50 protein-coding genes and 1 riboswitch (1 of these 51 running past the window's edge) are annotated in these 57,671 nt (G+C 61.0%); of the genes, 34 read left to right on the forward strand and 16 right to left on the reverse strand.

The window, feature by feature from the left end; all coding sequences use genetic code 11:
- Positions 1-55: 55 nt before the first annotated feature.
- Positions 56-352: a DUF1330 domain-containing protein gene (locus HU765_RS14400; protein ID WP_186621297.1), complete on the reverse strand. Its 297-nt coding sequence runs from the start codon at positions 350-352 to the stop codon at positions 56-58.
- Between the two features lie 68 nt (positions 353-420).
- Here HU765_RS14400 and ribBA point away from each other — a divergent pair, with 68 nt between their 5' ends.
- The 5 genes from ribBA to HU765_RS14425 all read left to right on the forward strand — a co-directional run bounded on the left by ribBA (position 421) and on the right by HU765_RS14425 (position 5,772).
- Entirely contained in the window at positions 421-1,530 is a 1,110-nt protein-coding gene (ribBA, locus tag HU765_RS14405; RefSeq protein ID WP_186621299.1) for a bifunctional 3,4-dihydroxy-2-butanone-4-phosphate synthase/GTP cyclohydrolase II, read from the forward strand.
- A gap of 323 nt (positions 1,531-1,853) precedes the next feature.
- Positions 1,854-2,879, forward strand: a complete 1,026-nt coding sequence (locus tag HU765_RS14410) for an ABC transporter substrate-binding protein (RefSeq protein ID WP_186552517.1) — start codon at positions 1,854-1,856, stop codon at positions 2,877-2,879.
- On the forward strand, positions 2,876-3,784 hold the full coding sequence (locus HU765_RS14415; protein ID WP_186621415.1) for an ABC transporter permease: 909 nt from the start codon (positions 2,876-2,878) through the stop codon (positions 3,782-3,784). Before HU765_RS14410 ends, HU765_RS14415 begins: the two co-directional genes overlap by 4 nt.
- A gap of 6 nt (positions 3,785-3,790) precedes the next feature.
- Positions 3,791-4,600, forward strand: coding sequence for an ABC transporter permease (locus HU765_RS14420; protein WP_186621301.1), 810 nt, complete (start codon positions 3,791-3,793; stop codon positions 4,598-4,600).
- A 17-nt stretch (positions 4,601-4,617) separates the two neighbouring features.
- Positions 4,618-5,772 carry an ABC transporter ATP-binding protein gene (locus HU765_RS14425; RefSeq protein ID WP_186621303.1) on the forward strand — a complete coding sequence of 385 codons (1,155 nt, stop codon included), beginning with the start codon at positions 4,618-4,620 and terminating at the stop codon, positions 5,770-5,772.
- A 171-nt stretch (positions 5,773-5,943) separates the two neighbouring features.
- Here HU765_RS14425 and map read toward each other — a convergent pair whose 3' ends face one another.
- Both map and HU765_RS14435 read right to left on the reverse strand, forming a co-directional pair.
- Positions 5,944-6,735, reverse strand: a complete 792-nt coding sequence (map, locus tag HU765_RS14430) for a type I methionyl aminopeptidase (protein WP_186621305.1) — start codon at positions 6,733-6,735, stop codon at positions 5,944-5,946.
- Positions 6,732-6,959 (reverse strand): ParD-like family protein, encoded by a 228-nt coding sequence (locus HU765_RS14435; RefSeq protein WP_003225727.1) that lies wholly within the window; start codon positions 6,957-6,959, stop codon positions 6,732-6,734. Before HU765_RS14435 ends, map begins: the two co-directional genes overlap by 4 nt.
- A 120-nt stretch (positions 6,960-7,079) precedes the next feature.
- A riboswitch (cobalamin riboswitch) is annotated at positions 7,080-7,272 on the forward strand.
- Positions 7,273-7,414: 142 nt separating this feature from the next.
- On the opposite strand from HU765_RS14435, the gene HU765_RS14440 reads away from it, so the two are divergent.
- The 6 genes from HU765_RS14440 (at position 7,415) to HU765_RS14465 (ending at position 13,891) form a co-directional block, all read left to right on the forward strand.
- Positions 7,415-8,428 carry an ABC transporter substrate-binding protein gene (locus tag HU765_RS14440; RefSeq protein ID WP_186621308.1) on the forward strand — a complete coding sequence of 338 codons (1,014 nt, stop codon included), beginning with the start codon at positions 7,415-7,417 and terminating at the stop codon, positions 8,426-8,428.
- Positions 8,425-9,441, forward strand: coding sequence for an iron ABC transporter permease (locus HU765_RS14445; protein ID WP_238344708.1), 1,017 nt, complete (start codon positions 8,425-8,427; stop codon positions 9,439-9,441). The genes HU765_RS14440 and HU765_RS14445 overlap by 4 nt, the downstream gene beginning before the upstream one ends.
- Positions 9,438-10,202 (forward strand): ABC transporter ATP-binding protein, encoded by a 765-nt coding sequence (locus HU765_RS14450; RefSeq protein ID WP_186552512.1) that lies wholly within the window; start codon positions 9,438-9,440, stop codon positions 10,200-10,202. The genes HU765_RS14445 and HU765_RS14450 overlap by 4 nt, the downstream gene beginning before the upstream one ends.
- Before the next feature lie 636 nt (positions 10,203-10,838).
- Positions 10,839-12,215: a pyridoxal-phosphate dependent enzyme gene (locus HU765_RS14455; protein WP_186552259.1), complete on the forward strand. Its 1,377-nt coding sequence runs from the start codon at positions 10,839-10,841 to the stop codon at positions 12,213-12,215.
- A complete protein-coding gene (locus tag HU765_RS14460) occupies positions 12,212-13,384 on the forward strand; it encodes a cystathionine gamma-synthase (RefSeq protein ID WP_186621309.1) in 1,173 nt (390 codons plus the stop codon). Before HU765_RS14455 ends, HU765_RS14460 begins: the two co-directional genes overlap by 4 nt.
- A gap of 201 nt (positions 13,385-13,585) precedes the next feature.
- Positions 13,586-13,891: a hypothetical protein gene (locus tag HU765_RS14465; RefSeq protein WP_186621310.1), complete on the forward strand. Its 306-nt coding sequence runs from the start codon at positions 13,586-13,588 to the stop codon at positions 13,889-13,891.
- Between the two features lie 79 nt (positions 13,892-13,970).
- Here HU765_RS14465 and HU765_RS14470 read toward each other — a convergent pair whose 3' ends face one another.
- Complete coding sequence (locus HU765_RS14470; protein ID WP_186621311.1) at positions 13,971-15,599, reverse strand: hybrid sensor histidine kinase/response regulator; 1,629 nt, start codon at positions 15,597-15,599, stop codon at positions 13,971-13,973.
- 115 nt (positions 15,600-15,714) lie between these two features.
- Here HU765_RS14470 and HU765_RS14475 point away from each other — a divergent pair, with 115 nt between their 5' ends.
- Positions 15,715-16,320 (forward strand): response regulator transcription factor, encoded by a 606-nt coding sequence (locus HU765_RS14475; protein ID WP_186621312.1) that lies wholly within the window; start codon positions 15,715-15,717, stop codon positions 16,318-16,320.
- Between the two features lie 555 nt (positions 16,321-16,875).
- Here HU765_RS14475 and HU765_RS14480 read toward each other — a convergent pair.
- The 4 genes from HU765_RS14480 to HU765_RS14495 form a co-directional block, all read right to left on the reverse strand.
- Positions 16,876-17,244, reverse strand: a complete 369-nt coding sequence (locus HU765_RS14480) for a fe2+ zn2+ uptake regulation protein (RefSeq protein WP_186552253.1) — start codon at positions 17,242-17,244, stop codon at positions 16,876-16,878.
- 97 nt (positions 17,245-17,341) lie between these two features.
- Complete coding sequence (locus HU765_RS14485) at positions 17,342-19,582, reverse strand: TonB-dependent siderophore receptor (RefSeq protein WP_186621313.1); 2,241 nt, start codon at positions 19,580-19,582, stop codon at positions 17,342-17,344.
- A 104-nt stretch (positions 19,583-19,686) separates the two neighbouring features.
- Positions 19,687-20,094 carry a ParB N-terminal domain-containing protein gene (locus HU765_RS14490; protein WP_186621314.1) on the reverse strand — a complete coding sequence of 136 codons (408 nt, stop codon included), beginning with the start codon at positions 20,092-20,094 and terminating at the stop codon, positions 19,687-19,689.
- Between the two features lie 22 nt (positions 20,095-20,116).
- Entirely contained in the window at positions 20,117-21,007 is an 891-nt protein-coding gene (locus HU765_RS14495) for a CoA ester lyase (protein WP_186621315.1), read from the reverse strand.
- A 614-nt stretch (positions 21,008-21,621) separates the two neighbouring features.
- On the opposite strand from HU765_RS14495, the gene HU765_RS14500 reads away from it, so the two are divergent.
- The 12 genes from HU765_RS14500 to HU765_RS14555 all read left to right on the forward strand — a co-directional run bounded on the left by HU765_RS14500 (position 21,622) and on the right by HU765_RS14555 (position 36,750).
- Positions 21,622-23,016 carry a Y4yA family PLP-dependent enzyme gene (locus HU765_RS14500; protein ID WP_186621317.1) on the forward strand — a complete coding sequence of 465 codons (1,395 nt, stop codon included), beginning with the start codon at positions 21,622-21,624 and terminating at the stop codon, positions 23,014-23,016.
- 14 nt (positions 23,017-23,030) lie between these two features.
- The gene (locus HU765_RS14505) at positions 23,031-24,074 is read left to right on the forward strand and encodes a cysteine synthase family protein (protein ID WP_186552248.1); all 1,044 of its coding nucleotides are present in this window, start codon (positions 23,031-23,033) and stop codon (positions 24,072-24,074) included.
- Between the two features lie 28 nt (positions 24,075-24,102).
- Positions 24,103-25,263: an NAD/NADP-dependent octopine/nopaline dehydrogenase family protein gene (locus HU765_RS14510; protein WP_186621319.1), complete on the forward strand. Its 1,161-nt coding sequence runs from the start codon at positions 24,103-24,105 to the stop codon at positions 25,261-25,263.
- A 36-nt stretch (positions 25,264-25,299) separates the two neighbouring features.
- Positions 25,300-27,150 (forward strand): IucA/IucC family siderophore biosynthesis protein, encoded by a 1,851-nt coding sequence (locus HU765_RS14515; protein ID WP_186621321.1) that lies wholly within the window; start codon positions 25,300-25,302, stop codon positions 27,148-27,150.
- 13 nt (positions 27,151-27,163) lie between these two features.
- Complete coding sequence (locus tag HU765_RS14520; protein WP_186621322.1) at positions 27,164-28,408, forward strand: MFS transporter; 1,245 nt, start codon at positions 27,164-27,166, stop codon at positions 28,406-28,408.
- A gap of 16 nt (positions 28,409-28,424) precedes the next feature.
- Positions 28,425-29,609 (forward strand): aminotransferase class V-fold PLP-dependent enzyme, encoded by a 1,185-nt coding sequence (locus tag HU765_RS14525; RefSeq protein ID WP_186621323.1) that lies wholly within the window; start codon positions 28,425-28,427, stop codon positions 29,607-29,609.
- A gap of 86 nt (positions 29,610-29,695) precedes the next feature.
- Positions 29,696-30,211, forward strand: coding sequence for a sigma-70 family RNA polymerase sigma factor (locus HU765_RS14530; protein ID WP_186552243.1), 516 nt, complete (start codon positions 29,696-29,698; stop codon positions 30,209-30,211).
- Positions 30,212-31,189, forward strand: a complete 978-nt coding sequence (locus tag HU765_RS14535) for a FecR family protein (protein ID WP_186621324.1) — start codon at positions 30,212-30,214, stop codon at positions 31,187-31,189. It abuts the gene before it with no gap.
- A 95-nt stretch (positions 31,190-31,284) separates the two neighbouring features.
- Positions 31,285-33,699, forward strand: a complete 2,415-nt coding sequence (locus HU765_RS14540) for a TonB-dependent receptor (RefSeq protein ID WP_186621325.1) — start codon at positions 31,285-31,287, stop codon at positions 33,697-33,699.
- Positions 33,700-33,761: 62 nt separating this feature from the next.
- Complete coding sequence (locus HU765_RS14545) at positions 33,762-34,943, forward strand: ABC transporter substrate-binding protein (RefSeq protein ID WP_186621326.1); 1,182 nt, start codon at positions 33,762-33,764, stop codon at positions 34,941-34,943.
- Positions 34,940-36,001 (forward strand): iron ABC transporter permease, encoded by a 1,062-nt coding sequence (locus HU765_RS14550; protein WP_186621327.1) that lies wholly within the window; start codon positions 34,940-34,942, stop codon positions 35,999-36,001. The genes HU765_RS14545 and HU765_RS14550 overlap by 4 nt, the downstream gene beginning before the upstream one ends.
- The gene (locus HU765_RS14555; protein ID WP_186621328.1) at positions 35,995-36,750 is read left to right on the forward strand and encodes an ABC transporter ATP-binding protein; all 756 of its coding nucleotides are present in this window, start codon (positions 35,995-35,997) and stop codon (positions 36,748-36,750) included. Before HU765_RS14550 ends, HU765_RS14555 begins: the two co-directional genes overlap by 7 nt.
- A gap of 10 nt (positions 36,751-36,760) precedes the next feature.
- On the opposite strand, the gene HU765_RS14560 is transcribed toward HU765_RS14555, so the two are convergent.
- Positions 36,761-37,759 carry a bile acid:sodium symporter family protein gene (locus HU765_RS14560; protein WP_186621330.1) on the reverse strand — a complete coding sequence of 333 codons (999 nt, stop codon included), beginning with the start codon at positions 37,757-37,759 and terminating at the stop codon, positions 36,761-36,763.
- An 84-nt stretch (positions 37,760-37,843) separates the two neighbouring features.
- Between HU765_RS14560 and HU765_RS14565 the strand changes: the two genes are divergently transcribed.
- Positions 37,844-38,632 (forward strand): helix-turn-helix transcriptional regulator, encoded by a 789-nt coding sequence (locus HU765_RS14565; RefSeq protein ID WP_186621331.1) that lies wholly within the window; start codon positions 37,844-37,846, stop codon positions 38,630-38,632.
- Between the two features lie 297 nt (positions 38,633-38,929).
- Complete coding sequence (locus tag HU765_RS14570) at positions 38,930-39,868, forward strand: TerC family protein (RefSeq protein ID WP_186621417.1); 939 nt, start codon at positions 38,930-38,932, stop codon at positions 39,866-39,868.
- Between the two features lie 123 nt (positions 39,869-39,991).
- Here HU765_RS14570 and HU765_RS14575 read toward each other — a convergent pair whose 3' ends face one another.
- The gene (locus tag HU765_RS14575; RefSeq protein WP_186552234.1) at positions 39,992-41,092 is read right to left on the reverse strand and encodes a polyamine ABC transporter substrate-binding protein; all 1,101 of its coding nucleotides are present in this window, start codon (positions 41,090-41,092) and stop codon (positions 39,992-39,994) included.
- A gap of 329 nt (positions 41,093-41,421) precedes the next feature.
- A complete protein-coding gene (locus HU765_RS14580) occupies positions 41,422-42,828 on the reverse strand; it encodes a cytosine permease (RefSeq protein ID WP_186621332.1) in 1,407 nt (468 codons plus the stop codon).
- 324 nt (positions 42,829-43,152) lie between these two features.
- On the opposite strand from HU765_RS14580, the gene HU765_RS14585 reads away from it, so the two are divergent.
- The 4 genes from HU765_RS14585 (at position 43,153) to HU765_RS14600 (ending at position 46,604) form a co-directional block, all read left to right on the forward strand.
- Positions 43,153-43,638, forward strand: a complete 486-nt coding sequence (locus HU765_RS14585) for a flavin reductase family protein (RefSeq protein WP_186547717.1) — start codon at positions 43,153-43,155, stop codon at positions 43,636-43,638.
- Positions 43,639-43,790: 152 nt separating this feature from the next.
- Positions 43,791-44,834, forward strand: a complete 1,044-nt coding sequence (locus HU765_RS14590) for an LLM class flavin-dependent oxidoreductase (protein ID WP_127652469.1) — start codon at positions 43,791-43,793, stop codon at positions 44,832-44,834.
- Between the two features lie 213 nt (positions 44,835-45,047).
- On the forward strand, positions 45,048-45,866 hold the full coding sequence (locus HU765_RS14595) for an alpha/beta hydrolase (protein WP_186547721.1): 819 nt from the start codon (positions 45,048-45,050) through the stop codon (positions 45,864-45,866).
- A gap of 114 nt (positions 45,867-45,980) precedes the next feature.
- Positions 45,981-46,604, forward strand: a complete 624-nt coding sequence (locus tag HU765_RS14600; RefSeq protein ID WP_186621333.1) for a glutathione S-transferase — start codon at positions 45,981-45,983, stop codon at positions 46,602-46,604.
- Positions 46,605-46,614: 10 nt separating this feature from the next.
- Here the strand turns inward: HU765_RS14600 and HU765_RS14605 are convergent, their stop codons facing one another.
- Positions 46,615-47,493, reverse strand: a complete 879-nt coding sequence (locus HU765_RS14605; RefSeq protein WP_186621418.1) for a LysR substrate-binding domain-containing protein — start codon at positions 47,491-47,493, stop codon at positions 46,615-46,617.
- Between the two features lie 103 nt (positions 47,494-47,596).
- Between HU765_RS14605 and HU765_RS14610 the strand changes: the two genes are divergently transcribed.
- The gene (locus tag HU765_RS14610) at positions 47,597-48,988 is read left to right on the forward strand and encodes an aldehyde dehydrogenase family protein (RefSeq protein WP_186621334.1); all 1,392 of its coding nucleotides are present in this window, start codon (positions 47,597-47,599) and stop codon (positions 48,986-48,988) included.
- A 252-nt stretch (positions 48,989-49,240) separates the two neighbouring features.
- Here the strand turns inward: HU765_RS14610 and HU765_RS14615 are convergent, their stop codons facing one another.
- Positions 49,241-50,410 (reverse strand): DUF1624 domain-containing protein, encoded by a 1,170-nt coding sequence (locus HU765_RS14615; RefSeq protein WP_186621335.1) that lies wholly within the window; start codon positions 50,408-50,410, stop codon positions 49,241-49,243.
- 209 nt (positions 50,411-50,619) lie between these two features.
- Between HU765_RS14615 and HU765_RS14620 the strand changes: the two genes are divergently transcribed.
- Positions 50,620-51,216 (forward strand): paraquat-inducible protein A, encoded by a 597-nt coding sequence (locus HU765_RS14620; RefSeq protein ID WP_186621336.1) that lies wholly within the window; start codon positions 50,620-50,622, stop codon positions 51,214-51,216.
- The gene (locus HU765_RS14625) at positions 51,213-51,899 is read left to right on the forward strand and encodes a paraquat-inducible protein A (RefSeq protein ID WP_186621337.1); all 687 of its coding nucleotides are present in this window, start codon (positions 51,213-51,215) and stop codon (positions 51,897-51,899) included. Before HU765_RS14620 ends, HU765_RS14625 begins: the two co-directional genes overlap by 4 nt.
- Here HU765_RS14625 and HU765_RS14630 read toward each other — a convergent pair.
- Positions 51,832-54,858, reverse strand: coding sequence for an FAD-binding and (Fe-S)-binding domain-containing protein (locus HU765_RS14630; RefSeq protein WP_186621339.1), 3,027 nt, complete (start codon positions 54,856-54,858; stop codon positions 51,832-51,834). The genes HU765_RS14625 and HU765_RS14630 overlap by 68 nt on opposite strands.
- Before the next feature lie 157 nt (positions 54,859-55,015).
- Here HU765_RS14630 and HU765_RS14635 point away from each other — a divergent pair, with 157 nt between their 5' ends.
- Positions 55,016-55,900, forward strand: a complete 885-nt coding sequence (locus tag HU765_RS14635) for a LysR substrate-binding domain-containing protein (RefSeq protein WP_186547740.1) — start codon at positions 55,016-55,018, stop codon at positions 55,898-55,900.
- A gap of 97 nt (positions 55,901-55,997) precedes the next feature.
- Here HU765_RS14635 and HU765_RS14640 read toward each other — a convergent pair whose 3' ends face one another.
- Entirely contained in the window at positions 55,998-57,272 is a 1,275-nt protein-coding gene (locus tag HU765_RS14640) for a glucarate dehydratase family protein (RefSeq protein WP_186621341.1), read from the reverse strand.
- Positions 57,273-57,302: 30 nt separating this feature from the next.
- Positions 57,303-57,671 carry the end of an MFS transporter gene (locus tag HU765_RS14645; RefSeq protein ID WP_186621343.1) on the reverse strand. The gene runs 999 nt beyond the window's last position, so the window shows 369 of its 1,368 coding nt (coding positions 1,000-1,368); its start codon lies off the right edge, out of view; its stop codon occupies positions 57,303-57,305.

Below are 57,671 nucleotides of genomic sequence, written 5' to 3' on the forward strand. Positions count from 1 at the left end.
CTGACACACCGCTATCGCGAGCAGGCTCACTCCTACAGGGGTTTGGTGGTGTTGCTTAGATCGGGGCGATGCCCTCGACGATGATGATCTCCGCCCTCGCCCATTCCTCGCGGTAACTTTTCGCCTCCTGATACGCCGCCGAGCGATAGCACGCCACGGCTGTTTCGTAGCTCTCAAACTCGATGATCACGGTGCGCTGCGGCGTTGGCCGCCCTTCCATCGCCTCGCTGCGCCCGCCTCTGGCCAAAAACTTTCCGCCAAACGCAGCAATCGCCTGCGGCGTGCGTTGGGTGTATTGGCTGTAGCGATCGGCATCGGCTATATCCACATGAGCAATCCAGTACGCCTTCATAGTGACCTCTTTGTTGATTTTGTATTATGGTATACCAATATATTTCCAACGAACCCTGAGAGTCCAGCATGGCCTTCAACAGCATCGAAGAAATCATCGAAGATTATCGCCTCGGCAAAATGGTTCTGCTGGTCGATGACGAAGACCGCGAGAACGAAGGCGACCTGCTGCTGGCCGCCGACCGCTGCACACCGGAGGCTATCAGTTTCATGGCTCGCGAAGCGCGCGGGTTGATCTGCCTGACGCTGACTGACGAACACTGCCAGCGTCTGGGCCTGGAACAAATGGTGCCGAGCAACGGCAGCGTGTTCAGCACCGCGTTCACCGTGTCGATCGAGGCGGCGGTTGGCGTGACCACCGGCATTTCCGCAGCGGACCGTGCTTGCACCGTTGCCGCTGCTGTCGCGCCGAATGCCCGCGCCGAAGACCTGGTGCAGCCCGGCCATATCTTCCCGCTGCGTGCCAAGGAAGGTGGCGTGCTGACCCGCGCCGGCCACACCGAGGCCGGTTGCGATCTGGCGCGCCTCGCCGGATTCACGCCGGCTTCGGTGATTGTCGAAGTGATGAACGACGACGGCACCATGGCCCGCCGCCCGGATCTGGAACAGTTCGCGCGCAAGCACGGGATCAAGATCGGCACCATCGCCGACCTGATCCACTATCGCCTCAGCACCGAACACACCATCGAGCGCATCGGTGAACGTGAGCTGCCGACGGTGCACGGCACCTTCCGTTTGATCACCTTTGAAGACCGCATCGAGGGCGGCGTGCACATGGCGATGGTCATGGGCGACCTGCGCCGTGAAGAACCCACGCTGGTGCGCGTGCATGTGATCGATCCGCTGCGCGATCTGGTCGGCGCCGAGTACAGCGGGCCGACGAACTGGACGCTGTGGGCGGCGCTGCAACGGGTCGCAGCGGAAGGTCATGGGGTTGTGGTGGTGCTGGCCAATCATGAATCGTCGCAGGCATTGCTTGAACGTGTGCCGCAGTTGACCCAGCCGCCACGGCAGTTCAGTCGCTCGCAGTCGCGGATTTATTCGGAAGTGGGGACTGGGGCGCAGATTCTGCAGAACCTGGGGGTGGGCAAATTGCGCCATCTTGGGCCGCCGCTGAAGTATGCGGGGTTGACCGGGTATGACCTGGAGGTCGTCGAGAGCATCCCGTTCACCGAGTAACTCACGTCAAACACAAATCCAAACTGTAGGAGTGAGCCTGCTCGCGATTGCGGTGTATCAGTCAACATCATTGCTGAATGTCACACCGCAATCGCGAGCAGGCTCACTCCTACAGGGTTCTGCATTTCAAATTGATTCATCTGAGCTCCCAAAAACCAGCTTCGCCAGATAACCGGTAAGGCAAAGTGCTTGCACAAAGTTTGGAATACCATAATATGATATTCCATAGACCGGACGCTCCAGCAAAACGTCCAGCTACTGCTCCCGACAGGCGGGCAACAACGCAAGGCCCGCTCAAAAACACAACAATGAGGGCGTAAAAAATGGTGTTGAACAAAGCTGCAACCGCGATCTTGTTCGCGGGACTGCTCAGCGTTACCGGCCAGGCTGCAATGGCTGCCGAGAGCGTCAATTTTGTCAGCTGGGGCGGTAGCACCCAGGATGCGCAGAAACAGGCTTGGGCCGATCCATTCAGCAAGGCCAGCGGTATCACCGTCGTGCAGGACGGCCCGACCGACTACGGCAAGCTCAAGGCCATGGTCGAAAGCGGCAACGTGCAGTGGGACGTGGTCGATGTCGAAGCCGATTTCGCCTTGCGCGCCGCTGCCGAAGGTCTGCTCGAACCCCTCGATTTCAAAGTGATCCAGCGCGACAGGATCGACCCGCGCTTCGTCAGCGATCATGGCGTCGGTTCGTTTTTCTTCTCCTTCGTCCTGGGCTACAACGAAGGCAAGCTCGGCGCCAACAAGCCGCAGGACTGGAGCGCACTGTTCGACACCAAAACTTTCCCCGGCAAACGCGCCCTGTACAAATGGCCAAGCCCTGGCGTGCTCGAACTGGCGCTGCTGGCCGATGGCGTTGCGGCCGACAAGCTCTATCCGCTGGATCTGGATCGCGCCTTCAAGAAACTCGACACCATCAAGAAAGACATCGTCTGGTGGGGCGGCGGCGCGCAGTCGCAGCAACTGCTGGCGTCCGGCGAAGCGAGCATGGGCCAGTTCTGGAACGGGCGCGTGCACGCCCTGCAAGAAGACGGCGCGCCGGTGGGCGTGAGCTGGAAACAGAACCTGGTCATGGCCGACATTCTGGTCATACCCAAGGGCGCGAAAAACAAGGACGCGGCGATGAAGTTCCTGGCCAACGCCAGCAGTGCCAAAGGCCAGGCCGACTTCTCCAACCTGACCGCTTACGCCCCGGTCAACCTCGACAGTGTGGAGCGTCTGGATTCGACGCTGGCCCCCAACCTGCCGACGGCCTACGCCAAGGATCAGATCACCCTTGATTTCGCGTACTGGGCCAAGAACGGTCCGGCCATCGCGACACGGTGGAACGAATGGCTGGTCAAATGAAAATCGCGGCCACTGCGCCCCGTCCCTCCACGGCCACCGGGAGCGCTGGCAGCGCTGCCGGTTCGGCCTTCAAGCAACGCTGGCGCGGCGCCGGCAACCTCGTTCCGGCGCTGCTGTTCCTCGGCCTGTTCTTTCTCGCGCCGTTGATTGGCTTGTTGTTGCGTGGCGTGCTCGAACCTGTGCCGGGCCTGGGCAACTACGAACAACTGTTCGCCAACTCGGCGTATGCACGGGTGCTGCTCAACACCTTTTCGGTGGCCGGGCTGGTGACGCTGTTCAGCCTGTTGCTTGGCTTTCCGCTGGCCTGGGCGATCACGCTGGTGCCGCGCGGCTGGGGGCGCTGGATCCTCAATATCGTGCTGCTGTCGATGTGGACCAGCCTGCTCGCCCGCACTTACTCGTGGCTGGTGCTGTTGCAAGCGTCCGGCGTGATCAACAAGGCGCTGATGGCGCTGGGCATCATCGATCAGCCGCTGGAGATGGTGCACAACCTCACCGGTGTGGTGATCGGCATGAGCTACATCATGATCCCGTTCATCGTGCTGCCGTTGCAGGCGACCATGCAGGCCATCGACCCGATGATCCTGCAGGCCGGCTCCATCTGCGGCGCCAGCCCATGGACCAACTTCTTCCGGGTGTTCCTGCCGCTGTGCCGGCCGGGTCTGGCGTCCGGGGGTTTGATGGTGTTCGTGATGTCGCTCGGTTATTACGTCACCCCGGCGTTGCTCGGCGGCGCGCAGAACATGATGCTGCCGGAGTTCATCATTCAGCAGGTGCAGTCGTTCCTCAACTGGGGCCTGGCGAGTGCCGGTGCGGCGTTGTTGATCGCGATCACTTTGGTGCTGTTCTACTTCTACCTGAAGCTACAGCCGGAATCCCCGGTTGGCGCCAGTAATGCGAGGTAAGCCGACATGCTCCTGACTCCCAATGCCATGAGCCGGCGGATGCGCTTCGGCTTGTATGCAACCACCGGGCTGATCGGTCTGTTCCTGCTGTTGCCGATCGTGTTCATCGTGCTGCTGTCGTTCGGCTCCTCGCAGTGGCTGGTGTTTCCGCCGCCGGGCTGGACGCTGAAATGGTACGGCCAGTTCTTTTCCAACCCCGACTGGATGAACGCCGCCGCAGCCAGCCTCAAGGTTGCCGTGCTGACCACGATTTGCGCGGTGGCGCTCGGTTTGCCAACCGCGTTTGCCTTGGTGCGCGGACGCTTTCCCGGACGGCAAATGCTCTACGGCCTGTTCACCCTGCCGATGATCGTGCCGCTGGTGATCATCGCCGTGGCGGTGTACGCGCTGTTCCTCAAGCTCGGTTACACCGGGACGATGTTCGCTTTCGTGGTCAGCCACGTGATCGTCGCCTTGCCGTTTACCATCATCTCGATCATCAACTCGCTGAAGCTGTTCGATCAGTCGATTGAAGACGCCGCGGTGATCTGTGGCGCCTCGCGCCTGCAAGCGGTGTTCAAGGTGACGTTCCCGGCAATCCGTCCGGGCATGGTCGCCGGCGCCCTCTTCGCCTTCCTGGTTTCGTGGGACGAAGTGGTGCTCAGCGTGATGATGGCAAGTCCCACATTGCAAACCCTGCCCGTGAGAATGTGGACCACCCTGCGCCAGGACCTGACCCCGGTGATCGCCGTCGCTTCGACGCTGCTGATCGGCCTCTCGGTGTTGGTCATGGTGATCGCCGCCGCCCTGCGCCGGCGCAACGAAATCAGCGCCTGAGCGCCCTGGAGTACGACATGAGTGCCGTGATCAAAGACGCATCCGCGCAAAACGACAAACCGCTGGTCAGCCTGCGCAACCTGAACAAGCACTACGGCGACTTTGCCGCCGTCGACAACATCTCGCTGGACATCAAGGACGGCGAGTTCCTGACCTTTCTCGGCTCCAGTGGCTCGGGCAAAAGTACGACGCTGTCGATGCTCGCCGGGTTTGAGACGCCGAGCAGCGGCGAGATCCTCGTCAACGGCCAGTCGCTGGTCAACGTGCCGCCGCACAAGCGTGACATCGGCATGGTCTTTCAACGTTACTCGCTGTTCCCGCATCTGTCGGTGCGCGACAACATCGCGTTCCCGCTGGCGATCCGCAAACTGGCCACGGCCGAGCGCGAAAAACGTGTCGACGCGATGCTGAAACTGGTGCAGCTCGAGCAATTCGCCCATCGCCGCCCTTCGCAACTGTCTGGTGGTCAGCAACAACGTGTCGCCATTGCGCGGGCGCTGGTTTACGAGCCGCGCATCTTGCTGATGGACGAGCCACTCGGTGCGCTGGATAAAAAGCTGCGCGAGGATTTGCAGGACGAGCTGCGCCAGTTGCACCGACGCCTGGGCATCACCATCGTTTACGTGACCCACGATCAGGAAGAAGCCATGCGTTTGTCACAGCGCATCGCAATCTTCAGCCACGGCAAAATTGTCGGACTGGGCAGCGGCTATGATCTCTATCAGAATCCGCCGAACGCGTTTGTCGCCTCGTTTCTGGGCAACTCCAACTTTCTCAAGCTCAAGGCGCAGGGCAACGCGGCAGCCAGTTTCGAGGGGCAGGCGCTGTCGATTCGGCTGACGTCCGGGTTGCACACTGATCAGGACGTGCTGCTGATGGTGCGCCCGGAAAAAGCGCTGGCATTGAGCGTGCAGCAAGCGATTGCTGAGCCGTTGGCGGCGGGTTGGAACGAGGTTTCGGCCAAGGTCGTGGAGGTGCTGTTTCTCGGTGAGAGCCAGACGTGCAGCGTGGTGACGTCGGGAGGGACTTCGATGACAGTGAAAGCGTTGTCAGCCGCGGGCATGCCGCTCAAGGCCGGGGACCCGGTACGGGTGCGCTGGGCCACGGCGGATGCGTGCGTTTATACCGAGTGGACCGAGGGAGACCTCAACAAGGCTGCCGGTGCTCATTGAGTTTTCCCTGACACCCCACGCCCCCTGTAGGAGTGAGCCTGCTCGCGATAGCGGTGTGTCAGACACCAACGATGTTGACTTATAGACCGCTATCGCGAGCAGGCTCACTCCTACAATTGGACCGCATTTCACCCTCGGGTCACCCCAGCGTCGGGCTGCGGTGGCCCTTTTTCAGACGATGGGCGTAAAACCTTCAATCTCATCCGGCCACGCCGTCAGCACTTCAAACCCGGTCTCGGTCACCGCGACCATATGCTCCCACTGCGCCGACAGCGAGCCATCCTTGGTCAGCACGGTCCAGCCATCGGGCATGTTCTTCACATGACGCTTGCCGGCATTGAGCATTGGTTCGACGGTAAAAATCATCCCGGCCTTGAGCTTCATGCCTTGATTGGGAAAGCCGTAATGCAGAATCTGCGGCTCATCGTGGTAGACCTTGCCAATGCCATGGCCGCAATACTCCCGCACCACGCTGAAGCCCTCCTTCTCCGCCAGGCTCTGGATCGCATGGCCGATATCGCCCAGCGTCGCCCCCGGACGCACGGCGCGAATGCCTGCGCACATGGCCTCGTAGGTGGTCTTGATCAGGTGCTGCGCTTCAGGTGTCGCTTCGCCGACCACGTACATGCGGCTGGTATCACCGAACCAGCCGTCCTTGATTACCGCGATGTCGAGGTTGACGATGTCGCCGTCCTTCAGCGGCGTGCCCGACGGAATCCCATGGCAGACCACGTCGTTGACCGACGCACAGACGGTTTTCGGAAAACCGTGATAACCGACGTTGGCCGGCACGGCTTTTTGCACGTTGACGATGTAGTCATTGCACAGCCGATCCAGTTCATCGGTGGTCACGCCCGCCTTGACGTGCGGCACCAGCATCGCCAGCACTTGCGCGGCGAGTTTGCCGGCCGCGCGGGATTTTGCGATCTCGGCCGGGGTGTTGAGCTTGATCTGGTTTCTCATGCGCTGACGGCTTCCTGGGTCAGTTGATGCAGATCCAGTCCGCCGTTCTGTTCGGCGCGGATCAGCAGGCGGCAAATGGCGCTGTGGTCGAGGTTGGGGTGCAATTCGGCGAGCATGCCGATGCGCATCCAGTGCTCGGCCTGAGCGTTGATCGAGCGGCTGAGTGCATTGCTGGAGATGCGCAGATTCTCGTGCATGTCCTCTGAAATCTTTACGATGCCCATATGTATATCCGATACGATTTGTATATGGATCGTATATTAATCAGCGCACACGACAGATTGCAATGCCAACAGCTAACTCGATGCCGTGGCAGATTCGCCTCCCCCTCCACCGCGCAAATCGACTACCATGCCGCCGCTGGTTCCCAAACGGGATTAATAGGGAATCCGAGGTGCTTCGCGCATCAATCGGAACTGCCCCCGCAACTGTAGGTGCCGAGCCTGCTCCACGACTGCCACTGGGTTGCCCCCGGGAAGGCCGGAGCATGGCGATGACGCATCAGTCAGGAGACCTGCCGGCACAGTGACTGACCAACCGGCGGGGTGTCCGGGAAGGACATCGTGCCGCGCGCATTTTTGCTTGAGCCCGGCCTTACGCTGTCGCCATGACCGCGTTCGCTGATGTGTTTCCAAACCGTACCCGCCCGCTTCCGTACGGTTTAATTGGAGACTGCTTCATGCTGCTGCCCCGCGTTGTCACCCTGATTACCGGCCTGGGCCTGAGCGCCCTGGCTCAAGCGGCGCCAACCGACTATCCACTGACGATAGAAAACTGCGGCAGCCCCCTCACTTTCCAGCAGGCGCCCACCCGCACGGTGACCATCGGTCAGGCCGGCACGGAAATGCTCTATGCCTTGGGTCTGGGCGATAAAGTCGTCGGCACGTCGCTGTGGTTCAACGATGTGCTGGCCGAATACAAACCGCAAAACGACAAGATCGAGCGCCTGGCCGATAACGAACCGAGTTTCGAAGCGGTGATCGGCAAGCGCCCGCAACTGGTCGCGGTGGAGCTGGAATGGATGGTCGGTCCGCAAGGCGCGGTGGGCACCCGCGAGCAGTTTCACGAATTGAAGATCCCAACTTATTTGTTGCCCTCCGACTGCGAGGCCAAGGACAACCTCGTCGGTTCCGACGGCACGCGGCTGGCGCCGTTTCGCATCGACAGCATTTATAAAGGCGTGAGCCAACTGGCGGCGATCTTCGACGTGCAGGCACGCGGCGCACAGCTCAATGATCAGCTCAAGGCCAGCCTCGCCCAGTCGATTGCCACCGCCAAACGCACGCAGCGCAAAGACCTCAGCGCACTGGTGTGGTTCTCCAGCGCCGAGATGGACATTGAGCCGTTCGTAGCCGGGCACAAAGGCGTTCCCGATTTCATGCTCAGCACTTTAGGCGTGCGCAATGTCGTCGAGTCGGATGAAGAATGGCCGACCGTCGGCTGGGAAACCATCGCCAAGGCCAACCCGACGTTCCTGGTCATCGCGCGCATGGATCGTCGGCGCTTCCCGGCTGACGACTATCAGAAAAAACTCGCCTTCCTGCGCAGCGATCCCGTGACGCGCAACATGGACGCGGTCAAACACAACCGCATCATCATCCTCGACGCCATGGCGATGCAGGCCAGCCTGCGCACCTTCGCGGGTCTCGAACAACTGGCCACGGCCATCAACGGCTTCGATCTTTCGCAATGAGCAGACGCCTGATCCGTTTATTGCTGGTCCTGCTGGTGCTTTCGCTGGCCTTGGTCGGCGGCGTGGCGATTGGCGAAACCGCAATCGAGCCGAGCGTGGTGCTACAGGTGCTGGCAAACAAGCTGTGGGCCGCCGGGTATGTGCTTGATCCGATCGACGAAGGCATCGTCTGGAATTACCGCCTGACCCGCGTATTGGTGGCGGCGGCCTGTGGTGCCGGCCTGGCGACATGCGGAGTGATCCTGCAATCGCTGTTGCGCAATCCGCTGGCCGACCCGTATTTGCTGGGCATCTCGGCCGGGGCTTCGACTGGCGCAGTGATGGTCGCCCTGCTCGGCGTCGGCGCCGGTGTGATTTCGCTGTCGGTCGGGGCATTTGCCGGGGCGGTCACTGCGTTCGTGCTGGTGATTGTACTGGCCCGGATCAGCGGTTCGGCCAGCGGCACCGGGCCAATCATTCTCGCGGGCATTGCCGGCTCGCAATTGTTCAACGCCCTCACGGCCTTTCTGATCACCCGCTCGGCCAGTTCCGAACAGGCGCGCGGGATCATGTTCTGGCTGCTCGGCAATCTCGGCGGCGTGCGTTGGCCTTCGGTGTGGCTGGCGGTGCCGGTGGCCCTGCTCGGGCTGGTGGTCTGCCTGTGGCATCGGCGCGCGCTCGACGCGTTTACCTTCGGCGCGGACTCGGCGGCGTCCCTCGGCATCCCGGTGCGCCGCGTGCAGATTTTGCTGATCGGCTGCGCCGCGCTGGTGACGGCGGTGATGGTGTCGATTGTCGGCTCGATCGGCTTTGTCGGCCTGGTGATTCCCCACGCCGCACGGCTGCTGCTCGGCACCGGGCATGCTCGGCTGCTGCCGGCCAGCGCTTTGGGTGGCGCGGTGTTTCTGATCGCCGCTGATGTGCTGTCGCGCACCCTGATCAAGGGTCAGGTGATTCCGGTGGGCGTCATCACTGCACTGGTCGGCGCACCGGTATTCGCCCTGATTCTGGTGGGCCGGAGAGCCGCACGATGAACAACGTTCTGAGCTGTGCCGGGCTGGCATTCAACGTGCGCGGTGCGCAATTGCTTGACGGCATCAGTCTGGACGTCCAGCGCGGCGAGACGCTGGGCATTGTCGGGCCGAACGGCTCGGGTAAATCGACGTTGCTCAAATTGCTCGCCGGCCTGCGCGAACCGAGCGCGGGCCAGGTGCAGCTTGCCGGTCAGGTACTCGGCAGAATGTCACGGCGCAGCATTGCGCAAACACTCGCCGTGGTTGAACAACAGGCCGACACCGACGATGGCATTCGAGTGTTCGACGCCGTCGCGCTGGGGCGCACACCCTGGTTGTCGGCGCTGCAACCGTGGTCGGACGCCGACGAGAGCATCGTCCAACAAGCCTTGGTCGACGTCGACGCCGTGCACCTGCGCAACCGCCTCTGGCGCAGCCTCTCCGGCGGTGAACGGCAACGCGTGCACATCGCTCGGGCGCTGGCGCAGCGACCACAGATTCTGCTGCTCGACGAGCCGGCCAACCACCTCGACATTCAGCATCAGTTGAGCATTCTGCAAGTGGTGCGCGCACTGCCGGTGACTACGTTGATCGCTCTGCACGACCTCAATCAGGCGCTCAAATGCGATCGCCTGGCAGTGCTGGAGCGCGGGCGTCTGGTCGCGCTTGGCGAGCCGCTGCAAGTGCTGACGCCAGAGCGTTTACAGACGACTTTCGGGGTCAGGGCGCACTATCTGACGGACCCGTTCGACGGCGCGCAGATTCTACGCTTTCATTCGTGACCGATTGCCGGGTCTCAAAGACCTGCTCCCACCATGAGGTTTTGCGGCTGTCCTGAATCCCGAGTACGCCCCGAGCCCCTGTGGGAGTGGGCTTGCTCACGAAGGCGGCGGGCCAGTTAATTCGTCTGCGGCTGACACTCCGCTTTCGCGAGCAGGCACACTCCTACATTGGGTTTTGTGGGTTGTCGCGAATCTGAGTGCCACCGGAAATCCTGTAGGAGTGAGCCTGCTCGCGAAGGCGGCGGGCCAGTTAATTCATCTGCGGCTGACACTCAGCTTTCGCGAGCAAGCCCGCTCCCACACTGGGTTTTGTGGGTTGTCGCGAATCTGAGTGCCACCAGAAATCCTGTGGGAGTGGGCTTGCTCACGAAGGCGGCGGGTCAGGTAATTCATCTGTGGCTGACACTCCGCTTTCGCGAGCAAGCCCGCTCCCACACTGGGTTTTGTGGGTTTCCTGAGATTTGGCTGCGCACCGGAAATCGTTAGATGTTTTGACGTAAGTTTTGTCCGATCGCGGCCCGCGTCTTGGCAGCGTCTATGGATTTTTTGAGTTGCGAGCGATGGCTTCCCGGCCTATGTTGCTTGCGAGATGTTTGCCTGCGCATGAAGCGCTATGACTCACCGAAGGAAACCGAAATGTCAAAAGATTCCCGCCCTGCCGTGCTTGGGCTGATCGGCAATACACCGCTGGTGCGCGTGACCCGTTTCGATACCGGACCGTGCACACTGTTTCTCAAACTCGAATCGCAAAACCCGGGCGGCTCGATCAAGGACCGCATCGGCCTGGCGATGATCGACGCCGCCGAGCGCGACGGTCGCCTGCAACCCGGTGGCACCATTGTCGAAGCCACGGCCGGCAACACCGGCCTGGGTCTGGCGCTGGTCGGGCGCGCCAAAGGCTACCGCGTGGTGCTGGTGGTGCCCGACAAGATGTCGACCGAGAAGGTCCTGCACTTGAAAGCCATGGGCGCCGAGGTGCACATCACCCGCTCCGACGTCGGCAAGGGCCATCCCGAGTATTACCAGGACGTCGCCGCCCGGCTGGCGAAAGACATTCCCGGCGCGTTTTTTGCCGATCAGTTCAACAACCCGGCCAACCCGCTGGCGCATGAATGCAGCACCGCGCCGGAAATCTGGGCGCAGACCGAACACGACCTGGACGCCATCGTCGTCGGTGTCGGTTCGGCCGGTACGCTGACCGGGCTGAGCCGTTTCTTCAAGCGCGTGCAACCGAATCTGGAGATGGTGCTGGCCGATCCGGTCGGTTCGGTAATGGCGCAATACAGCCGCGACGGCACGCTGCCCACCCCCGGTTCATGGGCCGTCGAGGGCATTGGCGAAGACTTCATTCCGTCGATCACCGATCTTTCCAGCGTGCGCCACGCCTACTCGATCAGCGATGCAGAAAGCTTCGACCACGCCCGCCAGTTGCTCAAGGCCGAGGGCATTCTCGGCGGTTCATCGACCGGCACCCTGTTCGCCGCCGCGCTGCGTTATTGCCGTGAGCAGACCGAGCCGAAACGCGTGGTCAGTTTTGTCTGTGACACCGGCACGCGTTATCTGTCCAAGGTCTACAACGACCAGTGGATGACCGATCAGGGGCTGTTGCAGCGCAAGGGTTACGGCGACCTGCGCGACCTGATCGCCCGGCGTTTCGAGGACGGCCGCGTGATCAGCGTCGGTCCCGACGACACCCTGCTGACGGCGTTCCAGCGCATGCGTCTGGCGGACGTCTCGCAGTTACCGGTGTTGGTGGAAGGCAAGCAACTGGTCGGCGTGATCGATGAATCGGACATTCTGCTGGGCGTGCACGAGGACGCCGCCCGCTTCAGTCAGTCGGTGTCCAGCGTGATGACCGACAAACTGCAAACCCTCGCCCCCGGCGCCACGCTGGCCGAGCTGGAAGCGGTGCTTAGCCGTGGCCTCGTCGCCATCATCGCCGACGCCGCAGGCTTCCATGGCCTGATCACCCGCACCGACATGCTCAATCAATTACGGAGATCCCTTGCATGAGTCAGCACGACGATAAACCCCAAGGCTTCGCGACCCGGGTGATCCACGCCGGGCAAGTACCTGACCCGACCACCGGCGCGCTGATGCCGCCCATCTACGCCAACTCCACCTACCTGCAAGACAGCCCCGGCGTGCACAAGGGCTTCGATTACGGCCGCTCGCACAACCCGACGCGCTTCGCCCTGGAGCGCTGCGTTGCGGATCTCGAAGGTGGCACCCGTGCGTTCGCGTTTGCATCAGGTCTGGCGGCGATTTCCACGGTGCTGGAATTGCTTGATGCCGGCTCACACATTGTTTCTGGCAATGACTTGTACGGCGGCACGTTCCGCCTGTTCGACAAGGTTCGCCAGCGCAGCGCCGGGCATCGTTTCAGCTTCGTCGACCTGACGGATCTGTCGGCGTTCGAAGCCTCGCTGCAGGACGACACGCGCATGGTCATGGTCGAGACGCCAACCAACCCGCTGCTGAGCCTGTCGGACCTGGCCGCCATCGCCCGGATCTGCCGCGCCCGCGGGATTATCTGCGTGGCCGACAACACCTTCGCCAGCCCCTATATCCAGCGTCCGCTGGAACTGGGGTTCGACATCGTCCTGCACTCGACCACCAAATACCTGAACGGCCACTCCGACGTAATCGGCGGTATTGCTGTGGTTGGGCAGAACGCCGAGCTGGCGGAAAAACTGGGCTTTCTGCAAAACGCCGTCGGCGCAATTTCCGGTCCGTTCGATGCGTTTCTGACCCTGCGCGGGGTGAAAACTTTGGCGCTGCGCATGGAGCGCCATTGCAGCAATGCGCTGGACCTGGCGCAGTGGCTGGAGCAGCAACCCCAGGTCAACCGCGTCTACTATCCGGGCCTTGAGTCGCATCCACAGCACGACCTGGCCAAGCGGCAGATGCGCGGTTTTGGCGGGATGATTTCCGTCGACCTGAACAGCGATCTGGCCGGCGCGCGGCGCTTTCTGGAGAGCGTACAGATCTTCGCGCTGGCAGAAAGTCTGGGCGGTGTGGAAAGCCTGATCGAGCATCCGGCGATCATGACTCACGCGACGATTCCCGCCGAAACCCGCGCTAATCTCGGCATTGGCGATGGGCTGGTACGGCTGTCGGTCGGGGTTGAAGATGTCGAGGATTTGCGCGCCGATCTGGCCCAGGCGCTGGCAAAGATCTAGCACGGCAACAACGCAAATCCCGTCGCTGCCGGGCGGCTCATTCGAGTCGTCCGGCAGCGCACTAGCACATTTGTGCTAATCGACCCCCACGCCACGCGGCGCTATATTCCCTGCACCCCACGACGCTCCCCAACGTTGCCTTCGCGCAGCGTGCGGGATCGTTGTGTCTGGAAATCAGCACAACACCAAGGAAGCGCCAACATGAAAATCTACGCAAACCTCACCGTGATTACCGCCCTGCTCATCGGCCTCGCTGGCTGCCAGACCATCAAGCCCAGCGAAGCCAGCATGAAGGAACGCGCGCAGACCGTGATCGGCAAACCGGTCTCGAAAATCGACAACATCCGCAACGACAGCACCCTCACCTATTACACCGCCTACACTCCGGCCGGCGAGTACAACTGCCAGTTGCCCAGCGGCGCCCTTGTCGCCGTCGCCAGCATGGGCATCATGAGCCCGCCGCTGTCCTGTCTGCCGAAAGGCGCGTCGCCGCTGCCATTCCAGTAAGCGTGGGAGCGAGCCTGCTCGCGAAAGCGGCGGATCAAACAATGGAATCCTGATCGTCTTGTCGCGGGCCGACGAACGCCTACACAACGGGATCGGCGGCTTCGAGTTGCCGGTCGCGCAGCGTCCGCAAGGTCGCGCGCAGCTCGGCCGGTCGCACCGGTTTTGACAGGATCGAAATCTCGCGGTCGTGCAAGGTCGCCTGGATTTTTTCAACGTCGTGACCGGTGATGATCATCGCCGGTACCGTCCAACCTCGCTGCCTGCGCACCTCATCGATGCACTCGATACCGGTCGCGTGGGTGCCGAGGTCATAGTCGGCGACGATGATGTCGCAATCCGTCACCAGGTCCTGCGCCGACCATTCAGCCTGAACCACGCAGCCCCAGCGCTCCAGCAAGGCCGAAGTCGCCAGCAGTACGTTGTGATCGTCCTCCACCAGACACACCTTCAGCCCGGTCAGCAAACCGACCTGACGCGCTTCCTCACGGTTGACCGTGGACGCCGCCGCCAGCGCAATCGGCAAGCCATACAGGGTGACCGCCGTACCTCTGCCAAGCCGCGAGCGCAAGGCAACTTGCACCCCGATCAACGCTCCGAGGCGCTTGACGATCGACAGACCCAGCCCCACACCTTCGACGTCTTTGTCGCGCACTTGGCGCACCCGATAAAACTCCTCGAACACTTGCCCCAAATGCTCTTCGGCGATGCCGTTGCCACCGTCATAAACCACGATGGCGAGGCCTGCGCCACGCCGGCGCACACCGATCAGCACCGGACGTTGCGCGCCATATTTGAAGCAGTTGGACAGTACGTTCTGCACCACGGTCGCCAGCAGCGCCGGATCGGTTCGCACCCAATACTGGCAAGGGCGCAAGCGCAGTTCCACGCCGGCCCAACGCGCCGCTTCGGCGTTTTGCCGGATCAGTTCCGCCAGCCATTCACCGAGGTTGACGCTCTGCAATTTCGGCAGGATCCGCCCGTTGTCGAGGGTGTACAGATCGAGGATCGAACGAAACAGCTGCGAGACATTCAGCAGTGAACGGTCGATATTATCGACCAGCCGCCGTTCCTCATCGCCCAGCCGTGATTCGCGCAGACACGCGGTAAACAAGCCGATGGAGTGGATCGGCTGGCGCAGGTCATGGCTGGCCTGGGCGAGGAAGCGCGACTTCTCAAGATTGGCCGCCTCCGCTTCTTCCGACGCCTTGCGCGTGCGTTCGAGCAACAAGTGCGCATAAAACGGAATTACCGTGCTGGTGATCAACAGCATCAACACCATGAACGGTTGCGCCTGCCAGTACGGCGTCAAGCGATAGACCACCAGCAGCGCCAGCAAAGCCAGTCCCGTGGCAATCGCCAGATAGCGCGAGCCGTAACGCATGCCGTTGCCGAGGTTGACCCAGACCATCACCGCGTACAGCGGCAGCGCCGCCTCGCCACCAATCACCAGGCCGAAACAGGTGCCGGTGTAATCATGGACCATGGCGAAAATCCGCCGCGCCGGGTAGTGCCCCGGCCAGCGCGCAATGGCCTGGCGGAACACGATCGAGGCCAGCAGGAACAGGCCGATGTAGGTAATGACCGGCAGGTAGGTATCGAGGCGATGGCCCGGCAGAAACACCAGAATGACCATGTAGACCACCGCGATGGCGGCGATGATGATGCGCAGATTGGCCTGGTCGAGTTCGGTGTTTTTCTCGAACTTCATGGTAAACGTCCTTTTTTACAGCGATCGTCAATTTCAGAAGCAGCCTACAGGCAACCCTGGCGCCTGGTGCTATGGTGCAGCCTTGAATAACGCCTGACCCAGGGAGGGTCACGCCATGACATGCCGCATCATCATAGCCGACGATCACCCACTGTTTCGCGAAGCGCTGCAGCGCACCGTCCAGCGTCTACTGCCCGACGCCGATATAGAAGAGGCTGGTGATCTCGCGGCCGTGCTGGCTTTGCTGCCGGTGGGCGCTGAACCGGACACGCTGATTCTCGATCTGCGATTTCCCGGGCTGACCTGCGTCGGTCAATTGGCCGAGTTGCGTCAGCATTGGCCGCGTACCACACTGATCGTAGTGTCGATGGTCGACGATCAGTCGTTGATCAACGAAGTCATGGCCGCCGGCATCGACGGTTTTATTGGCAAGAATATCGCCCCCGACGACATCGGCCAGGCGATTCTGGCGATCCGCGAGGGTGAAGTGTTGGTGAAGTTCGCGCCCTCGGGCTTGCTGCCGCTCGAGGCTGCCAGCGCCCTCACCCCTCGGCAGCAGGAAGTGTTGCGGCTGATTGCGCAGGGCAAGACCAACAAGGAAATCGCCCGGGCGCTGGACATTTCTCCGTTCACGGTGCGCATTCACGTGTCTTCTTTATTACGTACGCTGGATGTGCCCTCACGGGCTGCCGCCGCGGTGAAGTACGTTGGCCTGGTGTAGGAGTCGCCGCAGGCTGGGCCTGCATCTCTGGCGCAAAGATCGCCTTCGTGAGCAAGCCCACTCCCACAGGATTCCGGGTGGCACTCAGATCCACGGCAACCCACAAAACCCATTGTGGGAGCGAGCCTGCTCGCGAAAGCGGTCTGTCAGATACAAATGAACTACCTGACCTGCCGCCTTCGTGAGCAAGCTCACTCCCACACGATTCCAGGTGGCACTCAGATTCGCGACAACCCACAAAACCCAATGTAGGAGTGAGCTTGCTCGCGAAAGCGGTCTGTCAGATACAAATGAACTACCCGACCCGCCGCCTTCGCGAGCAGGCTCACTCCTACAGGATTTCCGGTGGTACTCAGATCTACGGCAACCCACAAAACCGACTGTGGGAGCGGGCTTGCTCGCGAAAGCGGAGTGTCAGCCGCAGATGGATGACCTGACGCGCCGCCTTCGCGAGCAGGCTCACTCCTACATCATTTCCGGTGGCACTCAGATTTGCGACAACCCACAAAACCCATTGTAGGAGTGAGCCTGCTCGCGAAAACGGAGCGTCAGTCACTACAGTGGATGATTGTGTTGCTGCAGGATGGCCCTGGCTTGTCGGGTGAACCGGTAGGTCTTGTCGTTTTCCAGCACGATCAAGCCTTCGAGGCACAGGCGTTTGAGCACTTCACGCACGCTGATGAACGACAACTGCGGTGACGACGACGCCACCCACGTATGCACCCCGTTGACTCCCGTCGAATGGCCGTCGCGGCTGGCAAGCACCAGCGCATTGAGCACTTTGAAACGGATCAGGCTGCTGCGCAGTCCGAAGTGGCGCAGCAATTCACGAATGTGCTGATTGGCGCTGCGATCAAACTCGCTGGGCAGTCGAGGGGCCGCGGGCCGAACGATAAGCGCCGCAGCGCCCGGATTGTTCAACATAACGAAGACTCCTTTTCTGAAATGTTCACGCCGCTATATATAGAGAAGAGTACGCAGTCACCGAATGAGCCGGCGACTGCGCCATTGCCGACTGGCGTCAGAAATCGACGGTGGCCGACAACTGCAAGGTCCGCGGAGAACCCGGCGAGAACGCGCCGTAAGACGCCACACCCGACCAGTACTCGCGATCAAACACGTTCTGCACCGTGGCCCGGAACGTCGTCGGCCGGCCTTCAATCCTGGTCGCGTACCGGGCGCCGGCGTCGAAGCGGGTCCAGGCATCAAGCTCCTGGGTATTGGCCTGGTTGACGTACTGGCGATCGGTGTAAATCGCGCCGCTGGTGAGGGTGAAGCCCTCGATCCATGGCGTGTCCCACTCGGCCCACAGGTTGGCTTGTACGTCTGGCACACCGACTGGTTTGTTGCCGCGATTGGCGGCGGTCGCCGAGTCGGTCAGCTCGCCGTCGAGTACCGTCACGCCCCCCATCAAGCGAGTGCCCTTGGCGACTTCACCGTACATGCTCAACTCGACGCCACGGTTGCGTTGTTCGGCCTGCACCGAGAACACATTGCCGACACCGACCTCGCCACTCGGCTTCTCGATCTGGAACAACGCCAGGGACGTCATGAACGTGCCGTGTTCGTATTTGACCCCGACTTCATGCTGCTTGGACTCGTACGGCGCGAAGGTTTCCCCGGCGTTGGTTGCCGTGCCCGGGGCGATGTCGCCTTTGCTCAAGCCTTCAACATAGTTGTAATAAAGCGAGACGTCTTCCCAAGGCTTGACCACCACACCGACCAGCGGCGTAGTGGCGTTGTCGCTGTACCTGGAGCTGACTGCACCGCTGGCGTTGTAGTTACGCGACTCGATCTCCTGGCGGCGCACGCCCAGGGTCAGCTGGAAGCGGTCATCGAGCATCGACATCGTATCGGTCAACGCCACGCCCGACAGCTCCGACTCGGACACCCGCAGGACTTTCGGCGCGTTGAGATACTGCCGCGGCGCATCAACCGGGTGGTAGATGTTCGAAACAATCGCGGTGCCATTGTTGATGCCACGCGACAGCTCATCCTGATAACGCGTGGCCATAACGGTGGTGGTGTGGGTGATCGGGCCGGTGGCGAACACACCGCGGATACCGACATCAGCGGTCGAGCGATCGACGTTGAATTTGTAGTAGCCAGGCACGTTGCTGGTGTCGCCCGCGTCGTTGAGGATTCGCGGAACCTGGTCGGACAGGCGCTTGACGTCCGAGCGGCCACCGCCGGCGTGCGCAAATACAGTCACCGCGTCATTGAGGTCATATTCGCCGCCGAGCAACGCCGATTGTTCCTTGGTGTCCGACCAGCCCCAATCCTGTGGCAGGTTGGTGCGACCGTTGGGCGCCGAGGGCACGTCTACGCCTGGGGCGATGGTGAACGGTCGCGACGCCGCTTCCCAACTTTCCTTCTGGCTGATGTAGTCCAGGTTCAACCGCAGGCGTTCGCCACGATAGTCCAGAGCAATCGCGCCGACGCCGAGGTCACGGTGCTGATCGTCGATCGCCGTGTCGCCGCCCTGCAGGTTGCCGTTGAAGCGCACGCCGAACTGATTTTCCGAGCCGAATCGGCGACTGACGTCGAGGTGCCCGCCGACCTGGGAGTCGGACGCGTATGAGCCGGTAAACCGGGTCAGGTCTTGGTCCAGCGGACGCTTGGGCACGATGTTGATCACGCCGCCAACGCCACTGTTGGGCGACAGCCCGTACATCAGCGCACCCGGCCCCTTGAGCACTTCGACCCGCTCGGCGTAGTCAGTGAACACGCGGTAGTTTGGTGCCACGCCATACACACCGTCGAAGGCCAGTTCGCCAATGTTGCCTTCGCCAATCGGGAAGCCGCGGATGAAAAACGAGTCGACGATCCCGCCGGTCTGCCCGGTGGAGCGCACCGAAGGGTCACGCTCCAGCGCATCGGCGACGGTCACGGTCTGCAGGTCGGCGAGGGTCTTGGCGGTGTAGCTGGTAACGCTGAACGGCGTGTCCATCACGTCTTTGTTGCCCAGCATCCCCAACCGCGCCCCGCGCGCCACTTGGCCGCCGGCGAGTGCCTCCGGCAAGGCGGTTGCGCTGTTGTAACGGGCGTTGATGTTGGTGGTGTCGAGGGTCAGCGCGTCCTTGCTGGCGTCCGCCGGCGCGACGGGCGCAGCGTTCGCGGCCTGATCGGCGGCGACAGCGGATTGCCCGGCGCCGGCGGCCCAGGCATTGGCGCTTCCTGCGACCAGAACGAAATTCAGCATGGCGGTGCGCACGGCGAGTGTTAACACCCGCTCACCGCAAGGACGACTGACAACAGGCATGACGGTGGGATCCTTTTCATCGAGGGAAAATGGTAATCACTCCTATTGCCAGTCGATTTGCGAAAAAGTATCACCCGCAGTAAAGATTTTTTACCGTACCGCGATCAGGCGCCGACATAGAGCCGTTGCAGCGGTATCGCGACCACCGGCAGTGCCGGGTCGAACGCATGACGCGTGGTCTTGTACGGGAAAATCTCGCCACGGGCGATGGTGCTGAAAATCTGCGCCACTTCGAACGCCTGCCCGGTCCGCCAGTGCCACACGCACACCCGCGGATCGCCGTAGTCGAGCTGGATGCAGGGCACCCGCTTGAGGCCCAGCTGCAACGCCGCGGTGAAACGGTGATTGCCGTCCATGACGATGCCACGCGAACGCTCTACGATGATCGGCTCCAGCCAATGCCCGGCGCGAACAATCGACTCGCGCAGTCTCGTCACGTTGGCCGGGTCGACCTGCTCGGACTGCAACACTTCGCACAGCGGCCGCAACGCAATCTGATAACCGTGATCCATGGTGACCTCCTGATTCCACGACTCAGCAGGCGTCGGCACGGGCAAGCGGCGCATGCTGGCTGGCGACGTCGAGCAGGCGCTGGGCGTGCTCGATCAACGGCAAATCGACCATCTCGCCGTCCACTTGCACCGCGTGGCTACCGGTTGCTACCGCGCGCATCACCCGGTCGGCCCACGCCAGTTGGCGCGAGTCCGGCAGGAAGGCGCGCTGCACCGTGGTCAGTTGGCCAGGGTGAATACACAACTTGGCGCCGAACCCCAGCGAGCGGGCGTAAAGCGCGTCTTTGGCTACCACCGCCAGGTCGCTGATCGCCGGGGTCACGCCATCGATCGGCGCGGGCAAATCCGCCGTGCGCGAGGCCAGCACGATGCGGTTGCGGGCGAACAGAAACGCCTCGGGAACCTGGCCGCAGTTGATATCGAGGGCGAAATCCAGCGAGCCGAACGCCAGCCGCGCCACGCCAGGAATCGCCGCAATCGCCTCGACCTGTTGCAGGCCCTTGGCGGTCTCGATGATCGCAACGATCTGCAACTGCGGCTGCCACGCCAGCAGTTGCTCCACCACCGGCGCCAAGGCCTCGGGGCATTCGGCCTTGGGCAGGAAAATGCCGTCGCAACGCTCGGGATAACACGCGTCGCGCAGCCACGTCAGGTCCTGGCGAAACAGCGCACTGCTGACGCTGTTCAGGCGGATGTAACGCTCGCAGGCAACGCTCGGTGTCGTCTCCTGCCAGGCCCGGATCGCGGCGCGCGCGGCGGCTTTGCTGTCCGGATGAACGGCGTCCTCGAGATCAAGGATGATCGCGTCCGGCCCCGCTTCGCAGGCTTTGGAAAAACGCTCGGGGCGGTTGCCCGGGACGAACAGGTAGCTGATGGCAAGGCGGGTTTTGCCGCTGAGTCGATCGGATTGCATGGCGTTGCTCCTTGGGTGTGAACCAGTCGTGGTTTCGAACAATTTCCGAGCCCCTGAACGGGCACAAATCCCCAGTGTTTCGGGGGTTTGCTGCAACAACCGTTAACACCTTATTGTTCAAGCAATTAACGGTGTTTTTTATCTCGGGGCGAGCGAGTCCTTGAGCGTGTAAATACACGTTCATGGATTCGCCTTGCGCAGGTGTTTATTCAAAAATATTTGAAAACCTTACTTGATAATCGTTCCTGTTCGCAATATTGTTCACGCCGCCAAGAGGAACTATCCTCGGTTCAACGTCAGTAACAGCGTCTCGGAAATTGTCTGCCAGTGATGTCACTTAAACATCAGCCACTGGTATTTATAGCGGTCTGACCCGCAACTAACGGTCAAGTGAGACGCCCGTGCAAACCTTATGGATTGGGGTGCCCATGCAATTGTTCTGTGAAGTATTTATTACGATTGTCAGTTCGGATCCAATAGCCAGTTTTATTGGGCGTCCGCCACCCACGAATTTACCGTCTCGCACCTGACGAGGCGAAACAGAACATAAATCGATAACAGATAAGTTATTGATCTTTCTATGGCGAGGTTATTTTTCAGCGCCGGGGTTAACTATGCCTGAAGCAAATGCAGCACGTATTGAAACGCATAATAAAGTCCATCATCCGCACTCGTTAACACCGCTGATCGACCCGGTTATTTCCGCGTTTATCAACAACTTCCCCGACACACTTACAGCGCTGGTCGAACAACACGGCTCTCCGCTGAATGTCGTCTGGCCCCATGCCTTTGAACTCAATACGCAAGCACTGCTGGCGGTGCTGAAACAGCACTCAGTTGCCCACGCCATTTTCTACGGTGCCAAGGCAAACAAGTCGCAATGCCTGCTGAGTGCGGCGGCGACTTCGGCAATTGGCGTCGATGTTTCGAGCCTCTACGAACTGCAGGCAGCCCTGCGGGCAGGTACACCAGGGGGAAAAATCTGCGCCACGGGACCGGCAAAAACGGCGGCATTTCACCAGGCTCTGGTCAGCGCCGGCGCTCTGATTTGCGTGGACTCGCTGGAGGAATTCGACCATTTGAAAGAGCTGCTCGAAGCTCAGCCCCTGCCGATAAAAGCCCGGATTCTGCTGCGTTATCGGGCGAAAAGCTGCGCAAAGAGCCGATTCGGCATGGACGCGCAAGACCTGCTCGACAGCCTGCAACTCCTCGCGACAGACACCGCGAGCCTGGTCTTCGAGGGGTTTCATTTTCATCTCGGCGGCTATGGCTTCGAATCCCGCGTACAGGCGTTTCGCGAGGTCAGCGGGTTCGTCGAGGCGGCGAGGGAAATGGGGTTGAATCCGCAGATGATCGATATCGGCGGTGGTCTGCCGATTCGGTATGTCGCCCCACAGGACTACGCCCGCTTTCTGCAAAATGACAATATCCCGAGCCACTATTACCACCAGAAAGTCCCGGCTGATTATTACCCTTACGGCGGCGACCTGACGGCGGCGCAATGGTTAACGTTATTTCTCGAAGCCGAACATTCCGCGGGACTGTCCATTGCCGGTTATTTAAATCAGCAAAACATTACCCTGGCCCTGGAACCCGGTCGGAGTCTGGTCGATCAGACGGCCATTTCAATCTTTCGCATCACCCGCACAAAGAAACTCGCCGATAATAAAACGGTTATTTTCGTCGAAGGCAGTAGTTTCAGTGCTTGCGAAACCTGGTTTGCTTCTGAATATCTGGTTGACCCGATACTGATCAGTACAGAACAACAGACGTCCGCACCCTGCCAGGCGTATATCGCTGGGCACAGCTGCCTTGACGACGACGTCATTACTTATCGCCTGATTAACTTCGCCTGTGAACCACGGAGTGGCGACTTGTTGATTTACATCAACACCGCCGGCTATCAGATGGACTTGCTGGAAAACGAGTTTCACCGCCATCCCCTGCCCCGTCGGTTGATGGCGACCTGTTGTACGGAAGGTAACTATGCGTTTTCACCTGACTACTAAAGGGAACAATTGCGATGATATTGAATAAAGTTTCAGACCTGATCGGTAATACGCCAATGCTGGCGATCGATGTTCCGGACAGTAACGCCCGTTTATTGTTGAAGATTGAAAAAAACAATCCCGGCGGCAGCATCAAAGATCGCATGGCACGCAATATGGTCCTGGCGGCGCTCAAGTCCGGGCGCCTGAAACCCGGCGGCGTGGTGGTCGAGTCGTCTTCGGGCAACACCGGAATTGGCCTGGCCATGGCCGCTGTCGAATTTGGCCTGCATTTCATCGCCGTGGTCGATCACCACGCCGCGCAAGACAAGATCGCCGTGATGAAGGCCCTCGGCGCTGACATCCGTTTCGTCAAAGGCAGCTATCGCGAAGACGAAGTGGCCGTGGTCGAGCGCCAGCGCCTCGCCGCCGAACTGGCGTCGGAGATCCCCGGCGCGGTGTTCATGAATCAATCCGACAACGCGGCCAATGCCGGCGGCTACAGTGATTTCGTTCGCGAAACCATCGCTCAGGCCAACGGGGTGATCGGTGCTTACGTCGGCTGCGTCGGCACCGGCGGTTCGATGACCGGTATCGCTCGCGGCCTGAAAGTGCACAACCCTGACACCGTGACCGTCGGCGTTGAACCCGCCGGCTCGATTGTCTTCGGTCATCCTGGCTACCCGTACTACCAATCGGGGACCGGCACGCCGGCGGGCGACACCGTCGGTCTGGTGCTCGATTACAGCTGCATTGACCTGGGCGTGCAGGTCACCGATGCCCAGGCGTTCGAAACCGCGCGCTACATCGCCCGCAACCTCGCCCTGCTGGTCGGTGGCTCGACGGGCGGTGCGATTTACAAGGCACTGGAGCTGATCCACAAAGGCGTGCTGACCGGCAACGTCGTGGTGCCGGTGGCTGACGGCGGCGAGAAATACCTGCATACCGTGTTCAACGAACAGTGGCTGCAGGAGCGCGACCTGATCGATCCGGGCATCGCCCCGCAACTGGACGCCTGGCTGGGCAAGACCCAATGGCTGGAATCCGTTTCCGCGCCGCTGCAACTGAGCGTCGCATGACCCACCCTTCACACAGGAACGCCTCTCGATGAATGTGTTGAAAGTCGCCATCTGTGGTGGCGGCAGGACTGGCCATCTCAACGCCATCCTGTTCAAGCAACTGCCCGACGTTCAGGTTTCGCTGCTCACCCATAATCAGGACGTCATTGAACATCACGCGCGGCAGACGCCCATGCAGGCATTATTGCCTGACGGCTCGACCCTCAGCGCCCGACTGGATCGCGTCACCCGTGACGCCAAAGCGGCGGTGGAGGATGCCGATATCGTCATCGTCACCGTGCCTGCTCATGTCCGTCAGCAAACCCTGCAAGCCATCGCCCCGCACTTGAGTGCGAGCAAACCGGTGTTCATCGGTGCGATTCCAGGGTTCTGCGGTTTCGACTGGCTGGCCGAAGCCACCCTGCCCGACCGGCCGAATGTGGTCATCTGGGGCATGAAGGACGTGCCGCACACGGCTTTCGAGCTGACACCGGGACGCTCGGTAAAAATGGGCGGCGGCAAAAGCCAATTGTATGTGGCGACCCATGCCAGGGAGCCGCAAACAGCACGCCGCCAACTCGAGAAAATACTGACCAGACTGTACGGCCCCTGCGTGACGATGCTCGATCACTATCTGGAAATCACCCTGACACCGGGCAACCCGATCATGCACAGCTCGGTGATCTACGGCTTGATCGGCCCTTACGGCCAATGGCACCGCAAGATTTTCCCGCAGCGCATGTGCTGGTGGACCGAGTGCCCGGAACTGGGCGCGTATTTTCTCGAGCGCATGGACCAGGAAAGCCAGGCTTTATGCGCGGTGATCAGCCAGCGGCTGGGCATCGACCTGTCTTCGGTGAAATCCTTGAAACAGGAGATCGTCGAGGCCTACGGCGAGCAGATCCGCGATACCAGCAGCATGCTGTCGATCCTGCGTACCAATCAGGCCTACAACGACATCCTCGCGCCAATGGTGCCGGCTGCCGACAACCGCGCCGGCTACGTGATCGAGCGCGAGAGCCGCGCCTTCAACGAAGACGTCGCCTATGGCTTGGTGCTGTTGGTGGAAATGGCCCGACGCTTCGACCTCAAGGTGCCCTACATCGAGGAAGTCCTGCAGTGGAGCGTGGCGTATATGCACGGCCTGCGCGATTCGGCACTCGACTACTTCCCCCGCCAATGGCCCCACACGACAAGCGCCGCCGCTTGATCGCCTATTCAATTTCTCGACGAGCAGACCGCTGATATGGATGACTTCAAGACACTGATCGCCTTCTCCCGCAAAAACGCCATGCGCCGTCTGGTGCGCTGCCTGTTTGCGGAAAACATTCTCGAGCGTTCGGCGCTGCGCTTCAGCGCCGAGGGCAACCAGGCCACTTACCCGCTCAAGGGCGGCCGCGCTCACCTGGCCTTTTCCGACATTGCCAAAGGCCCGGCCGACACCGTGGTCAACGACGGCGACGTGGTGCTGGTCACCGATGAAGGTGTGCGCCAGACCATCACCAGCCACCAGGACATGCTCGATGTGTTGCGCGACAGCTTTGATTTCGCACCGACCGACGAGGGCGTCGCCGGACTCAAGGCGGACATGGAAAACAGCCTGACCAACGACGCGCATGCCCGTCAGCATCGCCAGCAATGGAACGCGCGGCTGCAACAGGCCATCGCGGATCAGGGCCTCAACAGCTTCACTGACTACCTGCGCCAGCACGTCAAAACCAAGGACGCGGCGATCTTGCTCGACCAGTGGGGCTCGCTGGAGGGCCATCCTTATTATCCGACGTGGAAGGCGCGCCCGGGCCTGAGCGATGACGAGGTGGCGCAACTGTCGCCGGAGTTCAATGCCCAGGTGCCACTGCGCATCGCCGCGTTGCGGGCCGACAACGCAAAAAGCGAAAGCATGCCGCACGTCACCAGCTACCGCGCCTGGTTCGCCAGCCACTTTCCCGTGCAGTGGGAACAATGGAAAGCTTCGCTCAACAGCAAGGGCCTGGACGAAATCGAGTGGCTGCCGCTGCCGATTCACGCCTGGCATTTGCAGGCCTACGTGCTGAAGACTTTTGCGGCGGAGATCGAAGAAGGCATTCTGATCACCGACGGCCCGGACCTGCCAACGCTGCCGACCATGTCGTATCGCACCATGATGCCGCTGCTGGAGGACTGCGCGCCGCTGATCAAGCTGCCGATTGCCGTCTGGATGACCAGCGAACTGCGCAGTCTGCAAGCCAAGTCGATTCATATGGGGCCGCGCATCAGCACGGTGATCAGCGCTATCTTGAAAGCCGAAAACGGCTTCGATCAACGCCTGGAAATTTTTCCGGAAGAAATCGGCGTGCGCTACAAAAACGCAGTCACTCAGGACGATCATCCGGGCCGGCATCTGTCGGTGGTCTATCGCGCCAGCGCCCCGGCCTTCGAGCGCAACGACGATTGCCTGCCGATCACCGTGGCATCGCTGTTCACCCGTTTGCCCGGCAGCGGTCGGCCGTTGTTTACCGACCTGATCGAACGCGACGGCGTGCGGGCCAATGCGACGCAGGTGGAAAACTGGTTTCGCGAGTACGCCAAAGTGGTCACTCACCCGGTGGTGGCGATCTATTTGCTGTACGGAATCGGCCTTGAAGCGCACCAGCAAAACACCATGGTGCTGTTCTCTCCCGACGGCAAAGCACGTAGTCTGCTGATCCGCGATTTCGGCGATGGCCGGACTTACGCGCCATGGCTGGAAGGACGTGGCTACAGCCTGCAACCGCACGTGCAGCCGGGTATCCTGCCGACGGTGTTTGCCGGCGACATCGAGCCGGTGCGCATGTTCGTGCTCGACGCGGCGTTCCTGACGCACCTGCATGAGATCGCCCTGTGGCTGACCAAGGAGTACGGTTTGCACGACACGCGACTGTGGCAAATCCTGCGCGAGGAAACCGATCTGGCGTTTGCAGCGGTGCGCGAGCGTGTCCCGGCCGAGGTCTGGGAAGTCGAGCACAAAGCATTCGTCGAAGACCCATGGCCGACGCGTTCGTTGTTGCGCATGCACTTGATGCAGTACAGCAACTATCGTTTGCAACACACCCTGACCAACCCGCTCGCTAGCGTTTAACCGAGGCTGACTCATGTCCCATGCAGGTGCCATCCAGGGTTCGAGAGTACGAATCCTGATTTATCTTCTGTTCGCGATCCAGTTGGTGTCGATGGGCGCGATGGAAATGAGCGGGCCGTTCTGGCCTGTCCATCTGCGTGGGCTGACCAGCTCCGAGTCGGTTTTCAGCTTCGCCAGCATCGCCGTGTACGTCGGGCCGATGCTGGGCATTATTCTGACCAGCGCATTCTGGGGCCGTATCGGCGACCGCTACGGCCACAAGTTGATGATGATCCGTGCGCTCGCCGGGTTGTCGTTGACCCAGCTTGGGCTGGCCCTGTTCACGGACATCTGGGTAATTCTCATCCTGCGTTTTCTGCAAGGGGCGTTTGCCGGCTACATCGCTCCGGCCCAGGCCTATGGCGTGAGTATCGAAGCGCCGTCGCGCCGCGCCAGGCTGTTCGCCATTCTGCAGATTTCGACCAACGTCGGCTCGCTGCTCGGTGCAGTGGTTGGCGGTCTGATCCTCGATTACGCGACGTTCTTCTGGATCAACATCATCGCGTCGGCATTGTGCGCGGTGTGCACGGTGATTGCCGCTGTGACCTTGCCGGACGTGCCGCCGGTGAAAAAACCGGCGGTCGCGGACCAGACTGCACCCGTGCGCCGCGCCGGCAGCCTCTGGCAAGGTTCGCCGCTGCTGTCGCTGCTCGGTGTGATGGGCATTCTGTTGCTCGCACGGATGCTGCCGCAGACCTCGTTCTCGCTGTATGTCAGCTCGGTGTTCGAGGTCAGCAATTCGGTGGTCGGTCTGTGCTATGGGCTGCTGGCGCTGGGCTTCATTCTGTCGGCCACGGCGTGGTCGCGTTACTTCGAACATCGCGGTCAGCAAGACACCTTGCAGCGCATGACCTACGTGGTGATCGGCTGCATCGTCCTCACCGCAGTGGCAGGCGTCACGCGCAATCCGCTGGTGTTCGTCATTGCCTATTTCATCTGGGGCGTATTGTTGGGGGCCACCACACCGGTGCTGATGGCGCTGATATCGAAAACCGCTGACAGCTCGCAGCAGGGCCATGTGCTGGGGATTGCCCAGGGCACAGCACAATTCGCATCGATTGCCGGCATCTCGGCCGGCGGCTTGCTCAGTCAGGTTTACGGTCTGCAATACACCTATCTGTTCGTGTGTCTGGCCTACGTGCTGGCGTTGATCCCGATTGTTGCGCTGCGTTATTGGCCGGCGGCGCTGCAAACCAGTCCTGCCCCACCTGCGGATTGATCAAGGAGTGACGCTTATGGACATAGACCAACTACGCGCCGACACGCCCGCCGTCGCGCAACTGATCCATTTCAACAACGCCGGCGCGGCGCTGATGCCGACGCCGGTGATCGACGCCGTGACGCGCCATATCCAGCTCGAAGCACGCCTGGGCGGCTACGAAGCCGCCGGGCAGCAATCGCAGGAAGTCGAAAACGTCTACACCGCCATCGCCCGGTTGATCAACGCCCGGACTGATGAAATCGCGGTGATCGAGAACGCCACCCGCGCCTGGGACATGGCCTTCTATTCATTGCCGTTGCGCCCGGGCGACGTGGTGCTGACGTCGAGCACCGAGTACGCCGGAAATTACATCCCTTATCTGCAACTGAAGCAGCAACGCGGCATCGAAATCCGGGTGATTCCCAACGATGAGCATGGCCAGGTCTCGCTGACCGCGCTTGAAGCGCTGCTCGATGATCAGCGCGTGGCGTTGATCTCTTTGCCGGTCATCGCCACCAATGGCGGACCGGTGCAGCCAGTCGAGCAGGTGGGCGCCCTCGCCCGCGCCGCTGGTGTGCTGTTTCTGCTCGACGCCTGCCAGGCTGTCGGGCAAATGCCGATCGATGTGCAGAAAATCGGTTGCCACATGCTCACCGCCACCAGTCGCAAATACTTGCGCGGGCCTCGGGGAATGGGCTTTTTGTATGTCGAGCGCGCGCTGTGCCAGAGCCTTGAGCCGGTGTTTCTGGACTTGCACGCAGCGTCGTTGCAGAGCGCTGAGCAGTTCACGATTCGTGCCGATGCGCGCCGCTTCGAGAACTGGGAATGTAACGTCGCGGCCAAACTGGGCCTTGGTGCGGCGGTACACTACGCGCTGGCGCAAGGCATCGAGCCGATGTGGCAGCGAATTCAGCACCTGGGCGAATACCTGCGCCTGCGGCTGGCCGAGATCCGCGGCGTCACGCCACGGGACCTGGGAATGCAGAAGTCCGGCATCGTCACCTTCACTCATGATCAGCACAGCGCGGCCCAGGTTCAGCAATGGCTGGCCGGGCAGGAAACGCGCATCAACGTCAGTACCTCGACGCTCCGCTCGACCCTGCTCGACATGCAGCAGCGCGACTTGCTGGAAGTCAGCCGCGCGTCGCTGCACGCGTACAACACCGAGGCGGAAATCGATACGCTGATTGCCGCGCTGCGCCGTTTGCCGACCATATGAAAGCAGGCGCCAATCGGCGCTTGCGTCACAGAGGGTTTGTAAACTAGCATTGGGAATACTTCTCAATTGCATGAAAATCTGCAGCCATGAGCGAAACCCTTCCCGCGAATAACGACAAACACCTGCGCGCGATCGAAGCCCTGTACAGCGGCCATCACGGCTGGCTGTACGCGACGCTGAGAAAAAAACTGGGTAACGCCATGGATGCGGCGGATCTGGCGCAGGATACGTTCACCCGCATCCTTGCGTCTCAGGTCACGGTGATCGAGCAGCCACGGGCCTACCTGAGCTGTGTGGCCAAGGGCATTCTGGTCAACTGGTATCAGCGCAAGGCGCTGGAACGCGCTTATCTGGACGCTCTGGCCCATCTGCCCGCGCCCGAAGTGCCGTCGCCGGAATTGCGCTTCATGGTGCTGGAGACGCTGCACGAAATCGACGCGATGCTCGATGCCCTGCCGCCGCTGGTCAAACGCGCGTTCCTGCTGTCGCAGATCAGCGGTCTGAAATACGACGACATCGCCGAGCAGTTGGGGGTGTCGCTGATTACCGTCAAGCGCTACATGAAGCAAGCCTTCGTGCAATGCCTGCTGCTGGTGGAGTGAATGCTCGCCCGGCGCCATGACGCGCGGCCCGATCAACAGGCCCTGGAAGAAGCCGCCGACTGGCTGATCCGCATGAGTGAAGGCGAACTCAGCGACCGCGAGCGCGGCGAGTGGGAATGCTGGAAGGTCAGCACGCCCGAGCGCGCTCGCGCGTGGGCACGTGCGCAACTCTTGCAAACCAAACTGGGCGGCCTGCCGCCGTCATTGGCGATGTCCGCCCTTGATCGCCCAAGCAGTCCGCAACGGCGCGCGGCCATGGGCAAACTGGCGGTGATCCTGGCCCTTGTGCCGGCCGGTTGGGGCAGCTGGAAGCTGGCCGAATCGCAGCAATGGTCAGCCGACTACCGCACGGCCGTCGGCCAGCAACGCGAGCTGAGCCTGGCCGATGGCTCGAAAATCACCTTGAACACCGACACCGCCATCGATGTGCTGTTCGACGCCAGCCAACGCCTCATTTACTTGCGCGAAGGCGAGATCCTGGTGCAGACCGCCGCGGATATTTCCCCGCTCGCCCGGCCTTTCGTGGTCAGTACCTGCCAGGGCCGCATGCAGGCGCTGGGTACGCGTTTCACCGTCCGCGAACGGCAACCGCAGACCCATCTGGCGGTGCTCGAAGGCGCGGTGAAAGTCGAACTCGCGAACAATCGCCAAGGCACGCCACTGATCGTCAACGCCGGTCAGCGCACCGATTTTTCTTCCTCCACCTTTGGCCCGGTCAGTGCCACCGACCGCAATGTCGGGGCCTGGAGCCAAGGCATGTTGATGGCCGACAAGATGCGCCTGGCCGATTTTGTCGACGAACTCACCCGCTATCGTCGCGGTTTCGTGCGCCTCGATCCGGCCCTCGCCGATCTGCGCATTTCAGGCGCTTACCCGATCAGCGACAGCCAACGCACCTTGAACATGCTGGCGCAGACCTACCCGATTGTTGTCAGCGGCCACCTCAATGGCTACTGGGTCATGCTTTCCCCCGCCTGAGGAAAAAAAATCGCCGTCCGGGTGATACTTTTTTCAATCTCGACTGGCAATTGGGGAGAAGCACTTTTCCGTCCTGTTCATAGGCTCATCCATCCATGCTCGCCGCACGCCTCCTGCGCCCGGATCGTCAGTTCATACCAGTTGTTCGCAGTGCGTTGCTCAGCCTTGCCCTGATCGGTGGCGTCTGCCCGTTTGCCTTGGCCGCCGCGCCGGTGCAACTGGACGCGGGCACGGTGCGGGCGTTCAACATTGCTGCCGGACCGCTGGGGGCGACGCTGTCGAGTTTTGCCGTGGACGCGGGCATCGCCCTGTCGTTCCAGCCTGCGCTGACCGAAGGCCTGCGCAATCCTGCGCTAGTTGGCAGCTACTCGACACAAGAGGCGGTCAATCGGTTGCTCGACGGCAGTGGCCTGGACATGGTGCTGCGCAGCGACGGCAGTTATACGCTGGTGCCGCGCCGGGTGACGCTGGATGAAACGCCGATCATTGGCACCGACCAACGCGCCAGCTCCCTGCCACCGGAGTATGCCGGCGGCCAGGTCGCCAGCGGTGGGCGTCTGGGCATTCTCGGCAACACCGAGGTGATGGACGCGCCGTTCAGCGTGAGCACTTACACCTCGGCGCTGATCAAGGATCAACAAGCCGTCACCGTGGGCGATGTGCTGGAGCGCGATTCTTCGGTGCGCTCCACCGGCCAGACCGGAGGGATTGTCGACTCGTTCTTCATTCGTGGCTTTCCGGTGGGCGAAGGCAATCTCGGTGAGCTGGCCTTCGACGGCGTGTACGGTGTGGCGCCCAATTACCGCGTGTTCACCGAATACGCCGAGCGCATTGAACTGGTCAAAGGCCCCGGCGCACTGCTCTACGGCATGTCCCCCAATAACGCGGTCGGCGGCGTGATCAACGTAGTGCCGAAGCGCTCACTCGACGAAGACCTGACCCGTTTCACCGCCAGTTACGCGATGAATTCCCAGCTCGGCGGGCACCTCGACGTCAGCCGGCGTTTCGGTGAAGAGCGCCGCTTCGGCGTGCGCATCAACGGCAGTACGCAGCTCGGCGATACCGCGATTGACGCTCAGTCACGCCACGTTGATATCGGTGCAATTTCCCTCGACTATCAAGGTGAACGCCTGCGCACCAGCTTCGACTGGCTGCAGCAAAAAGAACGCTTCGATGCCGCCTCACGGCCATTCCTGATCGCGCCGGGCGTTGACATCCCTTCCGCGGCCAATGGCCGTACCAGCGTCAGTCAGGACTGGGGCTGGTCGAAAACCCGTGACCAGTCCGCGTTGTTCAGCGGCGAGTACGACCTCAGCGACGCCTTGACGGTGTTCACCCATGCCGGTGGCGGCAAGTCGGATGTCGCGCGCATGTCCGACCAGACGCCGACCATCATCAATGCCGCCGGCGACACGTCTTCAACGCCTGGTTATTACAAGTTCGAAGTCGAGCGCTACACCGTTGACGCCGGCGCACGGCTGCGCTTCGACACCGGGCCAATCAGTCACCGCACTACCGTGCAGGTCAGTCGCTATCGCGACGTGCTGTCGCGCGGCATCATTTCCGCCGCGCCGATTCTGTCGAACATCTATCACCCGGCGGATCGTCCGGAACCTTACATTCCAAAACCGGATACGCCGAAAGTATCCGAAAGCGAACTGACCGGCGTGGCGCTGGCCGACACCCTGTCGATTCTCGATGACCGCGCGCAGATGACCCTCGGCCTGCGCAAGCAGAACATCCAGTCCGATAACTACAACGCGGCAGGCAGAGTCACCGCCTCCTACGACGACGGTCGGACCACGCCGCTGTTCGGCGTGGTGCTCAAACCCTGGGAACACGTCTCGCTTTACTACAACTACATCGAAGGCCTGAGCAAGGGCGACATTGCGCCGTCCAGCGCGGTCAACGCCGGCGAAATCTTCGCCCCGTATGTTTCCCGTCAGCATGAGGTCGGGGTCAAGGCCGACTACGGCACCTTCACCTCCACCCTCAGCCTGTTCCAGATCACCAAGCCCAGCGGCGAGCTGGCCGCCGGCGTGTTCTCGGTGCAGGGCGAACAACGCAATCGCGGGCTGGAGCTGAATGTGTTTGGCGAAGTCGTCCCCGGCATACGCTTGCTCGGCGGCGTGACCCTGCTTGATGCCGAACTCAGCAAAACCGCAGTGGCGGCCAACCGTGGCAATAAACCGGTCGGCGTGCCATCGGTGCAGGCCAACCTGTGGGCCGAGTGGGACAGTTCGTGGCTTGACGGCTTGACCCTGACCGGCGGCGCCATTCACACCGGCAGCCAATATGTGAACCAGGCCAACACACAAAAACTCGATGACTGGACCCGCTTCGATGTCGGCGCCCGCTACAGCACCCGCATCGATGATCGGCCGACCACGTTTCGCGCCACCGTGCAGAACGTGTTCGACCACGAGTACTGGTCGGGCGTCGCCTCCTACGGCGCGTTCTCCCAGGGCTCACCGCGCACTTTATTACTGTCGGCGACTGTCGATTTCTAAAACGTTCAGGCGCAGGGCGGCGTGAGCTGTCGGGCGCACTGACTTTTGTAAAGGCTTTGACCATGGTGATTTTCGATCGACGCAGCCTCGCTGTCGCTGCGCTGTTACTGGCAGGACTGCTGAGCCTGTTTTCCCTGGTGCCGCGCAGCGCTCACGCTGACGATGCGCAGGCTGCGCGCACCGAGGTCACCGATCTGCTGGGGCGTAAGGTCAAGGTGCATTTGCCGGTCAGGCGAGTGATTCTTGGCGAAGGCCGGCAGTTGTACCTGGTCGCCGCCCTCGACACGCACAACCCGATCGAACGGATCGTCGGCTGGCGCAAGGACCTGATCCAGTCGGACCCGGACACCTATAACGCTTACCTGCGCAAATTCCCCGACATCGCGAAAATCCCCACCTTCGGCGGCTTCGAAGACGGCACCTTCGATATCGAGCAGGCAATCTCGCAACGCCCGGACGTAATCATCCTCAACATCGAGGCTCAGCACGCCACCGAAGATGCGCGCTACATCGAAAAACTCGACGCCCTCGGCATCCCGGTGGTGTATGTCGATTTCCGCAATAACCCGATGCAGAACACCGAGCCGACCATGCGCTTGTTCGGCCAGTTGTTCGGCAAGGAACAACGTGCCCAAGCGTTCATCGATTTCCGTAACCAGCAGATCCACCGCGTCACCGACGTCATCGAAAAACACCACCCGCCGCGTCCGAACGTGTTCATCGAACGCATCGGCGGCTACACCGATGACTGTTGCCTGAGTTTCGGCAACGAGAACTTCGGCCGGTTTGTCGACATGGCCGGTGGCAACAACATCGCCCGCGGTATCATTCCGACCACCTTCGGCCAGTTGAATCCCGAGCAAGTCATCGTCGCCAATCCGGCCCATGTGGTGGTCACCACCGCCAACTGGGAAGCGTTTGCCCCCGGCGGTCATTGGGTCGGCGTCGGCCCCGGTGCGGACATGGCACAAGCGCGCAAAAAGCTTGCCTGGTACACCCAGCGTCCGGCCTACGCCGGCATCAAGGCCCAGGAAGATCAGGCCTTCCACGCGATCTGGCATCAGTTCTACAACAGTCCGTACCAGTTCGTCGCCATTCAACAATTGGCGAAATGGTTTCACCCGGACTTGTTTGCCGATCTCGACCCGGACGCCTCGTTCCGCGAGCTGCACGAACGCTTCCTGCCCGTGCCGTATGAGTCAGGCTACTTTGTCAGCCTGCGCAACCCTGAGGCCAAACCATGAACGCGATGACCGAAACGGTGGTACTCCAAGGCGAAACCTATCGCCGCCTGGTGCTGCGTAAACGCCTGATCCTCGCCGGGCTGGTGATTCTGTTGCTGTGCAGCGTGCTGCTCGATCTGGCGCTGGGCCCGGCGAGCTACAGCCTCGGCGAAGTGCTCGGCGCGCTGTTCTCACCCGACAGTGCTTCACCCCAAGTGCGCGTGGTGATGTGGGACATTCGCCTGCCCGTGGCGTTGATGGCGGTGGCCGTCGGCGCAGCGCTGTCGCTGGCCGGCGCACAAATGCAGACAATCCTCAACAACCCGCTGGCCAGCCCGTTTACCCTGGGCATCTCCGCTGCCGCCAGTTTCGGCGCGGCCCTGAGTCTGGCGTTCGGCGTCGCGCTGTTTCCGCTGGCCGCGCAATTCATGGTGCCGCTCAATGCGTTCATCATGGCCATGCTCTCGGCGCTGCTGATTCATTTCCTGAGCATGCGCCGTGGCGTCACCGCAGAAACCATCGTGCTGCTCGGCATTGCGCTGGTGTTCACCTTCAACGCGCTGTTGGCGCTGGTGCAGTTCTTCGCCACCGAACAAGCCGTCGCCGCCGTGGTGTTCTGGACCATGGGCAGCCTGACCAAAGCGACGTGGCCGAAGCTGGGCATCATCTGCCTGGTGATTCTGATTACCCTGCCGATCTTCGCCAAACGCGCCTGGGCCTTGACCGCCCTGCGTCTGGGCGACGACAAGGCCGCCAGTTTCGGCATCAACGTGCGCAGCCTGCGTTTTCAGACGCTGATCATGGTCAGCCTGCTCGCCTCGTTTCCGGTGGCATTTGTCGGCACCATCGGCTTCATCGGCCTGGTCGGGCCGCACATCGCGCGCATGTTGATTGGCGAAGACCAGCGTTTCTTCCTGCCGGCCTCGCTGCTCACCGGTTCGTTGATCCTGTCCGCCAGTTCGGTGGTCAGCAAGACCCTGATCCCCGGCGCGATTTTCCCGATCGGCGTCGTCACGTCGCTGATCGGCGTGCCGTTCTTCATTTCACTGATTCTGGGCGGGAAGAAAAACTCATGGTGAAGCTGCAACTGGACAATCTCGGCGCGCGCTACGGCCAGCGCGAGATTATTCGCGAAGTCTCGACGGCGATGTTTTGCGGCGGGCAAGTGGTCGCGGTAGTCGGGCCGAACGCGGCTGGCAAGTCGACCCTGTTCAAGCGCATGGCCGGTTTACTCGACGGCCCCGGCCAAGTGATTTTGCAGGATTCGAAAAAAGGCCCGACGGGCATCAGCTACATGCCCCAAGGCCTGAACGCCAGTGCGCGGTTGACGGTGTACGAGTCCGTGTTGCTGGCGCGCAAGCAACTGACGCCGGGCTGGGCGGTGCACGATGACGAGCTGAAACTGGTCGACGAGATTCTCGCCGCGCTGGGCATCACCGCCCTGTCGTTCCGCAATCTCGGCGAACTCAGCGGCGGCCAGCAACAGCTGGTGTCCATCGCCCAGACGCTGGTGCGCGAGCCGGAAATCCTGCTGATGGACGAGCCGACCAGCGCCCTCGACATGCATCGGCAAGTGCAGGTACTGAACTTCATGCGCAGCCTGGCGCGTCAGCGCGAAGTGATTGTGTTCATCGCCATCCATGACCTGAACCAGGCATTGCGCTTTGCCGATCAGGTGCTGGTTATCGCCGACGGCACCAGCCAGGGCAGCGGCCCGAGCCATGAGGTGATCACCGAGCAGATGCTGCGCAAGGTCTATAAGGTCGAAGCGCGGATCGAGCAGTGCAGCCGCGGACTGAACCATATCCTGATCGACGATATCGTTTGATGCCCGCAGGTCACGGATCGACCTGCGCCATCAACTCCGGCAGCGACTCCGGCCGCTTCGCGTACCGCTGCGCCAGCACCGCACACACCATCAGTTGAATCTGGTGGAACAGCATCAGCGGCAAAATCAGCACGCCAATGGTGCTGCCGGCAAACAGCACCTGCGCCATCGGCACGCCGGTGGCCAGGCTCTTTTTCGAACCGCAGAACAGAATGGTGATGCGGTCCTCCTGATTGAAACCAAAGGCCTTGCCCAGTAGCGAAGAGGCCAGCAGCACCAGCGCCAGCAGGATGCAGCAGACCAGCACCAGACCCAGCAACTCCCACAGCGGAATCTGCTGCCAGATGCCCTCGTTGACCGCTTCGCTGAAGGCGCCATAAACCACCAGCAGAATCGAACCCTGATCGACGAACTTCAGCCAGTTCTTGTTGCGCCCGACCCACGCACCGATCCAGCGGCGGGCGATCTGTCCGGCAATAAACGGTAGCAGCAGTTGCACGCTGATTTTGACGATCGCATCGAGGGTCGAGCCGCCGTCGCCGTGGACGTTGAGCAGCAGCGTCACCAGCAGCGGCGTGAGGAAAATCCCGAACAGGCTCGACGCCGCCGCACTGCAAATCGCCGCAGGAATATTGCCCCGTGCCAGCGAAGTGAAGGCAATCGCCGACTGCACCGTGGCTGGCAGTGCACAGAGGTAAAGCATGCCCATGTACAACTGATCGCCGATCAACGGCGACAGCAGCGGTTTGAGTGCCAGACCGAGGAGCGGAAACAGCACGAAGGTCAGGCCGAACACCAGCAAATGCAGGCGCCAGTGGCCGGCGCCGGCAATGATCGATTCGCGGGACAGCTTGGCGCCATGCAGGAAAAACAGCAGCCCGATGGCCAGGTTGGTCAGCCAGCCGAAACCGACCGCGACCTGCCCGCTGGCCGGCAGGAAACTGGCGAGCAGAACAACGCCAATCAGCGTCAGGGTGAAGTTGTCAGGCAAAAAACGTGGGCGGGTCATGGTCGGATCATCCGGGGGTTGCCAGTGCGTGCCAAGGACTCTACCGTGACTGCCGATGACCGACTAACGCCGAAGGGCCACAGAATGCCGCCTAAAGGACATGAGAAAAGCATCCGTCGCAGCATTCCCGGGCTGCCCAGCCTGCCGCGTCCGCTCTACGGGCGCACCGAATCGCTGCCCAATCGCGCCCTGACCCGCCGTCACAGTCATCCGTGGGTGCAGTTGTCCTACGCCATTCAGGGCGTGCTGGAAATCCAGACCGGCGTCGGTCGTTTCGTCGCCCCGCCAGAGCGTGCCGTGTGGATTCCGGCGGGTGTGCCGCACCGCGTGTTCAGCTCGCCGCACACCGAGATGCGTAGCCTGTATATCGATTGCAGCGTGACCGGCTGGGCGCTTGAGCGCTGCCATGTGCTCGGGGTCAGCGATCTGCTCAAAGAACTGATCCGCGCGTTCAGTCAGGTCCCGGTGGAATACGACGAGAACGGCGCCCATGGCCGCCTCGCGCAAGTGATCCTCGATCAATTGGCCGAGGCCCCGCACATCGACCTGATGCTGCCGCTGCCGCAGGACCCGCGCCTGCGGCAGATCTATCAGAGCCTCGAACAGCATCCGGAACAACAAACCACGCTGAGCCACTGGAGCGACAGATTCGGCGTCACCGAGAAGACCCTTACCCGCCTGTTTCTGCGCGAAACCGGCCTGACCTTTCGCGCCTGGCGCCAGCGTTTGCGCCTGCTCGGCGCGCTGACGCCGTTGGAGAATGGCGAGCGCGTGACCGACGTCGCGCTCGCCTGCGGTTACGACTCGACCTCGGCGTTTATCGCCGCGTTTCGCCAGCAGTTTGGTGAAACACCGGGGGAATTTTTCCGCTGAAACTTCGGTTTTGCCGAACTATCAGTCAGAAATAAACGATTTTTCTTTCCGGTAAACCCGTCGTTAGCATGGCCCTGTCTGACTTGATCCAGAGGCAACGGTGATCCCTGTGGGAGCGAGCTTGCTCGCGAACGCGGTGTGTCAGGGAACCTCAACGTCACTGTTCCACCGCTTTCGCGAGCAAGCCCGCTCCCACAGGGGGGATGCGCTTGCCATCGGATCAGCGATAACACTGCAAGTAACAAGACAGGGAGCGTGCCCGTGCCTGCCACGAACCTCAATATCGGCGAACCCTGGATGTGGGGCGCCTTCATCGTCTTTGTTCTGTCCATGCTGGCTCTGGACTTGTTTGTCTTCGGCGGGCGCAAGGCGCATCGGGTATCAGTGCGTGAGGCCCTGGCCTGGGTGATTGCCTGGTGTCTGTTGGCCCTGAGCTTCGCCGGTTTGCTCTGGTGGTATCTGCACGGCGAATTCGGCGGCGAAATCGCCCGGCAGAAAACCCTGGAGTTCCTCACCGGTTACCTGATCGAGCAGTCGCTGTCGATCGACAACATGTTCGTCTTCGTCATGATCTTCAGTTACTTCGCCGTGCCGCCGGAATTGCAGCGCCGGGTGCTGTTGTACGGCGTGCTCGGGGCGATCGTGATGCGCGCGGTGATGATCTTCGCCGGCGTGTGGCTGGTGTCGCAGTTTGAATGGCTACTGTATGCGTTCGGGGTGTTCCTGATCTTCACCGGGATCAAGATGCTGGTGTTCGCCGACCAGCAACCGGACCTCGACAACAACCCGTTGCTGCGTTGGGTGCGCGGGCATCTGCGGATTACCAGCGGTTTTCATGGCGAGAAGTTTTTCATCCTGCAGAACGGCGTGCGCTGGGCGACGCCGATGTTCCTGGTGCTGGTGCTGATCGAGGCCAGCGACTTGATGTTCGCCGTCGACAGCATCCCGGCGATCTTCGCCGTGACCACCGACCCGTTTATTGTGTTCACCTCGAACATCTTCGCGATCATGGGCCTGCGCGCGCTGTACTTCCTGCTGGCGGACATGGCCGACCGCTTCCACCTGCTCAAGTATGGCTTGGCGATTGTGCTGGTGTTTATCGGCGGCAAGATGGTCGCGATGCCGTGGTTTCACATGCCGGTGGAATGGTCGCTGGTGATAGTCGGGTCAGTGATTCTGGGGTCGGTGCTGTTGAGTCTGGTGACGACGCGCGAGGCTGAACGCAACCCTGAATGACACCACACACCCCAACTGTGGGAGCGGGCTTGCTCGCGAAGGCGCCGGGTCAGTCAACATTCTCGTCGACTGAGACACCGCTTTCGCGAGCAGGCTCGCTCCCACATTGGATATGCGGTGCCCTTATTTATCGGATTTGATACTGGTCCACACCCGCGTGCGTACCCGCTCCATTTTCTGCGGTAATGGCTGGACGACGTAAAGGGTTTTCAGCGCCTCGCTGGTCGGCGTCAGGTTGGGGTTGTCGGTAATCTCCTTGTTGACCAGCGGCATCGAGTCCTTGTTGGCATTCGGGTAACCGAGGAAATCGCTGATCGGCGCGATCACTTTCGGCTCAAGCAGATGGTTGAGAAATTCGTGGGCTTCGGCGACGTTCTTCGCGCTCTTTGGGATGGCGAACGTATCGAACCAGATCGGCGCGCCCTCCTTCGGCAAGCGCCAGTCGACCACCACGCCGTTGCCCGCCTCTTTGGCGCGATTGCCGAATTGGTAGAAGCTGCCCGAATAACCGATCGCCACGCAGATATCGCCGTTGGCGATGTCGGTCATGTACTTGGCCGAGTTGAAGTAGGTCACGTAAGGGCGGATCTTCATCATCAAGGCCTTGGCCTTTTCATAGTCCGCCGGGTTCTGGCTGTTCGGATCGAGGCCGAGGTAATGCAGGGCCAGCGGCAGAATCTCCGAAGGCGAATCGAGCATCGCCACGCCACAGGCCTTGAGCTTTTCCATGTTCTCGGGCTTGAACACCAGGTCCCAACTGTCCACCGGCGCGTTGTCACCCAGTGCTGCCTTGACCTTGGCCGGGTTGAAGCCGATCAGCACCGTGCCGTACATGTAAGGCATGCCGTACTGATTGCCGGGGTCGTTGGCATCAAGCAACTTCAGCAAGGCCGGATCCTGATGCTGCCAGTTCGGCAGTTTCGATTTGTCGAGTTTCTGGAACACACCCGCCTTGATCTGGGTTTCGAGGAACTGGTTGGACGGCACCACCAGATCGTAACCGGAGTTGCCGGTGAGCAGTTTGGCTTCCAGCGACTCGTTGGTGTCGAAGGTGTCCCAGGTCACTTTGATCTTGCTTTGCTCGGCGAAGTCCTTGGGCACCGCAGGCAGGATGTAATCCGCCCAGTTATACACCCGCAGTTCGCGCTGCTCGGCCTGGACGGCGCTGGCCAGCAGCGTCAGCCCACACACGGTGGCGCCCAGAATGCGTTTGATCGTGACCATGGTTGTTTCCCCGAATGCGACGTGAGTCGATGGTTTTTATGTTCTGTACACGGCAGTGGCTGTAACGATAGCCAAGGGCAAAAAAGGTCGAGCGTGTTGTTACGGCTCCGATTCTTGCTGACAGCGTAGCGGGATCACAGTGGCGGATCGGCCAAAAGGGGATCGATATGGCCAATTTGAGTGACCGCTGAAATACGCAGGAATCACAAAATCAAGTGTGGCGAGGGAGCTTGCTCCCGCTGGGGCACGCAGCAGTCCGCTCTTCGCTTGTAAAAGCGGGGCTTGCTGCGCAGTCCAGCGGGAGCAAGCTCCCTCGCCACAGTAATCGGTTATGAGCGATAGCTCAGTTTTGCCGCCCTGCTCTGCTGCACCTGCCCGCGGGTCGCCAGGCAGTAATACAGCGGAACCGTTACCACCAGGCCCACCAGCCATGACAAATCGGCTCCCTCCACCAGGTTGGCGTAAGGCCCGACGTACAGCGAGGTGTTGGCAAACGGCAGCTGCACGATGATGCCAATGAAGTAAGCGATGATCGCGTGCAGGTTGAAGCGTCCGTAAATCCCGCCATCGGCGCGGAAGATCGAGGTGATGTCGTAGTGGCCGCGCTTGATCAGGTAAAAGTCGATCAAGTTGATCGAGGCCCACGGTACAAGCACCAACAACAACGCGAGAATCAGGCCGATGAACTCGGCGATGAAGTCCTCCGACGCGCCGAGCGCCACCACGCAGCAACCCGCCAGAATCAAGCCCGACAACACCACGCGCACCTTGATGCTCGGCGTCCATTGGCTGGCGAAGGTCTGGATCGAGGTGATGATCGACAGCACCGCGCCATACAGATTCAGCGCGTTGTGGCTGATGATATTGAGCAGAAACAGCACCATCAGAATCGGCCCCAGCCAACCGGTCGATTGCTTGACCGCCGCCATGGCTTCGGTGCCTTCCGGAGTTGCCAGCACCGCAACGGCGCCGAAGGTGAACGACAGAATTGTCCCCAGCGTCGCGCCCAGGTAAGTCGCCCAGAACGGCTTGGCAATGCCAATATCGGCCGGCAGGTAGCGCGAATAATCGGACACGTACGGCGAGAAGCTGATCTGCCAGATGATCCCCAGCGACACCGTCGCCAGCCATCCGGAGAGATTGAAACTGCCGCGAGTGAAGAAGTCCGCCGGCAAGTCATGGGCGAAGATGTAAAGGAATCCGGCAAGCAACGCGCCGCCCATCACCCAGGTGCCAATGCGGTTCAGCGTGTGGATGAAGTTGTAGCCGATCACGCCAATCGCCGTGGCCGCCAGGGCGCCGATCAGAATGCTCAGCGACGCCGGCACCGACGGCGCAATGCCGACGATGGATTTACCCGCCAGCACGATGTTGGAAATGAAGAAACCGATGTAGATGATCGCCGCGAAGAACACGATCAGCAGCGCGCCATAACGGCCGAACTGACCGCGACTCTGGACCATTTGCGGAATGCCCATGCGCGGCCCCTGGGCCGACGCCAGCGCAATCACCACGCCGCCGATCATGTGCCCCAGCGCAATCGCCAGCAGCCCCCAAAACAGATCGAGATGGAACACCTGAACCACCATGGCGCCGGTGACAATGGGCAGTGGCGCGATGTTGGTGCTGAACCAAAGGGTAAACAGGTCGCGGGCCTTCCCGTGGCGTTCCGCGAGTGGGACGTAGTCGACCGTATGATTCTCGATCAACGGATCTTGCCGGGACATCTGGGACATATGCATGAACTCGAGTTGGTCTGTTTTTATCGTTGTATGAAGCCAAACCGGGAGGACTCTCTGGTCGCCCCTCAGATGCAGACCATATTATGGTATTCCAAACTTTTCACAAGGCTGATCCGTTGATTGCAACGCTATCTGATACGCCATCCTCGCTGATAGAGCGGCTGCTGGACCAGCCGTAAGCCCTGTAAATGCTGAGTTTCCGACGAACGCAGCACGTTTATCGGTTCAGCTGAAAAGCCCTTGCAAAGATTGAATACTGGTATACCATCAGACCAACAAACACATAAAAACAGCGTCACAACACCCGAGGACCGTCCAATGATCGATGCCACCCTCTACAAACAAGTCATGGGCTCGTTCCCGTCTGGCGTCACCGTCATTACCACCCTGGATGACGACGGCCAGATCGTCGGCCTGACCGCCAGCGCATTCAGTTCGCTGTCGATGGATCCGGCGCTGGTGCTGTTCTGCCCCAACTACAGCTCTGATTCCTACCCCGTTCTGATCAAGAACAAACGCTTTGCGATTCATCTGTTGTCCAGCGGCCAGCAAAGCGAAGCCTATGCCTTCGCCCGCAAAGGCAAGGACAAGGCGCAGGGCATCGAGTGGACCTTGAGCGAACGGGGCAACCCGATCCTCGCCAACGCGACGGCTATCATTGAATGTGAACTGTGGCGCGAATACGAAGGCGGCGACCACGCCATCATGGTCGGCGCCGTAAAGAACCTGATCGTCCCCGAGCAAGTCGCCGGACCGCTGGTGTACTGCCACGGCAAGATGGGCGCCCTGCCCGTTCCGGCCTGATCGTCAGATCCGCACAAATCAACTGTAGGAGTGAGCCTGCTCGCGATAGCGATTTATCCGATGTCGATGTGTTTTCTGACACACCGCCATCGCGAGCAGGCTCGCTCCTACAAGTTTTGTAGCCACAACAACAAAAGATCCGAGGAAGCGTCATGAAATTTTCCCTGTTCATTCACATGGAACGCTGGGACGAAAGCGTCAGCCACCGCCAACTGTTCGAAGACCTCACCGAACTGACCTTGATGGCCGAGGCAGGCGGTTTCAGCACCGTGTGGATCGGCGAACACCACGCCATGGAATACACCATTTCCCCAAGCCCGATGCCACTGCTGGCCTACCTCGCGGCGAAAACCACTACCATTCACCTCGGCGCCGGCACCATCATCGCGCCGTTCTGGCACCCGCTGCGCGTCGCCGGTGAATGCGCCTTGCTCGACGTGATCAGCAACGGCCGCATGGAAGTCGGCCTCGCCCGTGGCGCCTATCAGGTTGAATTCGATCGCATGGCCGGCGGCATGCCTGCCTCCAGCGGCGGCCAGGCCCTGCGCGAAATGGTCCCGGTGGTCCGCGCCCTCTGGCAAGGCGACTACGCCCACGACGGCGACATCTGGAAATTCCCCACCTCAACCAGCGTGCCAAAACCGATCCAGAAACCCAACCCACCGATGTGGATCGCCGCCCGCGACCCGGACTCACACAACTTCGCCGTGGCCAACGGCTGCAATGTGATGGTCACGCCATTGATGAAAGGGGACGAAGAAGTCGTCGACCTGAAGAACAAATTTCAGACTGCGCTCGACAACAACCCGGATGTACCGCGCCCGCAATTGATGGTGCTGCGTCATACGCATGTGCACACCGCCGACGATCCGGATGGCTGGAAGGTCGGCGCCAAAGCCATTTCGCGTTTCTATCGCACGTTCGATGCGTGGTTCGGTAACAAGGAGACGCCGGTCAATGGTTTTCTCGCGCCCAGTCCGGAAGAGAAGTTCGCCGGGCGTCCTGAGTTTGAGCTGGAGAGCCTGCACAAGACCGCGATGATTGGTACGCCGGAAGAAATCATTCCGCGGATCAAGTACTACCAGGAACTGGGCGTGGATGAGTTCAGTTTCTGGTGTGATAACAGCTTGCCGCATGCGGAGAAGAAGAAATCGCTGGAGTTGTTTATCAAGCATGTGGTGCCGGCGTTTCGGTAAAAACTGACGATCCTCAACCATCTTGAAAAGGGCGATTGCGCGAGCAAGTCGCCTTTTTTTGTAATGTCAGGTTGAAACACTCATGGCGCAATGTGCCGCCCTTCCCGCTGCCAAACCAGCACTTGCGTACAAGTGCCCTGCGCGGTTTGCGCGGATAGTGGCCGTTGCCCATTCGGCATCCATGCATCCCACCAGCGATCACAAGGAGTTTTCATGAGCACCTTCAAAACCCAAGACGGCACCGAGATCTATTACAAGGACTGGGGCAGTGGCAAACCCGTGCTGTTCAGCCACGGCTGGCCGCTGGATGCCGACATGTGGGAATACCAGATGGAATATCTGAGCAGCCGCGGCTACCGCACCATCGCGTTCGACCGCCGTGGTTTCGGCCGCTCCGATCAGCCGTGGACCGGTTACGATTACGACACCTTTGCCGACGACATCGCCGGGCTGATCAACCACCTGGACCTGCGCGACGTAACCCTGGTCGGCTTTTCCATGGGTGGCGGTGACGTCAGCCGCTACATCGCCCGCCATGGTAGCGAGCGTGTTGCCGGTCTGGTGTTGCTGGGCGCGGTGACGCCGGTGTTCGGCAAGCAAGCCGATTTTGCCGAAGGCGTCGACAAGTCGGTGTTCGACGGGATCAAGGCCGGTCTGCTGAAAGATCGCGCGCAGTTTATCGCTGACTTCAATACGCCGTTCTTCGGTATCAATCAGGGCCAGAAAGTCTCCGACGGCGTACTCACCCAAACCCTCAACATTGCGCTGCTGGCCTCGCTCAAGGGCACCGTCGATTGCGTCACTGCGTTCTCGGAAACCGACTTCCGTCCCGACATGGCCGTGATTGATGTACCGACGCTGGTGATTCACGGCGACGGCGACCAGATCGTGCCGTTCGAAACCACTGGCAAGCAGGCGGCCGCGCAAATCAAGGGCGCCGAGTTGAAGGTTTACGCGGGCGCGCCGCACGGGTTTGCCGTGACCCACGCGCAGGCGTTGAACGAAGATCTGTTGGCGTTTCTCAATCGATAAATTACGCACCATCAGTCATTAAGTGCTGATACCCCAAGGCCCGCGCAATGCGGGTCTTGTGTTTTGCGCTATGGTATTTCTCTGCGTTCGAGACCACCAAGACAGGGAGACCCCATGCTGCGAATACTCGGAAAAGCCTCGTCGATCAACGTGCGCAAAGTGCTGTGGACCTGTGCTGAGCTGGACCTTCCATTTACGCGCGAAGACTGGGGTTCCGGCTTCAAATCACCCAACACCCCGGAATTTCTCGCGCTCAATCCCTGCGCCATGGTGCCGGTGATTCAGGACGGCGATTTCACTCTCTGGGAATCCAACACGATCATCCGTTACCTGGCGACACGTTACGCGGGCGTCCATCTGTACCCGCCTGAGCCGATCGCCCGGGCTCGGGTCGATCAGTGGATCGACTGGCAGGCTTCGGAGCTGAACCGCTCGTGGTCGTATCCGTTGATGGCGCTGGTGCGCAAATCGCCGGATTACCAGGACCGCGACGCCCTCGCGCAGGGTTGCCGCGACTGGGCGCGGAACATGGAAATTCTCGACCGGCAGTTGGACAAGACCGGCGCTTACGTCAGTGGTGAGCAGTTTTCGCTGGCGGACATCCCCATCGGGCTGTCGGTGAATCGCTGGTTCGAAACGCCGCTCGATCATGCGGATTTTGCTGCTGTGCGCGCCTACTATGATCGCTTGGATCAGCGCGACGGTTATCGTCTGTACGGGCGCAACGGCACGCCATAAGAAGACATGTTCAGCCTTGTTCACGCACCACGCCGCGCTCCTCGAGCAACCGTACAAACATGCTCAAACTGCGCGACACCGTGCCCCGCCGCCACACCAGCCAGGTGGTCAGATAACGGAAATCCGCCGTCAGCGGCCAGACGCTGACGGTCGCGCTGCCGGGCATGCTTTGCAGCATTTTGCGCGGCATCAGTGCCAGACCGGCACCGGCGCTGACGCAAGCGAGCATGCCGTGGTACGACTCCATTTCGAAGATCTTGCCCGGGACGGCGGCGTCAGTGCTGAACCATTTTTCGAAATGGTGGCGGTAGGAACAGTTGGAACGAAAGGCATAAATATTCTCGCCGTTCACATCCGCCGCACGCTCGACCGACGCGTGATTGAGCGGTGCAATGATGACCATTTCCTCTTCGAACGCCGGCACGCCTTCCAGCGCCGGATGCAGCACCGGGCCGTCGACAAACGCCGCGGCCAGACGCCCGGAGAGCACACCGTCGATCATCGTTCCCGAAGGCCCGGTGGACAGGTCCAGGTCGACCTTCGGATGCTGCTGGTTGTACGCAGCCAGCAATTCGGGAATGCGCACCGCCGCGGTACTTTCCAGCGACCCCAAGGGAAATGCACCTTGCGGCTCCTCACCCGCGACGGTGGCGCGGGCTTCCTGCACCAGATCGAGAATACGTCGCGCGTACTCAAGAAAACTCCACCCCGCCGGCGACAGACGCAAACGGCTTTTCTCGCGGATGAACAAATCGACGCCGAGGTCCTGTTCGAGCTGCTTGATCCGCGTGGTCAGGTTCGACGGCACGCGGTGAATCTGCGCGGCGGCGGCGCTGATGCTGCCGTGTTCAGCCACGGCTTTGAACATTTCCAGTTGCACCAGATCCACAGTCATTCTCCAATCGTGAAAGAAACACTCTGTATTATTCAGTTTCCAGAAAACAAACGCCACCCTACTCTAGGCCCAATCCACCGAACAGCAGGACGACGCCATGAGCCAGATTTCCAGCCAGACCCACGCTATTTCGATCAACCCCGCCACCGGCGAGCAGATCGGCCACTACGCTTTTGAATCCGCCGCCGACCTCGACGCCGCGCTGACTCGCGCGGCCTTCGGTTTCAACAAATGGAAACGCCAGCCGTTGCAGGATCGCTCCCGCTTGTTGACCGCGCTGGCGGGTGCCCTGCGCGACGGCGCTGAAGCCATGGCAACGATGATCACTCAGGAAATGGGCAAGCCGATTGCTCAGGCCCGTGGCGAAGTCGAAAAATGCGCCCGGCTCTGCGAGTGGTACGCCGAACACGGTCCGGCCATGCTTGATGCCGAAACCACTCAGGTCGAAGGCGGCAAGGCGCGCATCGAATACCGTCCGCTCGGGCCGATCCTCGCCGTGATGCCGTGGAACTTCCCGATCTGGCAAGTGCTGCGCGGCGCCGTCCCGACCCTGATCGCCGGCAACACCTACGTGCTCAAGCATGCGCCTAACGTCATGGGCAGCGCCTATCTGCTGCGCGATGCCTTCACCCGTGCCGGCTTCGCCGATGGTGTGTTTGAAGTGATCAACGTCACCCCCGAAGGCGTATCCACAGCCATCGCCGATCCGCGCATCGCCGCCGTGACACTGACTGGCAGTGTCCGTGCCGGGATGGCTATCGGTGCGCAGGCCGGTGCAGCCTTGAAGAAGTGCGTGCTGGAACTGGGCGGCTCCGATCCGTTCATTGTGCTCAATGACGCCGATCTGGATGAGGCCGTGCAAGCGGCAGTGATCGGCCGCTATCAGAATTCCGGCCAGGTCTGCGCGGCCGCCAAACGTCTGATCATCGAACAGGGCGTGGTCGAGGAATTCACCCGCAAATTCGTTGAAGCGACACGTCAACTGAAGATGGGCGATCCACTGAACGCCGACACTTATATCGGGCCGATGGCACGATTCGATCTGCGTGACGAACTCGACCAGCAAGTGCGCGACACCCTTGAAGAAGGCGCGACGCTGTTGCTGGGTGGCGGCAAGGTTGAAGGAGCGGGTAACTACTACGAGCCGACCGTGCTGGCCAACGTCACCGACCGCATGACCTCGTTCAAACAGGAACTGTTCGGCCCGGTCGCCTCGATCATCACCGCCCGCGATTGTGCGCATGCCGTGGCGCTGGCGAACGACAGCGAATTCGGCCTGACCGCCACGATCTACACCGCCAACGTGCCATTGGCCCAGCAACTCACCAGCGAACTGGAAACCGGCGGCGTGTTCATCAACGGCTACTCCGCCAGCGATCCACGGGTGACCTTCGGCGGTGTGAAGAAAAGCGGTTTCGGCCGCGAACTTTCGCACTTCGGCGTGCGTGAATTCTGCAATGCGCAGACCGTGTGGCTGGATCGCAAATAATCCAGGCAGTGTGAAACCTGTGGGAGCGAGCCTGCTCGCGAAAGCGGTGTGTCAGCTACAGATAAGTCAGCTGACGCGACGCCTTCGTGAGCAAGCTCACTCCCACAGGGAATGCCGGCGCGTGCGATTCGGGGGCACAACACCTGTCCACTGTGGGAGCGAGCCTGCTCGCGAAAGCGGTGTGTCAGCCAGAGATAGATCAACTGACCCGACGCCTTCGTGAGCAAGCTCACTCCCACAAGTCGCCGCAATTTACAGATATTTCAGCCAGCTGATGTCCCGGCGTCGCGCTTTCAGTGCCGAGAACCAGCGCACCGCCGGGAACAGCACTACGGCCAGAACCACTGCCGCCAGCCACACCGCCGCCACCGTCGAAAAGCCGAAATAGCTACCCTGATTCAGCCCGAACAACGCCACGGCAATCAGGTACAAGACTTTCAGCGCATACAGATGCAACAGGTAAAAGAACATCGGCGCCGAACCAAAAACGGTCAGCCAACGGATCCAGCGGCGATCCTGAACACGCTCGAAAGCCAGTAGCAGCAACAGCCCGAGGCTGACGGTCAGCGCTAGAAACAGCAGCGACGGCGGGTATTTGGTGATATTGAAAAAACTCATCAGGGTCTGCACCAGCGAATCGCTGACGGTCCAGGGTTTTTCGCCGTAGCCATTGAGCAAGCGCAGCCCCACAAACCCCAGCAGTCCACCCACGCCGGCAACCAGCAAACGTTGCTGGCGCACAGCCGCGTCCATTCCCCGGGCAAACCACGGCCCCAGCGCATAACCCAGACCGATCACACCAATCCACGGCAACAGCGGATAGGAGGTTCGCAGCCGAAGGGTTTCGCTGATCTCGATCCAGCCACGGTCATGCAGAATTGCCCAAGGCACGTGCATGGCTGATTCGACCGGGAAATGCACTGCGTCGAGCAGGTTGTGCCCGGCGATGATCGCCACGCTCAGCGCGAGCAGTACGGCGCGCGGCAACCAGACCAGCAGCGCCAAAGCGATCATGCTCAGGCCGATGGCCCAAATCACTTGCAGGTAGATCACGCTCGGTGGCAACTGAAACGTCCAGGCGAAATTGACCAGAGTGAATTCCAGCACCACCAGGAACAATCCGCGCTTGAACAGAAACGCGCTGACATCGGTTCTGCCGGCGTATTTTTCTCCATACAACCACGCAGACAACCCGGTCAGAAGTACAAACACCGGCGCACACAAATGCGCGAGCGTGCGGCTGAAAAACAACGCTGGCTCGGTGCTGGCGATGTCCATCGGATCGCTGACCTGACGGTGCAGCAAAAAGGTTTCGCGGACGTGATCAAGCAGCATGAACAGGATGACCAAGCCTCTGAGGGCATCGATGGATAACAGCCGGCCAGTCGTCAACGGGGCAGAACGGGGGAGCGCAATCGTCATGGGCATTTCGCAATCGAAGGGAAAAGCCAGGCTTCCAAACAAAGGCCCGGCAAAAAATTTGCGTTACCTTATAACAATACAAACGCTGAATCGAGAGTAATTCTCAGAAAAATGCTCGACCCGGCGGCGTTTCCGAGTTGCCCAATAGCTTCAGGCTTCTATAGTGATCAAGTCCCCCTGCCCTTGTGGCCAGCAGTCGAGCGTTGTCCATGGTCAACACCGAACACCTGATCATCTGCGAGCACTGTGACTGCGTGTACGAAAAAGTCGCACTCGCCAAACATCAGAAAACCCAGTGCGTGCGCTGCAACGGCGTGCTTCAGCGCTACAACGGACTGACCATCGAACAGCGCCTGGCGCTGACGTTCACGGCGACAATGCTGTGGCTGTTCGCCAATTTCTATCCGGTGATGAGCATCAGCCTCAAAGGCCTGAAAAACAGTGCGACGCTGTGGGACTCGGTGCTGGCCTTGAGTCAGGGGCCGATCACGTTTATCGCGCTGGTCGCAGCAATCTCGATCATCATTGCCCCGGCGTTTCAACTGGTGCTGCTGACCTGGGTGCTGAGCTTCGCCCTCGGCGGACGCCGCGCGCCGGGGTTCAAGTTGTGCATGCGCTGGCTGGAAACCTTGCGGCCGTGGAGCATGCTTGAAGTGTGTCTGCTGGGAGCCATGGTGGCGGTGTTCAAGCTCGCCGGGCTACTCGATGTCTTGCCCGGCATCGGCCTGTTCGCGCTGGCGGTGCTGAGCCTGATGATGATCCGCATTGCCGGCCGCGACATCCGTGAACTCTGGGACATCCTATGAAGCGACCACCCACCGCCAGCGAGCTGAACCTGTGCCTGTGCCACAGCTGCGGCCTGGCCTGCGACATGACAGACGAGCCGCACCAATGCCCGCGCTGCGACGCGCCGCTGCACCGACGCAAAATCAATTCGCTGGCCCGCACCTGGGCCTACATGCTGGCGGCGCTGGCATTTTACGTGCCGGCCAATCTGCTGCCGGTGATGAACACCACCATGCTCGGCAGCGGCGCCGACAGCACGATCATGAGCGGCGTGCTGGAATTCTGGGAGGCCGGAGCGTGGGACATTGCCCTGATCATCTTCATCGCCAGCATCGCGGTGCCGGGGATCAAGTTTGTCGCCCTCACCTTGCTGCTGTTGACCGTGCAGCGCGACAGCGACTGGGCGCGCAAGGAGCGTTCGAAGCTGTACCGGTTCGTCGAGCTGATCGGCTACTGGTCGATGCTGGACGTGCTGGTCGTCGCGCTGGTCGCGGCCCTGGTGAAGTTTCAGGCTCTAGGGGATATCGAGCCACGACCGGGCATCCTGTTTTTTGGCCTGGTCGTGGTGTTTACCATGCTCGCGGCGATGAGTTTCGACCCGCGCCTGATCTGGGACAACGACGCCGACGAGCACCTCAGCGACGCAGCACCTCAAGCAACACCTGCAATGGATGGCGCAGCGCCTGATCCGACTGGCGCTTGACCTGACTGCGGCAGGAATAACCGGTGGCCAAGGCCTCGCCCTGCTCCGCCGACGCCTGCACCTGACGCGCCCACGATTGCTCGTAAATCAGCGCCGACGTCTCGCGGTTGCGCGCCTCGTGGCCGTAAGTGCCTGACATGCCACAGCAACCGGTGGCCTGGGTGGCGAGGTTCAGGCCAGCGCGCTCAAACACCTGCTCCCATTGCCGGGTCGCGGCGCCAACATTGGTTTTCTCGGTGCAGTGGGCGAGCAGTCGGTACTTTGCAGGTGCGTCCTGCGGCGCCTGCTGCGGCATGACCTTAAGCAGCCACTCCTGCACCAGCGCCACTTCCGGGCAGTGCTGCATGCCGGGAACCTTGAGGTACTCTTGGCGATAAACCAAAGTCATCGCCGGGTCGAGCCCCAACAGCGGCACACCGACATCGGCCAGTTCGCGCAACTGCCGGGCGTTGCGCAGCGCCGCGCGATTGAATGCCGACAGAAATCCCTGCACGTGCAACGGCTTGCCATTGGCACTGAACGGGGCCAGATAGACCTGATAACCCAAACGCGAAATCAGCTCGACCAGATCAGCCAGCAACGGCGCCTCGAAGTAGCGGGTAAAGGCGTCCTGAACGATCACCACGCTGCGCTCACGTTGCGCTGGCGTCAGCGCCGACAAGGCCGCGACCGTTGCCGATTGCACCTGCCAGCGGCGCATCGCTGCGTGGAAATCGAAGCGGCTGAGCAGCGGCACATCGACCATGCCCCCCAAGCGCTGCAACAGGCGGCGAACGAACGCAGCGCCCATCAATCCGTTATACAGCGCCGGAATCCGCGCCATGTACGGGATGCTGTATTCCAGCGAAGCGATCAGATAATCCCGCGCCGGACGCAGGTAACGGCTGTGGTACAGCTCCAGAAACCGCGAACGGAACTCCGGCACGTTGACCTTCACCGGGCACTGCCCTGCGCACGACTTGCACGCCAGGCAACCGGCCATGGCGTCGTAAACCTCATGGGAAAAGTCCTCAGCCTTAGCGCGGCTGTTGCGCCAACGCTGCCACAGCGTGCTGAAAAAAGCCGGGGTGCGCACGGCATCGGACAACACGTCGACGCCCGCCTCGCCCTGCAAACGCAGCCACTCGCGAATCAGCGAGGCGCGGCCCTTGGGCGACTGCGCGCGCTCGCGGGTAGCCTTCCACGACGGGCACATCGCATCGTCAGGATCGAAGTTGTAGCAGGCACCGTTGCCGTTGCAATGCATCGCCGCGCCGTAGTCCTGCCAGACTTTTTCGTCGATCTGCCGGTCGAGTTCGCCACGCAACGTGACGCCATCGATTTTCAGCAACGCCGCCTCGCTGTTGGCCGGCGTGGCGATCTTGCCCGGGTTGAACTGATTGAATGGGTCGAACGCCGCTTTCAGCGCTTGCAGCGCCGGATACAGTTCGCCGAAAAACTTTGGGGCATATTCCGAGCGCAACCCCTTGCCATGCTCGCCCCACAACAGGCCGCCGTAACGCTGAGTCAGCGCCGCGACGCCGTCGGAAACGGGACGCACCAAGGCCGCTTGTTGCGGATCCTTCATGTCGAGAATCGGCCGTACGTGCAAGACGCCCGCGTCAACGTGGCCAAACATGCCGTACTGCAAGCCATGGCTGTCGAGCAGCTCGCGCAGTTCGGCGATGTACTCGGCCAGGTGCTGCGGCGGCACCGCGGTGTCCTCGACGAACGGCTGCGGCCGCGCTTCACCGGCGACGTTGCCGAGCAGGCCCACCGCCCGTTTGCGCATGCCGTAGACTTTGCTCACCGCCGCTTGCCCGATAGCGAGCGTGTGCCCCAGGCGCTCAACCGTCTGGTCGTTTTTGAGATGTTCGATGAAGGCTTCGACGCGGCGTTGCACATCCTCGGGATCATCGCCGCAAAACTCGACAAGGTTGATGCCCAAGGTTGGTCGTCCGCCGCTGTCTGGAAAATACTCGGCGACGCCGTGCCAGACGATGTCCTGCATCGCCAGCAGCAAAACCTTCGAATCGACGGTTTCAATCGACAGCGGTTTGAGCGCCATCAACGCCCGCGCATCGCGCAAAGCATCCATGAACCCGGCATAGCGGATATTGACCAGCATCGTGTGTTTGGGAATCGGCAAAACGTTCAGCCGCGCCTCGACAACAAACCCCAGCGAACCTTCAGCTCCGCAGAGCACGCTGTTGAGGTTGAAGCGGTTGTCGGCCTCGCGCAGGTGCGCCAGGTCATAGCCGGTCAGGCAGCGATTGAGATCGGGAAAACGCTCTTTGATCAACGCGCCTTGCTCATCGATGATCTTGCGTGCGCAACGATAGACCTCACCGACACGATCCTGACGGGCGCAGTGTGCTTGCAGTTCACCTTCCTCCAGCGGCACGCTGTGCAGACGCTCGCCGCCGCGCAGGACCATGTCCAACGCGAGTACGTGGTCGCGGGTCTTGCCGTAAGTGCAACTGCCCTGGCCGCTGGCATCAGTGTTGATCATGCCACCGACGGTGGCGCGATTGGAGGTCGACAGTTCCGGGGCGAAAAACAGCCCTGCGGACTTCAGCGCCGCGTTCAACTGATCCTTGACGACGCCGGCCTGTACCCGCACCCAGCCCTCTTGCACGTTGATTTCGAGAATGCGGTTCATGTGCCGCGACAGGTCAACGACGATGCCGTCAGTCAGCGACTGGCCGTTGGTGCCAGTGCCGCCGCCACGCGGGGTGATCACCACCTGCGCATAAGCCGGCTCGGCGATCAGTCGCGCCATCCGCGTGACGTCATCGGCATCCATCGGAAACACCGCCGCTTGCGGCAGGCGCTGGTAGATCGAGTTGTCAGTAGCCAGTACCACGCGGCTGGCGTAATCGGCGCTGATTTCACCGCGGAATCCGCTGGCTTTCAGCGCTTTGAGAAATTGCTGGTAATCAGTGGTCAGGGCTTTGGCGGGCAACAGCTGGGCAATCATCGGTCAGGCATCTCGGTCAAAATCGGGCCGTGTGGCGGTGAACAGTTGTACGCAACGAATGATTGCGTCAGGCTCCGCCATCTCATGCCGTCCATGTTCATTGCCTGGCGCTGTGGGGACAACCGTAAATTCCACCCGCTAATCATGATAATTACGAATGAATCCGCGCACCCTCACGCCGTCCATGTCGCTGCTGCTGGCTTTCGAAGCCGCCGCCCGCCACGAAAGCTACACCCGCGCCGCCCATGAGCTTTCGCTGACGCAAAGCGCGGTCAGCCGTCAGGTGCAGATTCTGGAAAAAATGCTTGGCATGCGCCTGTTCAACCGCGAGGGCCGCAAGGTCGTGCTGACCGATGTCGGCCGCATGTATCAACGCGAACTCGCCGAGGCACTGGGACAGATTCGAAGTGCAACCTTGCAGGCCATGGCATTTGGCTCAGGCATTCATAGCCTGCGCCTGGCGACGTTACCGACCTTCGGCTCGAAATGGTTGCTGCCGCGCCTGAAAGATTTCTACACGGCGCACCCGGGCATGACCGTGCATTTGCATTCACGCATCGAGAGCATCGATTTCGATACCAGCGAAATCGATGCCGCGATCTGCGTCGGGGGCGGTGAGTGGCCGGGGCTGAGCGCCCTGCCCCTGCACACCGAGGAACTGGTGGCGATCGCCAGCGCGCAGTTATCGGCCGCCGAGCGCGATGACGCCGAGCAGCACATCGCCGGACAGTTGTTGCTCAACGTCAGCAGCAACACGCAGGCCTGGGCCGAGTGGTTCAGCCAGCACGCACTGCCCCATCGCAGCATGCGCATCGGCCCCAGTTTCGAGATGACGGCCCATTTGATTCAAGCCGTACGGGCCAATATCGGCGTAGGCCTGGTGCCGCGGATTCTGGTCGAGGAGGAGTTGCTCAAGGGCGAGTTGCTGCAACTGGGCGAGGCGATTACCAGCCGCCGCCGCTACTATCTGGTGTATCCGCCGCGTAACGAGAATTTGCCGTCGTTGAAAGCGTTTCGGGACTGGTTGATAGAAACGCTTTGACAGGTCGGGCCCCATCGCGAGCAGGCTCACTCCTACAGGGGAACGCATTTCAAAATGTAGGAGTGAGCCTGCTCGCGATGGGGCCCGACCCGGAACCTCAAAACCGCGGCTTGACCGCTTTCCAATCCGCCTTGTAACGCTGCATCTGCCGCACGTCATCACGCTGACGAATCCCGCAGCTCAGGTACTGGTCATGCAGTTTGCCCAATTGATCACGGTCCAGTTCCAGCCCCAGCCCCGGCGCACGGGTGATCTTCACGCAGCCATCGACAATCGGCAATTTGCCGCCCCTGATCACTTCCTCGTCCGGCTCCTGCCACGGGTAATGGGTGTCGCAGGCGTAATCGAGATTCGGCACTGCCGCCGCGACGTGAGCCATCGCCATCAGGCTGATGCCCAAGTGTGAATTGGAATGCATCGACACACCGAGACCAAACACATCGCACATTTTCGCCAGCGTCTGGGTGTCGCGCAGGCCGCCCCAGTAATGGTGGTCGGCGAGGACAATCTGCACGCTGTCCTGCGCGATGCTGCGGCGTAGTTCATCGAAATCGGTTACTACCATATTGGTCGCCAGCGGCAACCCGGTGCGCTTGTGCAGTTCGGCCATGCCGCCGAGGCCCGGAGTCGGGTCTTCGTAATACTGCAAGTCATCGCCGAGCAGTTCGGCCATGCGAATCGCTGTCTCCAGCGACCAGTTGCCGTTCGGATCAATGCGCAGCGGATAGCCGGGAAAGGCTTTTTTCAGCGCCTTGACGCAAGCCACCTCATGCTCCGGCGGCAGGGTACCGGCCTTGAGCTTGATGCTCTTGAAACCGTACGCCTCGATCATCCGCGCCGCTTGCGCGACGATTTGCTGCTCGCTCAGCGCCTCGCCCCAATTATCTGGCTTGTAGGGTGAATCGATATGTTCGGCATATTTGAAAAACAGGTACGCGCTGAACGGCACCTCATCGCGTATCGCACCGCCGAGCAGATCCACCAGCGGCACATTCAGGTAATGCGCCTGCAAATCGAGGAAAGCCACCTCGAACGCCGAATAAGCATTGCTCACCGCCTTGCTGGCATGGGAACCGGGGGCCAGTTCGGCGCCGGCAATACTGGCAGGCTTATTTGCCGCAACTGTTGCCTGGACGATGGCGCGCAACTGGTTGAGGTTGAACGGATCAAGTCCGATCAATTGCGCCTGTAACTGCTGCTGGATCGCCAGCGCCGGGGCATCACCGTAGCTTTCGCCAAGGCCGATGTAGCCGTTGTCACTCTCGATCTCGATGATCGAGCGCAGGGCGAAGGGTTCGTGGATGCCGCTGGCATTGAGCAGCGGTGGATCACGAAAGGCGATTGGAGTGACGCTGACACGGGTGATTTTCAAGATAACGCTCCTGACAGATCAACAATCAATTCAATGGTTCGCCGCCGGACGGGCCGTCGCGACGACGGCGGCCACGTCAGCGGGCTTTGCCCCGGTGTTGCCTTTGGCCCCCGGCGCGGTGCGGGCGAAGAAGATCACCACGGCAGCGATCAGCGATGTCGCCGCCAAGCCATACAAGCCGCCCTCAATGGAGCCAGTGGTCTGCTCAAGAATGCCGAACGCGGTCGGCGCAACGAAGCCGCCGAGGTTGCCGATGGAATTGATCAACGCGATCACCGCCGCCGCGATTCGCGCATCCAGATAGCTCTGCGGAATCGGCCAGAACAGCGCGGATGCCGCTTTGAAACCGATCGCCGCGAAGCAGATAGCGACAAAGGCAAACACCGGCCCGCCGGTGGT

The sequence above is a fragment of the Pseudomonas sp. SWRI81 genome, assembly GCF_014268545.1.
GTDB classification, from domain to species: Bacteria; Pseudomonadota; Gammaproteobacteria; order Pseudomonadales; family Pseudomonadaceae; genus Aquipseudomonas; species Aquipseudomonas hamedanensis.

What these genes read in the sequence shown, in the direction of transcription:
- HU765_RS14400 (WP_186621297.1), bottom strand. Translation starts at nt 352, where the DNA reads ATGAAGGCGTACTGGATTGCTCATGTGGATATAGCCGATGCCGATCGC.
- ribBA (WP_186621299.1), top strand. Translation starts at nt 421, where the DNA reads ATGGCCTTCAACAGCATCGAAGAAATCATCGAAGATTATCGCCTCGGC.
- HU765_RS14410 (WP_186552517.1), top strand. Translation starts at nt 1,854, where the DNA reads ATGGTGTTGAACAAAGCTGCAACCGCGATCTTGTTCGCGGGACTGCTC.
- HU765_RS14415 (WP_186621415.1), top strand. Translation starts at nt 2,876, where the DNA reads ATGAAAATCGCGGCCACTGCGCCCCGTCCCTCCACGGCCACCGGGAGC.
- HU765_RS14420 (WP_186621301.1), top strand. Translation starts at nt 3,791, where the DNA reads ATGCTCCTGACTCCCAATGCCATGAGCCGGCGGATGCGCTTCGGCTTG.
- HU765_RS14425 (WP_186621303.1), top strand. Translation starts at nt 4,618, where the DNA reads ATGAGTGCCGTGATCAAAGACGCATCCGCGCAAAACGACAAACCGCTG.
- map (WP_186621305.1), bottom strand. Translation starts at nt 6,735, where the DNA reads ATGAGAAACCAGATCAAGCTCAACACCCCGGCCGAGATCGCAAAATCC.
- HU765_RS14435 (WP_003225727.1), bottom strand. Translation starts at nt 6,959, where the DNA reads ATGGGCATCGTAAAGATTTCAGAGGACATGCACGAGAATCTGCGCATC.
- HU765_RS14440 (WP_186621308.1), top strand. Translation starts at nt 7,415, where the DNA reads ATGCTGCTGCCCCGCGTTGTCACCCTGATTACCGGCCTGGGCCTGAGC.
- HU765_RS14445 (WP_238344708.1), top strand. Translation starts at nt 8,425, where the DNA reads ATGAGCAGACGCCTGATCCGTTTATTGCTGGTCCTGCTGGTGCTTTCG.
- HU765_RS14450 (WP_186552512.1), top strand. Translation starts at nt 9,438, where the DNA reads ATGAACAACGTTCTGAGCTGTGCCGGGCTGGCATTCAACGTGCGCGGT.
- HU765_RS14455 (WP_186552259.1), top strand. Translation starts at nt 10,839, where the DNA reads ATGTCAAAAGATTCCCGCCCTGCCGTGCTTGGGCTGATCGGCAATACA.
- HU765_RS14460 (WP_186621309.1), top strand. Translation starts at nt 12,212, where the DNA reads ATGAGTCAGCACGACGATAAACCCCAAGGCTTCGCGACCCGGGTGATC.
- HU765_RS14465 (WP_186621310.1), top strand. Translation starts at nt 13,586, where the DNA reads ATGAAAATCTACGCAAACCTCACCGTGATTACCGCCCTGCTCATCGGC.
- HU765_RS14470 (WP_186621311.1), bottom strand. Translation starts at nt 15,599, where the DNA reads ATGAAGTTCGAGAAAAACACCGAACTCGACCAGGCCAATCTGCGCATC.
- HU765_RS14475 (WP_186621312.1), top strand. Translation starts at nt 15,715, where the DNA reads ATGACATGCCGCATCATCATAGCCGACGATCACCCACTGTTTCGCGAA.
- HU765_RS14480 (WP_186552253.1), bottom strand. Translation starts at nt 17,244, where the DNA reads ATGTTGAACAATCCGGGCGCTGCGGCGCTTATCGTTCGGCCCGCGGCC.
- HU765_RS14485 (WP_186621313.1), bottom strand. Translation starts at nt 19,582, where the DNA reads ATGCCTGTTGTCAGTCGTCCTTGCGGTGAGCGGGTGTTAACACTCGCC.
- HU765_RS14490 (WP_186621314.1), bottom strand. Translation starts at nt 20,094, where the DNA reads ATGGATCACGGTTATCAGATTGCGTTGCGGCCGCTGTGCGAAGTGTTG.
- HU765_RS14495 (WP_186621315.1), bottom strand. Translation starts at nt 21,007, where the DNA reads ATGCAATCCGATCGACTCAGCGGCAAAACCCGCCTTGCCATCAGCTAC.
- HU765_RS14500 (WP_186621317.1), top strand. Translation starts at nt 21,622, where the DNA reads ATGCCTGAAGCAAATGCAGCACGTATTGAAACGCATAATAAAGTCCAT.
- HU765_RS14505 (WP_186552248.1), top strand. Translation starts at nt 23,031, where the DNA reads ATGATATTGAATAAAGTTTCAGACCTGATCGGTAATACGCCAATGCTG.
- HU765_RS14510 (WP_186621319.1), top strand. Translation starts at nt 24,103, where the DNA reads ATGAATGTGTTGAAAGTCGCCATCTGTGGTGGCGGCAGGACTGGCCAT.
- HU765_RS14515 (WP_186621321.1), top strand. Translation starts at nt 25,300, where the DNA reads ATGGATGACTTCAAGACACTGATCGCCTTCTCCCGCAAAAACGCCATG.
- HU765_RS14520 (WP_186621322.1), top strand. Translation starts at nt 27,164, where the DNA reads ATGTCCCATGCAGGTGCCATCCAGGGTTCGAGAGTACGAATCCTGATT.
- HU765_RS14525 (WP_186621323.1), top strand. Translation starts at nt 28,425, where the DNA reads ATGGACATAGACCAACTACGCGCCGACACGCCCGCCGTCGCGCAACTG.
- HU765_RS14530 (WP_186552243.1), top strand. Translation starts at nt 29,696, where the DNA reads ATGAGCGAAACCCTTCCCGCGAATAACGACAAACACCTGCGCGCGATC.
- HU765_RS14535 (WP_186621324.1), top strand. Translation starts at nt 30,212, where the DNA reads ATGCTCGCCCGGCGCCATGACGCGCGGCCCGATCAACAGGCCCTGGAA.
- HU765_RS14540 (WP_186621325.1), top strand. Translation starts at nt 31,285, where the DNA reads ATGCTCGCCGCACGCCTCCTGCGCCCGGATCGTCAGTTCATACCAGTT.
- HU765_RS14545 (WP_186621326.1), top strand. Translation starts at nt 33,762, where the DNA reads ATGGTGATTTTCGATCGACGCAGCCTCGCTGTCGCTGCGCTGTTACTG.
- HU765_RS14550 (WP_186621327.1), top strand. Translation starts at nt 34,940, where the DNA reads ATGAACGCGATGACCGAAACGGTGGTACTCCAAGGCGAAACCTATCGC.
- HU765_RS14555 (WP_186621328.1), top strand. Translation starts at nt 35,995, where the DNA reads ATGGTGAAGCTGCAACTGGACAATCTCGGCGCGCGCTACGGCCAGCGC.
- HU765_RS14560 (WP_186621330.1), bottom strand. Translation starts at nt 37,759, where the DNA reads ATGACCCGCCCACGTTTTTTGCCTGACAACTTCACCCTGACGCTGATT.
- HU765_RS14565 (WP_186621331.1), top strand. Translation starts at nt 37,844, where the DNA reads ATGCCGCCTAAAGGACATGAGAAAAGCATCCGTCGCAGCATTCCCGGG.
- HU765_RS14570 (WP_186621417.1), top strand. Translation starts at nt 38,930, where the DNA reads ATGTGGGGCGCCTTCATCGTCTTTGTTCTGTCCATGCTGGCTCTGGAC.
- HU765_RS14575 (WP_186552234.1), bottom strand. Translation starts at nt 41,092, where the DNA reads ATGGTCACGATCAAACGCATTCTGGGCGCCACCGTGTGTGGGCTGACG.
- HU765_RS14580 (WP_186621332.1), bottom strand. Translation starts at nt 42,828, where the DNA reads ATGTCCCAGATGTCCCGGCAAGATCCGTTGATCGAGAATCATACGGTC.
- HU765_RS14585 (WP_186547717.1), top strand. Translation starts at nt 43,153, where the DNA reads ATGATCGATGCCACCCTCTACAAACAAGTCATGGGCTCGTTCCCGTCT.
- HU765_RS14590 (WP_127652469.1), top strand. Translation starts at nt 43,791, where the DNA reads ATGAAATTTTCCCTGTTCATTCACATGGAACGCTGGGACGAAAGCGTC.
- HU765_RS14595 (WP_186547721.1), top strand. Translation starts at nt 45,048, where the DNA reads ATGAGCACCTTCAAAACCCAAGACGGCACCGAGATCTATTACAAGGAC.
- HU765_RS14600 (WP_186621333.1), top strand. Translation starts at nt 45,981, where the DNA reads ATGCTGCGAATACTCGGAAAAGCCTCGTCGATCAACGTGCGCAAAGTG.
- HU765_RS14610 (WP_186621334.1), top strand. Translation starts at nt 47,597, where the DNA reads ATGAGCCAGATTTCCAGCCAGACCCACGCTATTTCGATCAACCCCGCC.
- HU765_RS14615 (WP_186621335.1), bottom strand. Translation starts at nt 50,410, where the DNA reads ATGACGATTGCGCTCCCCCGTTCTGCCCCGTTGACGACTGGCCGGCTG.
- HU765_RS14620 (WP_186621336.1), top strand. Translation starts at nt 50,620, where the DNA reads ATGGTCAACACCGAACACCTGATCATCTGCGAGCACTGTGACTGCGTG.
- HU765_RS14625 (WP_186621337.1), top strand. Translation starts at nt 51,213, where the DNA reads ATGAAGCGACCACCCACCGCCAGCGAGCTGAACCTGTGCCTGTGCCAC.
- HU765_RS14630 (WP_186621339.1), bottom strand. Translation starts at nt 54,858, where the DNA reads ATGATTGCCCAGCTGTTGCCCGCCAAAGCCCTGACCACTGATTACCAG.
- HU765_RS14635 (WP_186547740.1), top strand. Translation starts at nt 55,016, where the DNA reads ATGAATCCGCGCACCCTCACGCCGTCCATGTCGCTGCTGCTGGCTTTC.